This is a genomic window from Flavobacterium gawalongense (assembly GCF_007097265.1).
GTDB classification, from domain to species: Bacteria; Bacteroidota; Bacteroidia; order Flavobacteriales; family Flavobacteriaceae; genus Flavobacterium; species Flavobacterium gawalongense.
Genome location: NZ_VJZP01000022.1, coordinates 1 through 57,671 on the forward strand (window position 1 = coordinate 1; position 57,671 = coordinate 57,671).

The window sequence follows — 57,671 nt, forward strand, 5'->3', positions numbered from 1 at the left end:
ATGCTTTATAAATGTACAAACGACGAAAATTGTATTCGAAATGATTTTAGTCCGCATTACGGATAGTCATATAAAATAATAAACACTCTTTTCAATTTCTAAAATAAAATTATTTTTTAAGCAGCCATTTGTGTAACATTTTTTCCAAATCGGTTTGGATAATTGGCTTTGGCAGATAATCATTCATTCCTGCTTCCAGACATTTTTCTTTGTCTCCAACCATTATTCCCGCAGTTATTGCAATTATAGGAATATTTTCAGAATCTTTTAATTTCCTGATTTCGTCAGTTGCTTCATATCCATTTTTATTTGGCATTTGAATGTCCATCAAAATAACATCTGGTTGCCCTTTTTTATATTGTCCTACTGCTTCATTTCCATCCTTAGCTTCAAAAATAGTGCAATTAGACATTATTCTTTTAATCAGTGTTTTAGCTAAAAGCATATTGATTTTATTATCCTCAACTATTAAAATCTTTTTATTATTTAGAGTTTCTGTGGGAATAATAGTATCCTCATTAATTATATTAGTAAGTACTGAATCTATACTTTTTTTATGATTTGTCTTTTTAAATTTAATGTCAAAGAAAAAATCACTTCCATCTCCGTATTTACTAATTAATTGCAATTTGCTATCCATTAGTGCTAAAAGCTGATTTGAAATAGCCAAACCTAATCCTGTACCTCCAAATTTTCGATTTGTAGAATTATCTTCCTGTACAAAAGAATTAAATATTTTTTCATTGTTGCCTCCTTTTATACCTATTCCGGTATCTTTTACTGAAAACTTTATGTTTGACCAATTTTTGTCTGAAGAATAAATTTCATCTATATCCAAACGTATTTCTCCAAAACTGGTAAACTTTATGGCATTACTCAACAGATTTACTATTATTTGTTTCAATCTTACGGAATCTGCAAGAATGTATTGTGGAACGTTTTTATCTATATGGAGTGTTAAATCTATATTTTTTTGATTGGCTTGGTATTTAAATAAATCAATAACCTGATTTGTTAATTTAAAAAGATTTATTTCTTCAATATCCAATTCTAATTTTCCGGATTCTATTTTAGAAAAATCTAAGACATCATTAACAATCTCCATTAATGAAGTTGCGGATTCATTAACTGTAGTCATATATTCGAACTGATTCTTTTTTAAATTTGACTTCATCAACAAATGAGTAAAGCCAATTATTCCGTTTAATGGAGTTCTAATCTCATGACTCATATTCGCAAGAAAATCAGTCTTAGCTCTATTTGCGGCTTCGGCTTGTTCTTTCGCTTTTATTAACTCCATCTCCATCACCTTTTGTTCCGTGACATCAATGAAACTAATTACAATTTCAAATATTTCATCTTTGTTATCAATATCGGGGAAGCCATTGACTAAAAGCCATACGATGTCGTTAGTTTCTGGTCGATTCACTCCAACTGTAATGTTTTTTACTGCTTGCTTACTTGTTAATATTTGATTTACTGGATATTTTTCAATCGGCATAGCCGAATTGTCTTCATTCAAAAATTTCCAGGCCGGACTAATTGCCATTTTCCCTTTCATTTGATTATCACTTAATCCCAGTAATTCCGATGCTTTTAGATTATTCACAATAATTGAGGTATCTGATGCATGAACCACTATACCTGTATCAAGATTATTTAACAAACCGCGATATCTTTCCTCACTTTTCTGCAGTGCATAGTCCGATTGTTTGGCACTTGTAATATCACGAGAAAGACAAATGAAGTGTATATCATGATCTTCACTTTCCTGCATGGGTGCAATTGAGAGTTCAAACCAATGTAAACCACTCTGCAACTGTAATGAATATTGTCGTCCGATGGAGAACCCTTTTTCTGAAGCTTCCCGAATAGCGGATAGACACAAATTGGCAACATCGGGTGGTAATACTTCCGAAAATGTTTTACCTAGAAATACTTCTGGGGGCAACGCTAACAAATCATCCCGACGGGAATGGTAGTTGTAAATGCTACCGTTTATATCTACTTCAAACAGCAAATCAGGAATAGCGTCAAGAATAGCTTCCAGCTTTTTGTGCATTTTTTTAAACTCTTCTTCTATTTTTTTGCGTTCACTTACATCTCTTACTATCGCTACAATACGGCCATCTGCAATCATTTTGGCAGTAATCTCTACAGGAATCAATGATCCATCTCGACGCAGCATATTTCGCTCCATTAGAGTTTGCTTACCACTAAGCAATTCATGAATCATGATGGGTCTGTTTTTTAGCTCATCAATTGTATACAAATCCGTTAGATTTTTTGCACAAAGCTCCTCTTTGGTATACCCTAGCATGATGCAAGCACTTTCATTTACTTCGAGTAAATTCCCTGAAACATCGTTAATAAAAATAGCATCAGAAGCTTGTTCTATAAGGCTGCGATACTTTTCTTCACTATTAACAAGTTGTTCTTTTATATTTTTCAATTCTGTAATTTCAGTCATGGAGCTAATAAAACGTGTTGCTATTCCTAATTCATCTCTAATGATAACAGCACGATCATAAAAGTATCCATAACTACCATCCCCTTTTTGAAAACGAAATTCATCCGCCCATATATTTATAGTACTTGCATAGCTTTCTTCAAGCTTTTTAATAACTCTTTCCCTATCATCCGGATGAAGTCTAGAGCGCCATATTTCTTTATTATTGACGGTACTTGGCTCACCACTGCTTCCAAAATTAAAAAGCTCAATAAATGCTTTATTATTCCAACTTTGTCCAGTCAATAAATCTACTTCAGATATAGTATCATTTGTAGCAACTGAAATTCTCTCAAATCGTTCATTAGCGGTTTTAATTTTTTCTTCTGCTTTTTTAATTTCAGTTAAATCTAAGCCCATTCCTAATATGCATTTTTCACCTTCATATTCTACAACAAGTGAATTAATATAATAAGGGATTTTATTTTTCGTTTTTGTATAAAAGTTAAGTTCAATTCCCGGAAATTTATTTTCAATTCCCTTTGGTTTATTTTCTAAAACGGTTTTTATTCTTTTTTTAACTTTTTCTTTTTCATCTTCATCATAAAAATCAACCGGACTCATTTGGGCTATTTCATTTTTATTGTAACCCGTTACATCTTCAAAATTTTTATTCCATTTCACAAACTTTCCAGATTCACCGTAGAGATAAAAAACACCTGGAAGATTATTAATTATTGTTTCAGAAAGCTGTTTTTCCTTTAAAATCAGATCTCCCGCAATTTTACGTTCTGTAATATCAGTAATTGTGCCTATATAGCCCACAATTTCATTTTTGGTATTTCTCTCCGGAATGGCCTGTCCCATCACCCAAGAAATTGATCCGTCCGGGCGAACAAATCGATATTCCAACAAGGAGATTTCTTGATTATAAGTTGCATTTTCCCATCCATTAAACAATAATTTTTCATCATCATTATGGACAGCACTGAGCCAGCCATTTCCTAAAGCCTCCTGATAAGATAAGCCTGAAATTTGACACCAACGGGGATTAACATAAGTAGTGAGCCCAGCCGCATCAGTACGAAAAATTCCTACCGGTGATACTTCGGTAAGTGTAAGATACCGTTGTTCACTTTCAAAAACTGCCTCTTCTGCTTTTTTGCGCAAAGCTTCTTTCTCAAAAATCTCTAACGCAAAAGTCACATCACCAGTTGCTTCTTCCAATAATGCAATTTCCTCAGCATCAAAAAAGTTTTTTTCACCAGCAAAAAAATAAAAAACACCAATTACTTTTCCGAATTTTTTTATTGGCACCGCCATTGAAGAAAAATAGCCCCGTTCTAAAGCTTCTTCTTTCCATGGCAGCATCATTGGATCATTCTGAATGTCATTGCAAACTGCATATTTCGCTTCTCTAAACGCAATTCCAGCAGGACCTCTCCCCTCCGGTATATCTTCAATTGAAATAGTTTTTATTATAGAAAGATAACCATTGTCTTCGCCCGCAATCATTCTAGGAATTATTTTTTTAGTATTTTCATCTACTAATCCAATCCAGGCCATTCTAAACTTACCTAATTCAACAGCTATAGAACAAGCCTCTCTAAAAAGGGTTTGTTCATCAGTTGTACGGACAATCATTTGATTTATTTGGCTTATAAATAAATAAAGCCGATTGGCTTTAATGAGTTTTTGTTCTACTCCTATTCTTTCGGTGATATCAGTAATTATTCCATGGCAAATCACAGTTCCTTCCGGTTCAACCACTGGCAAAGAGTTCATCTCGTGCCATACCAATCCTTTTATTGGGTGCATGTAACGGTATTTCCCTTTGAGAGGAATTAACTTTGACTTGGTTTCAATAATGCTATACTTGACATAATCTAAATCTTCAGGATGAATCAATGAAAAAATGGTATTGGTATCATTTTCAATAGCTGCATAAGTAAATCCGTAAATTTCTTCAATAGCATTACTGGCATAAGGATAGCATAAAGAGCCGTCTTTATTTTGACGCATGGAATAAATTAAACCGGGTGAAGTAGCCGCAATTTTAGCAAACTTATCTCTTTCTTCTCTTAACGTTTTAATTACTTTTTTACTCTCGGTAATATCTTTAACAAAACCTAAAAACCTATTTTCTGAAAGTTTTACAGCTTCAACTGACCACCATCTAATTTCTCCCTTTTTATGAATCGCTTTAATTTCTTTTTTTGCTATTCCATTATTCAAAAGATTTCGGAATTCTTTAAAGTAATCTTCCAGAGATTCTAGAGCTGACAAATCACCAAACTTCATTGTTAATAGTTCCTCCCTTGAGTAACCGGTCAATAGTGTTGCTGCATGGTTTACATCTAAGTAATTTCCTTTTTCATCCAAGACAAAAACTCCATCTGGTGCATTTTCTATGTAATTCTTAAACTTAGCATTGCTTTCTTCTTCTATCACTTTTAGCTTATAATCAACTTCTGCTTGTTCTTTAGCTTTAACCGCAACTTCAATTTGTTTTTTTAAGCTAACATCTTGAGTATTACCTCTGATTCCTAATACATTCCCATTATCATCCAATAACGGAAAAATAGTTTGGTTAAACCACTTTACTTTTTTATTAAAAAAAGTAGCTCTTTGTTCTATTTCAAAAGGTTTTTTGTCAATAATTAATTGCGCTATTTTTTCTTGAAATAACGCTATATCTTCTTTAGAGAAATTATTTAAATATTCCTGAAATAAATCTTGATCATTCTTTTTTTCAACTTCAAAAATGGCATACAATTCATCAGACCAAATTATTTTTTTAGTATTTAAATCGAATTCCCAAGCACCAATTTTTGCGATTTTTTGCGCATGGTTTAATAAGTTTTCACTTTTAATTAATTTTTCTTGGGTGTTTCTTATCTCTGAGATATCTTTTCCAATTGCATAAATATTTTTAGAAGAAATGCTGTTTGCAGTCCATTGAATAGTAACAAATTCACCATTCTTTTTTAGGAATCTATTCTCATAATTTATTGAAGGTATCCCCGTAGAAAGTTTCTCAATCTCTTTTAACGATCTTTCAAGATCATCGGGGTGTAAAAGATGGAGTAAAGAATTGTTAAGTAATTCTTCTTTTGAATATCCTAAAATTTCAACGAAAGCGGGATTTATCTTTTTGAAAAAAGCATCAATTCCCACAATACATACTAAATCATTAGACTCTTCGATAAAAATTTTGAAATTAGCTAATGACTCTTCTTTTTTTAGTAACCGATCTATTTTTAACTCTTGCTCTTTCAATTTGTTGAGTAGATCGTCATATGTAGGTTTTGCTTCTTTCATACTCATAAAATTCAAATTTAATCGCTATTATTAGAACTCTTAAATGTAATAAAAATACCATAACAAATTAAATGTATTTATTTAAATATATTATTTAACAACTGTTTACATGTATTGTTTTATAAAAAATGACCCATTGAGTGTAATTAGTTTTTGATGATAATTTTCGTCAGTTCGAGTGATTTTCGTCAGAAAATTGTATCGAGAACTAGAAAATTATTATTAAAAAACGGTTCTCGATACATTTTTTGTTCCGTTTTACTACACAAAAAACACTACCATTGACGTTTTTTCAAAACTAATATAAAACCTATCGTATGGACACAAATAGTAAAGGTTAAATTTGAACACGAATTCCACTAATTTTCACAAATCTATGCGGCTAATACAGTTCGTGTAATTAATTTCACGAATGAATTCGTGGCAATTCGTGAAATTCGTGTTTATTTTTAGACTTATGTCCAGACGATAGGTATAATACGTCATTTTATATTGCTTTTTTTTGTAAAAAATTAAGCCTCGAACTGACGTTTTGAATAATTGCACCCAACGGATAAAAAATAATTAAAATCAATCTCTTTATCCAATGTGACATTAGTTACTGACTACAGATTTTTCACAATTTATCTTTGCAGTATCATTTAGAGAAATAATTATGAAGAAAATAAATTTAATAATGCCATTAAAAACCACTCTATCCTCGCTTTAGGATTTAATCAGTCATTCTTTTTATGCTTTTGCAAAATAAATAACCCATAAACCACTTGTGTGAGTCAGTTTATTACATTCCATAACCAAATAGTGCTTAAATCGAAGACATACTGTACAAGTTTAAGATGAAAAATTATATACAGCACAATAACCACATAAATAATCTGAAACATTTTTTTTGGATTTTTTTTACCAAAACTGCTCTCTTAAAAAACTTAAACACTTTATTTACAACTATTTAATTAAAATTAAATTCTAAAAATAAAAATCCTTTACTGTAGATTAAAATTATTTTAACAAAAAAATAACAAACACTTGTATATACAAATATAAAAATAGTTATATTTGTATCGACAAATAAAATACAGAAAGGCATGAAAATTGAAGATGAAATAAAAAGTACAATACCATTGGACATTTCAAAAAAAATTACTCTGAATATTTTATATACTCAAAATGTTATCACAGATAATTTCAATGAGGTATTGAAGCCGTATGACATATCTGGAGAACAATATAATGTATTACGAATATTAAGAGGTCAAAAAGGAAATCCGGCAAATATGTGTTTAATACAAGAACGTATGTTAGCCAGAACGAGTAACACTACTCGATTAGTAGATAAATTATTATTAAAAAATTTTGTTACTCGAAATGTTTGCCCTGAAAATAGAAGAAAAATTGAAGTTCAAATTACTCAAAAAGGCTTAGATGTTTTAAAAGAATTAGATCCAAAAGTAATTGCACACGATCAACTTTTTTCCAAAAAATTAAATACCGAAGAATTAGAACAATTAAATTATTTATTAGAAAAATACAGAAATTAAATATATTAAAATTATGAATACTTTTTTAGAAAATCAAAACTGGAGATACGCAACAAAGAAATTTGATGTTTCCAAAAAAATAACAACAGAAGATTTAAATATATTAAAAGAAGCAATTCGTTTGAGTTCTTCTTCATATGGTTTGCAACCTTACAAAGTTATTATTGTTGAAAATCCTGAATTAAGAGCGCAGCTTCAACCTTCGGCTTGGGGACAATCTCAAATTGTTGAAGCTTCTCACCTAATCATTTTTGCAAATGAAACTAACGTTGACGACACAACAATTGATAGTTATTTGAAAAATATTAGTGAAACAAGAAATACTCCAATCGAAGCTTTGTCTGGTTATGGCGACTTTATGAAATCTAAAATTTCTACATTAGATCATGACGTCAAAAGCATCTGGACAGCAAAACAAACCTATTTAGCTCTAGGTAATTTATTGAATGCTGCTGCTGAACTTAAAATTGACGCTACTCCTATGGAAGGTTTTGTTCCCGCTCAGGTTAATGAAATATTAGGTTTGGACAAATTAGGTCTAAATGCTACTTTAATTGCAACACTTGGTTATAGACACGAAGAGGATGCAACACAACATTACAAAAAAGTTAGAAAATCAAACGAAGACTTATTTATTACATTATAATTACTAATTCAAAATTAAATATTAATCCAAAATCAAATTTAAACACATGAAAAATTTAAAATCAATTGCATTGGCACTAGTAGTCGTTTTATCTACTTTATCTGTAACAGCACAAACTAAAAAAGTTGATGCTTCAAAAAGTATTGTTAACTGGGTTGGAAAAAAAGTAACCGGAAAACATGAAGGGACGGTAAATTTAAAAGACGGTAAATTAATCTTTAAAGGAAAAAAATTAGCTGGTGGTACTTTTAATGTTGACATGACATCGTTAACAGCAACTGACCTTTCTGGCGAATACCAAGGAAAATTAAACGGTCACTTGAAATCTGAAGATTTTTTTGGAACTGAAAAATTTCCAACAGCAACATTAATTTTCAAAAAAGTAGTTGCAAAAACAGCTAATGTTTACACAGTAACCGGAGATTTAACTATTAAAGGAAAAACAAACCCAATTACATTTGATCTTGCAACTACAAAAGATACTGCTGCAACTTCATTAAAAATTGATAGAACAAAATACGATATTAAATATGGTTCTGGAAGTTTCTTTGATAACCTAGGAGACAAAGCCATTTCAGACGAATTTGACTTAGCAGTTGCTTTGAAATTCTAATATTTTCTCAAAATAATTAGCAAACCCCAATAGGAAACTGTTGGGGTTTCTTTTTATAAATTAATATAAAATTCTTCTAAGTTTTTGTAAAAACAAGGGCTTTTTTTATAAAAGCAAATTACAAAACAAAAAAATCATGTTATAGACAGAGTTAATCCTCACAAATATCTACTATTAAAATTTACATAGCATAACTTATAGTAACAATAAAATAACATATAGTAATTATTCCTTTAACATACTCAAAGTAATTTTGAAAATAAAAAGATGCCCCTCGCAAGAATTGAACTCAAAAAAATTTTAATTATGAAAAAAGCCATATTTGTTATATTCATAAGTCTAATAAATAACCTATCTATAAATGCCCAACAGATAAAAGGAATCATCGGTGAAACTAATTGGATGAAAAATTGGACCAACTTTAAACCAACTGCGGAAGAGTATCCAGATGCAACTAATATTTTGACAGGCACAATAAGTAGTGATCTTAAACTGTATAAAAGGAATACCTATAGATTAATTGGGGTTGTATACATAACAAATAACGCTGTATTAACCATTGAACCAGGAACCATTATACGTGGAGATGTAGAAACATGTGGAACACTAGTAATAACAAAAGGTTCAAAAATTATGGCGGAAGGTGAAGTAACAGACCCTATTGTTTTTACTTCCAATAGAGAAATTTCAATGAGAAAACCTGGAGACTGGGGAGGAATTATCATATTAGGGGAAGCTCCTATAAATAAAGTTGGTGGAATAGGCTTTTTAGACTTTAATTTAGACCCTATGATTAGTCATTATGGCGGACAAAATCAAGACAGCAATTCGGGTATATTAAAATATGTTCGTATCGAATATTCAGGAAGAAAACTAAATGCTTTAAAAGAACTTAACGGATTGTCATTAGCAGGTGTTGGTCGAAAAACTAAATTTAATTTTATTCAAATCAGTTATTCGAATGATGATTCCTATGAGTGTTATGGTGGAGACGTAAATTTTGACAATGTCATTTCATTTAGAGCAACTGATGACGATTTTGATTTTACGCAAGGTGCACAATGCAATATAAGTAACAGTATTGCTATACGTTATCCATATTCATCTGATATTTCCGGTTCTCGATGTTTTGAAATAGACTCATTTGATAAAATTGAAAATGCAGATTTAACAAAAAAACTAACCAAAATAATTGCCACAAATATCACTTTAGCAAATTTAGAAGAAAACAATCAAGGCTTAGTCAGAGAAGCAATTTACGTTAAAGACAAAAGTTACTTTAGCCTCAACAACAGCGTTGTTACCGGATTTAAACTTTGTATTTTATTAGACAGTAAAATAAGTAATATTTCAGCTAATTTAGCAAAAATTAATTTACAAGGAGTACTCGTTAATAACTGTGATGGAGGTATTCACAGTGAAAACGCAGCGTATGATTCAGAAATAAAGAATTGGTTTAGCAATGAATCTTTTTCAATAGAGTATTTAAAAATAAACAACTCGGAGCTTTTTTTAGAAACAAACATTAAAAAGAATCCGGATTTTAGATTACAAAAGAACAAGACATTAGCCATTGGAAATTAAGATCTAAAGAAAACTTTAAATGACTGGGATTATCATGAATCTAATTTAAGATTAAAAATTAAATTATAATTTTTTAATCAACCTTACATTTAATTTAACCGAAAAATAATTCAGTCCCACAACGGGTAATTAATTGATGGGTTTCTTTTTTAACCAAACCAAATAAAATTTTATATGACTATCCGTAATGCGGACTAAAATCATTTCGAATACAATTTTCGTCGTTTGTACATTTATAAAGCATAAATATTAGCCCACAGATTGTACAGATTATACCGATTTACACGGATTTTTTTACTCGGTGAATCAAACTGTTATTTAAATCTGTGCAAAATCCGTTCAATCCGTGTTATCTGTGTGTCCTATTTTATCCTTTGGAACATATTGCGGACTGTCTAAAATTTTATATAAAAATTAGCTGTAAAAACCGCTTTAAATATTGAATTGCGTGAATTCATTTATTAATAATTTTTCATTTTGAAATCATCAATAAATTTAACTAAGACATAGCGTATCAGTATCTTAAAATTGAAATTGATTTTTGTAACTTTGATATTGAATAAATAAATTTCATTAGTATTTTTTTATTCGGCATTGACTTTTAATTTAAAAATATCATCATGAAAAATTTAAAAAAATTAGTCTCGTTCTAATAGTCATTTTTACATTTATTACAGCAGAAGGACAAACCAATAAAATTGATATCTCTAAAAGTAAAATTAATTGGGGTAGGAAAAAAAGTAACCGGTCAACATGAAGGAATAGTAAAACTAAAAGGCGGATATATTATTTTCAAAAATAATAAAGTGGCAGGAGGAAATTTTACTGCAGACATGAAATCATTATCAAATACAGATCAAACCGGAAAATCAAAAATAAAATTAGAAGGACATTTGAAATCGGATGAATTTTTCGGAGTAGATAATTATAACACTTCCAACTTGGTTTTCAAAAGCATTGGCGATAAAGGCAATAATGTTTACAGTGTCACTGCAGATTTGACAATAAAAGGAGTTACAAATCCCGTAAAATTTGATTTCATCGTAAAAGGGAATACTGCAACTGCCGCTTTAAAAATAGACCGAACAAAATATGACATTAAATACGGTTCCGGTAGTTATTTTAATGATTTGGGAGATAAAACAATTTACGACGAATTTGAATTAAATGTTGATTTGCCATTTTAGTTAAACTTTATTTAACAAAAAAACGTAAAATTTAATATTTTTTTTGGTTTTTTATTTTTGAATACTCGAAATTCATTTATATATTTGTCACAACAAAAAAATCATGAAAACAACTATAAACAGTACTTGGTGGTGGAATAATTTACGTCAGTCGTCGTGAACAAAGCTCCTATAGTATTATTAAACTATAAATATAAAAGGCTTGTCATCACGACAGGCCTTTTTTTTGTGCTCTATTTCTTTACTATTACACAACACTAAAAAATTATATAAATTGAAACCTTTTATACTAAATACAAATTACAAGCAAATTCTTGCCGATACCATAACTCCTGTGAGTGTGTATTTCAAAATTCGCGACAAATTCCCTAATAGCTTATTGCTGGAAAGTAGTGATTATCATGGGAATGACAACAGTTTTTCTTATATCTGTTGCAATCCGATTGCTTCTATAAAAATAGAAAATGAAATCATCTACAAAACATTTCCTGATGGTAGTTTTGAGAACATTGCTATTGATGCCACAACCAATATTCCAGAAGTAATACAAGAATTTTCAAGTCAATTCAAATCCGAGAAAAATGATTTCAAATTCATAAATAATGGTTTGTTTGGCTATATTTCATATGATGCCGTTCGGTATTTCGAAAAAGTTACTATCGCTAAAAAAGACAATAGTATTTCTATTCCTGATGTTTATTATGCCGTGTACCAAAACATTATAGCTATCAATCATTTTAAAAATGAAGCTTATATTTTCTGTCACAGTTTAGACGGAAAAAATAACATCTCGGAAATTGAGCAATTATTACAATCCCGAAACATTGCTTCCTATAAATTCTCTAAAGAAGGAGAAGGCTTTTCGAATTTGACAGATGAAGAATTCAAACATAATGTGGCTTTGGCCAAAAAGCATTGTTTTAGAGGTGATGTATTCCAATTAGTTTTGTCCAGAAGGTTTACCCAAGGTTTTAAAGGTGACGAATTTAATGTGTACAGAGCGTTGCGAAGCATCAATCCTTCGCCTTATTTATTCTTTTTTGATTATGGTGATTTCAAAATATTTGGCTCTTCTCCGGAAGCCCAAATTATTGTCAAAGACCGTAAGGCCGAAATTCATCCTATCGCAGGAACTTTTAAACGAACCGGTGATGATGAGCAAGATGCCATTCTTGCCAAACAATTATCGGAAGATAAAAAGGAAAATAGCGAACACGTGATGTTGGTTGATTTAGCCAGAAATGATTTAAGCCGAAACGGTCATAATGTCAATGTAGAAAAATATAGAGAAGTACAATTCTTTTCTCATGTGATTCACCTAGTTTCAAAAGTAACTGGACATTTGCACCCGAGTGCCACAACTATGCAAGTTGTAGCTGATACTTTTCCGGCGGGAACCTTAAGTGGCGCACCAAAACACAGAGCCATGCAATTGATTGAAGAGTACGAAAAAACCAATCGAAATTTTTATGGTGGCGCTATTGGTTTTATGGATTTTGAAGGAAACTTTAATCACGCCATTATGATTCGGACTTTCCTTAGTAAAAATCATCAATTGCATTCCCAAGCGGGAGCAGGAATTGTAGCGAGTTCTGATGAAGAAAGCGAAATGCAGGAAGTATATAACAAATTGAGAGCGTTGAACGCAGCTTTGGATTTAGCAGAAACTATTTAGTAGTATTCAGTATTCAGTTTTTAGTGTTCAGTCGCAGTGTTCTGAATGAGCAACTTAACCATTTATACAAGTAATTACAAAACATAATCTATTCTCAGAGTCCCCCCTCTCCTTTGGAGAGGGGCAGGGGGTGAGGTAAAAGAAAACAAAATGAAAAAAATACTAGTCATAGACAATTACGATAGTTTCACTTATAATTTGGTGCATTATCTGGAAGATTTAGATTGCGAAGTAACCGTATACAGAAACGATGAATTTGATATCGATGAAATTGCAGTTTTCGATAAAATATTACTATCTCCTGGACCTGGAATTCCAGATGAAGCCGGATTATTGAAAGAAGTAATCAGAAAATATGCTCCAACCAAAAGTATTTTTGGAGTGTGTCTTGGGCAACAAGCGATAGGTGAAGTTTTTGGAGGAACACTTTCTAATTTAGATAAAGTCTATCACGGTGTTGCCACAATGGTAAAAACCGTAGTTGATGATGAACTATTATTCGAAGGATTAGGAAATGAATTTGAAGTAGGTCGTTACCATTCTTGGGTGGTTGACACCAATTTACCTGATGTACTTGAAGCCACTTCATTCGACGAAAATGGCCAGGTGATGTCGTTGCGTCACAAAACTTATGATGTTCGCGGTGTACAATTTCATCCGGAAAGTGTTTTGACGCCTAATGGAAAAAAGATATTGGAGAATTGGGTTAAGAGTTAGTTCCTCCCCCCACCCCCCCGAAAGAGAGGGAGCCAAAAGCAAAAAAATGACCCTTTGCACCTTCGTGCCTTTGTGGCAAAAACAAAATAAAAATGAAAAATATATTAAATAGACTCATCAATCACGAAATGCTTTCGAAAGAAGAAGCAAAAAACGTATTGGTTAATATCTCCAACGGAAGTTATAACACAAGCCAGATTGCGTCTTTCCTTACTGTTTACATGATGCGAAGCATTAGTATTGAAGAACTTTCCGGTTTCCGTGAAGCGTTGTTAGAATTGTGTATTCGTGTGGATTTATCAGGGTACAATACCATAGATCTATGCGGTACGGGTGGCGATGGAAAAGACACTTTCAATATCTCAACTCTAGCTTCTTTTGTGGCTGCCGGTGCGGGAATCAAAGTAGCTAAACATGGAAATTATGGTGTTTCTTCCATTTCCGGATCTAGTAATGTCTTAGAGAAATTGGGAATTAAGTTCAGCAACGACAATGATTTTCTGGAAAGAAGTATTGAAAAAGCGGGAATTTGTGTTTTGCACGCTCCCTTATTTCATCCTGCCATGAAAAACGTGGGGCCTATTAGAAAAGAATTAGCAGTAAAAACTTTCTTCAATATGTTGGGACCAATGGTAAATCCATCATTTCCTAAAAATCAATTGGTAGGTGTTTTCAATCTAGAACTGGCCAGAATGTACGCCTATTTGTATCAAAATACCGATGTGAATTTTACAATCTTGCATTCGCTTGACGGCTATGACGAGGTTTCACTGACAGGACCAACAAAAACGATTACCAATTCAATGGAAGGAATGTTAAAACCAGAGGATTTTGGTGTTCGCCTTTTGCTGCAAAGCGAAATCGAAGGTGGAACTACCATCGAAGAATCGGCTCAAATGTTTACTGATATCATTTCTGGAAAAGGTACCGAAGCCCAAAATAATGTGGTTTGTGCCAATGCCGCAATGGCAATTGCAACCGTTACAAAATGCTCGCCGCTTGAAGGTTTTGAGTTGGCTAAGGAAAGTTTATTTTCTGGAAAAGGATATAACGCTTTAAAAATATTACAAGAATTGAGCAGGTAAAAAAATCGTTTAAAGTTTAAGGTTTAAAGTTGTTGGAATGGAAATTCTAACTTTTGAACAAATTACAAGAATCTTGTGCAACTTTAAACTTTAAACAAAGAAAACTTTAAACAAATAAGAATGAATATTTTAGATAAAATTATAGTTGACAAAAAAAGAGAAGTCATCCTCAAGAAATCAATCATTCCCGTTTCGCAATTGGAAGCTTCGGTTTTCTTTGGAAAAAAAACTATTTCTTTAAGTGAAAATTTAAGAAACAGCACTTCTGGAATCATTGCAGAACACAAACGTCGTTCGCCTTCAAAAGCCGAAATAAATTATAGTTTTACTGTTGAAGAAGTGGTGAAAGGATATGAAACTGCCGGTGCTTGTGGAATTTCGGTTTTGACCGATGGAAAATATTTTGGCGGTTCATTGGACGATTTACTTTTGGCAAGAGCCTCAGTGAACATTCCATTATTGAGAAAAGAATTTATTGTAGATGAATACCAAATATTAGAAGCTAAAGCCCACGGAGCGGATTTGATTTTGCTGATTGCAGCGGTTTTAACAAGAGACGAAATCAAATCATTATCTGAATTTGCTAAAAGTTTGGGATTGGAAGTGTTGTTGGAAGTTCACAATCAGGAAGAACTGGAAAAATCAATTATGCAAACTTTAGACATGATTGGTGTAAATAACAGAAACCTAAAAACTTTCGAGGTGAGTTTGGATTTCAGCAAACAATTAGCATCATTAATTCCGAATGAATTTATAAAAGTTTCCGAAAGTGGCATTTCATCCATTGAAGCAATCAACGAATTAAAACCTTACGGATACAAAGGATTTCTGATTGGAGAAAACTTTATGAAAACGGACAATGCCGGTAAAGCAGCAACGGAATTTATTTCAAAATTAAAAATTTAAAGCTAGACACGAATTTCACAAATTAACACGAATTCAATTGGTGAAAATTTGTGAAATTAGTGGCAAAAAACTGGAAATGAAAAAAAACACTGACAATCAAGATACTTCGGCTCCCTTCCCTTCGGGGAGGGCTGGGGTGGGGATTAAAATCTGCGGCATGAAATATCCCGGTAATATACTCGAAGTGGGCTCGCTCCTACCCGATTATATGGGATTCATATTCTGGGAAAAATCGGCTCGGTATTTTGATGGTATTATTCCAGATTTACCGAAATCCATCAAGAAAGTGGGCGTTTTTGTAAATGCGACACAAGAAGAAATTCTTGAAAAAATGAAAAAATACAATTTACAAGCTGTTCAATTGCACGGACATGAATCCGCTGAATTTTGTTTGGATTTGAAAAATAAAATGGATAATTCTATAGAAATCATAAAAGTATTCTCTGTTGATGATACATTTGATTTTGAGGTGCTGAAACCATTTGAAACGGTTTGTGACTATTTTCTTTTTGATACCAAAGGAAAATTACCCGGTGGCAACGGAACCACTTTCGACTGGAAAGTATTGGTAAATTATCCCTCAAGCAAACCCTTTTTCCTGAGTGGAGGAATCGGAATTGAGGAAATGGGCGCCGTAAATGAAATTTCGAAAACCAATTTACCCATTTACGCTATTGATGTAAACAGTAAATTTGAAATAGAACCCGGATTAAAAAATATACAATTATGTAGAGACGTTGCAATGCAACGTCTCCACCAAAATAAATAAAAAAAATAAAATTATGTCATACAACGTCAACGAAAAAGGCTATTACGGAGAATTTGGAGGCGCCTTCATTCCTGAAATGTTATACCCAAATGTGGAAGAATTACGTCAAAATTATTTAAAAATTACAGCTGAACCAGAATTCCAGGCCGAATTTGATGCGCTGTTAAAAGATTATGTGGGACGCCCTACCCCGCTTTATTTTGCAGAGCGTTTATCTAAAAAATACAACACCAAAATCTATCTGAAAAGAGAAGATCTTTGCCATACCGGTGCACATAAAGTCAATAATACCATTGGACAAATTCTACTGGCAAAAAGGTTGGGCAAAAAACGCATTATTGCCGAAACAGGTGCAGGTCAACATGGCGTTGCAACAGCAACCGTTTGTGCATTAATGGGACTGGAATGTATTGTTTATATGGGTGAAATCGACATCAAACGTCAAGCACCAAATGTGGCTCGTATGAAAATGTTAGGTGCCGAAGTTCGTCCGGCTCTTTCGGGTTCAAGAACCTTAAAAGATGCCACTAACGAAGCCATTCGCGACTGGATCAACAATCCCGTTGACACCTACTATATCATCGGTTCCGTAGTTGGACCACATCCTTATCCGGATATGGTGGCGCGTTTCCAAAGTGTCATTTCTAAGGAAATCAAAGCCCAATTATTGGAAAAAGAAGGTCGTGAAAACCCTGATTACGTAATTGCTTGTGTAGGTGGCGGAAGCAATGCTGCCGGTGCGTATTATCATTTTCTTGACAACGAAGACGTAAACATTATCGCGGTTGAAGCTGCTGGTTTAGGAGTGCATTCTGGCGAAAGTGCCGCAACATCGGCATTAGGAAAAGTAGGCGTTATTCACGGAAGTAAAACCCTATTGATGCAAACTCCTGATGGTCAAATCACAGAGCCGTATTCTATTTCTGCCGGATTGGATTATCCGGGCGTAGGTCCTATGCATGCTAATTTATTCGCTACTGGAAGAGCGAAATTCATCTCGATTACTGATGATCAGGCTATGAATTGGGGATTACAACTCTCCAAAATGGAAGGTATTATTCCCGCTATCGAAAGTGCCCATGCCTTTGCCGTTCTCGACGAAATGAAATTCAAACCGGAGGATATTGTAGTCATCAATCTTTCCGGTCGTGGCGACAAAGATTTGAATACCTATATTGATTATTTTAAATTATAATTGGGTTTATCCTGAATTTATTTCAGGGCGTTCCCTCGCTTTCACTAGCGTTTCAGCGAGGTCAGGCTTTCCGTTACAATCTTTTTTATCTCGTTAAAAAACGAGATAAAAAAGGATTTTCACTGCAATCCTTAACGCAAACCCAACAGCAATAAAAAATGAAGTTCAATTTACATTTTCAAAATAGAAACTATGGAAAAATTATTCGCTTACGGCAGCTTACAAAATGAGGACATACAAAAAGATCTTTTTGGGCGTATTCTTGAAGGAACTCCCGAAACGTTAATTGGTTATGTAGTAAAAGAAATTCAAATCGAAGAAGAATTTGGATTAGTACATTATCCCATCATTATGGAAACCCATAAACCGGAAGATACCATCAACGGAATTTTATATTCCATTTCGTCCCAAGAACTTCGCCAAACGGATTTGTACGAAGGATTGCATTACAAACGCGTTGAAGTACATTTACAATCCAACCTAAAAGCTTGGGCTTACAGTGCCGCCATTTAAGCCACTGAATTAATAAAAGTAGAAGGTTTCTAAAACCTTTAAAATCTGATAAAAAATATAAAATGAACCGAATAAATCAAAAATTACAAGAAACCAAAAAGATACTTTCCATCTATTTCTCTGCGGGATATCCTAACTTAAACGATACGGTACAAATCATTCAGGATTTAGAAAAAAGCGGTATTGATATGATTGAAATTGGATTGCCGTTTAGCGATCCATTGGCAGATGGACCAACGATTCAAGCCAGTTCCACCCAAGCGTTGCATAACGGAATGACCACACAGGTGCTGTTTGACCAATTGGCAGCTATTCGCAAAACAGTTTCTATTCCTTTAGTGATTATGGGGTATTTCAACCCCATGTTGCAATACGGAATAGAGAATTTCTGCAAGAAATGTGCGGAGATTGGCATCGATGGATTAATCATTCCCGATCTTCCTGTTGATGTGTATGCCGATGAATACAAGGAAACTTTCGAAAAATACGGTTTAATTAATGTGTTTTTGATTACACCACAAACTTCTGAGGAACGCATCCGTTTTATTGACAGCGTATCCGATGGATTTATTTATATGGTAAGTTCTGCCAGTGTTACGGGATCACAATCTGGTTTTGGAAGCGTCCAAGAAGAGTATTTCAAACGCATTGCAGCAATGAATCTAAAAAATCCTCAAGTAATTGGCTTTGGAATAAACAATGCAGAAACGTTTAATCAAGCTACGCAATTTGCCAAAGGTGCGATTATAGGAAGTGCTTTCATTACGCATTTAACCGAAAACGGAACTGGGAAGATTGCTGAGTTTGTAAAAGCGATTCGATAATAAAAATATCATTTTCTATAAATCAAACGGCGTTTAAAGTTTATTTAAATGCCGTTTTTTTGTGTCCATATTTTAGAAAAGACTAAAATTATTTGTAATAATTTATTTATATATTTACAAAATAACAAAAAGCCACTTTATGGCTCCTATATACAAGTTAGCAGTAAGCAAAAGAGAATACCCGAAAAGGACACTCTCTTTTTTATACTTACTTTAAAAATATTTTCGACAAATTATTTCCAAAACTCGTCTTCAGCAGGTTGGTCTTCAGAAAATAACCAAACTTGAACAATTTTTCCATCTGCAACTTCATACAAATCGTTACCATTCATATCAACTGTTTTAGCACCACTTTTAGCACTAAAACGAACAGGACAAGAAACAAAATTTCCATTAACCATCATTGCTCCTGCTGGTTTGATAACTAATGTCCCTTGTGTTGCTCCCATCATGTCGCCAAGCATTTTGCCAATGGCTTCAAGTCCTGTTTTTGTTCCAGAAAACTTATTGTTTCCGGGTTGGTGCCATTTTGCATCAGGGTTGAAATGCGAAAATGCTGTAGGAATGTCTCCTTTTGAAAGGGCTATTGAATAAGCCTCTACTACTTCTTTTGCTGTCATTTTATTTTCTTTTTGATTTGTTTGCGAATTATTTACCTTTTTTGACTTTTTATGTGTTTGTGCTTCTAATGTGCCCAATGAACACAATAATAATGCTATTGCGATTAATTTGGTATTCATTTTTTTCGATATTTGTTTAATAAAACTTACTTGATTTAAATTAAAACATTGGATTATTGTTTGCTCTTTTTTCAGGCATCTTCATCATTGCATCCCAATGTTCAACAATCTTATTATTTTGTACACGATATATGTCTATAAACCTCATTTCCTTTCCTGCCATTTCATAACGAGAATGAAGGATAACAATATCTCCCTCTGCAATGACGTGTTTAAACTCTATTTTTTGTTTTGGAACACCTTGTGAGGCTAACATTTTTACAAGTGCCTTTACTCCATCTTGCCCATCTGCAATGGTAGGGTTGTGTTGTAAGAAATCCTTACTCATAAATTCATCGACAGCAGTTGTGTCTAATTTGCCAAAAATTCTTTGGTAAGCAGTAGTAACTAACTGTTTATTTTTTTCAGTTTGCTTTGTTTGTGCCTGTGTTTCAATTGTACCCAATGTGAAACATAATAATGACAATGCGATTATTTTTGCTTTCATTTTTTTAATTGTTTTTTTAATTGTTGTTCAAAATTAAATCATTTCTTACCTTTGTACAAGTACCTACATAGTGGTATGGTGCTTACCTTTTAGTTAGAAATATTGATTATCAATGAAAAAAACTCAAAAAAATATTTTTCCATCAGACGAAAATTGTCCTGTAAGGCGTTCATTAACACTTTTAGGAGGCAAATGGACACTTTTAATTTTATTTCAAATCAACGAAAGAGTAATAAGATATGGCGAACTAAAAAGGGCTATACCCGGAATAAGTGAAAAGATGTTAATCCAAGAACTCAATTTATTGGTAGAACATAAATTTGTTTCTAAAAAGGCGTATCCAGAAATTCCACCAAGAGTTGAATATACCTTGACAAAACTTGGACTAAAAACTTTGCCAATAGCGGACATACTTGCAACATTTGGATTAGAAAATTTAACCTAAATTGCCTACCGCTAACATTTAGGAAACTAGAAGAAAGACCCGATCGCTCGGAAATGCACTAAATCTTCTCCTGTTGGATAGCGCAGTTTTGCAAACTGTGCCTACTAACGAGAGCTATCAAAAACAAAAATAAAACCGTGGCTAAACTTATTTTGCTAGATTTGTGTTGGCTGTAAGCAGTAATGGGTACAGTTTTTGAAAAACTGCGCTAACGATTGTTTGTAAATACGAGCGATCGCACATAAAACACCTTACCTATAAAGCTTTTACAGGAACTGGAGTTTTGGCTACCGCCAAGATCCCGATCTCTCGGAAATGCACTAAATCTTCCCAGGCTCTTCGAAGAGTACATAACGTTATCGGGTATGCTGCGCAAACGTCTCCCCCAGCTGCGCAAAGTCTACTGACTTTGCGCTTTTTTTCAATGTAATTATATAAAATTCAACTCATAAAAGTCTCCTTACTTTTTTACAAACCGTTCCGGCTATCCCTACCCAGCTCTTCGAAGAGTACATAACGTTATCGTAGATGCTGCGCAAATGTCTCTGACTTTGCGCCCACAACGATAAGCAACAAACATAACAGCGATCTCTCGGATTTGATTGCACGAAAATCTTTCCAAGCTCCGCAAACGTCTCTGACTTTGCGCAATTTGCTGAACCTGTTATTAAAACAAAAACCCATAAAGTCTCTGACTTTCATCGTCTTAGATTTTAAAAACATAAACAAGTCATTAAAATTGTTATTTTTATATTAAAAATACTCCCGCTCCGAAGTCTCACGACTTCGGAGCCGTTCCAATGATTAACAAACACAAGGAAATAAAGGTTGCTAAAGTTAGAACGGCATATAGCAATGTGTACGAAGTCCGAAGACTTCGCACAGCACGGAAAATTGAAGAATTCGTAAAAGCAATTCGATAAAAAACTTCTTTTTATATAAAATCAAACGGCGTTTAAATGAACTTTAAACGCCGTTTTTTTTATGGTCAAACAATAATTAAATTTAATTTTTTATAAGATTATTTTTATATATTTGATATGAGATAAAAATAACAGAGATAGAATTTATCGCCATTTTCACATTTTAAATTAATAAGAAACCCGATGAAAAAATATATTTTAACTGCGGTAACAGTATTTGTATTTGCCTTAACAAATGCACAAAAAGTCAACTTTGGAGCAAAAGCAGGGTTAAATGTTGCAAATTTAACAGGTTACTTTCCTGATAGTTCGCCTTTAATTGGTTTTAATGCAGGCATTTTTACCGAGATAAAAATTACTGATAAATTTGCAGTTCAACCTGAATTATTATTTTCTACGCAAGGAAACAAAATGAAGATACCTGTGCTTGATGCTTCTTCAGTTTTTCTGTATTCTTATGATGGCAAATGGAACTTATCCTATTTAAATCTACCCGTAATGGCTAAATATTACATTCTAGATAAACTGAGTATTGAGGCTGGACCGCAAATAGGTTTGTTATTAAGCGCAAAAGCAAAATATAGTTCAGATAGAGCATTGCCATCATTAAATACATCTACATCAGAATATGACATAAAAAATTATCTTAAATCAATTGATTTAGGTTTAAATTTTGGAGCCGTCTACGACGTGTCAAAAAATTTATCTGTGAATTTTCGTTACAATCTTGGCTTAGCTAATATCAATAATGAACCTATGAGTAGTTCAAATATCAAAAACAAAGTGTTTTCATTATCATTAGGATATAAACATTAATATCTCGCTCCGCAAAATACCCAGCTCTTCGAAGAGTACATAACGTTATCGTAAATGCTGCGCAAATGTCCCAGCTCTTCGAAGAGTACATAACGTTATCGGATGTGCTGCGCAAACGTCTCTGACTTTGCGCCCACAACGATAAGCAACAAACATAACAGCGATCTCTCGGATTTGATTACGCGAAAATCTTTCCAAGCTGCGCAAACGTCTCTGACTTTGCGCAATTTCCTAAACCTGTAATTAAAACAAAACGCAATAAAGTCTCTGACTTTCATCAACTTAAATTTAAAAAAACAAACAAGTCACCCAGCTCTTCGAAGAGTACATAACGTTATCGGGTATGCTGCGCAAACGTCTCTGACTTTGCGCAATTTCCTAAACCAGCTCCGAAAAGTGTCCCTGTAAATAAATAAATTTCTCGTAAAGGCTGCGCAAACGTCTCTGACTTTGCGCAATTTCCTAAACCTGTTATTAAAACTAAAACCTCATAAAGTCTCTGACTTTCATCGTCTTAAATTTAAAAAAATAAACAAGTCATTAAAATTGTTATTTTTATACTAAAAATATGTCAAAATGAAAGAAGGCTATGTAATTAGGGACCAGACTTTACCACATTATATAACGGCAACTGTTGTAGATTGGATAGATGTTTTTACCAGACAAACCTACAGAGACAGTATAATAGAGTCTTTGGATTACTGCATAAAAAACAAAGGAATGATTTTGTATGGCTATGTCATTATGAGCAATCACATTCATTTAATCATTCAATCTCAAGATGGTAAATTATCAGATTTGATAAGAGATTTTAAAAAATTTACCGCAAAAAATATTTTAGAGAAAATCCAAGTCGTACCAGAAAGCCGAAAAGAATGGATGCTGGAACGCTTCAAATTAGCAGCAGAAAAGCATACAAGAAACAAAAAATATCAATTTTGGCAGTATGGGAATCATCCTGAAGAGATTTATACCAATAAATTTATGTGGTCTAAATTAGATTACATACATCTAAATCCAATAAGAGCTGGTTTAGTTGAAAAGGCTTCACAATATATTTATTCCAGCGCAAGCAATTACATAAACGATTCTGGATTATTAAAAATAGAAAAAGCAGATAATCCAGTCATTGATGTTTTGAATCTTAAAGCTTTTACAAGGTATAATCAGTATTGAAATAGTATTCAAAAGTCAGAGACTTTCATGACGCTAATAATTTAACCAGATACTAAAAAATTGCGCAAAGTCAGAGACATTTGCGCAGCATACACAACAAACACTTCGGAAAGCAAGGGGATTTACTTAACAAAAAAGAGGGCTAAAAAGCCCTCTTCTTTATACTATTATCATTACTATCCCTTGTTGCAATACGCTGCATAATTAAATACTTACCTCTTCAATAGCAGTTTCAAATTCCATAGGATCCACTATTTCTTCTCCTTTATCTGTTTCAAGTTTAGAAGCTTTGAGAGTATTAAACTTTTCTAATTGTTCTATTTCTCCTTCTTCACCACTGAAATAAGGAAAAACATCCATAATCGGAGATTCCGAAATAGCAGGTATGGTATAGTCGCCCATGGTGCCTTTCATTACACTGGTGGTGTTATCATAAGCTTCTTTTACGTCGTTGCCTTGCACTAATAAATACATATTCGACTTTCGTTCTTTGCCGCTTTCTTCGTCATAAGCCAATAAAGAAATTTTTGATTTAAACCAACGATCCGCATTCTCGAAGGGATGTATCTCTGCATAATTTGCCACTTTTATATTCGTGATTTTAAATTCTTCACTAATATAGGCAGACATCTCTTCATTAATTCTGGTTTCTGCTTCCGTATAGGATAAAGCATCTACCAAATAAGGTTCTGTCGTAATCTTTTGCAATCCAGTATCATCTGTTTTTCTATATTTTACTTTGCATTCATACCAAATTGTGCTCATATCTTTTTTTTTAAGGATGTCAAAGATAGATTTTAAAGGAAAATAAATTCACAATTCATAAAATAGATATTCACAATTTCGGATGATTCATTATTTCTTTAAAAACCAGCTGTCGCGGATTTGATAGTGTGGAAATGTTTTCCGTGCCCATTCCAATTATCAATACAAAGTAAAGGCAGATTTGAAATCCGTGCTCATATCATAAGGCACAAAGGGCAATAGCTATCATTTATTCATACGTTCTTGTTATATTAAAACATACGTTTAGCTATTATTTTAATAGATTTGTATGAAGTGAATTAATCATTACAGGTATGGATTGCAAATACGAGCCATCAGGTCTAAAAAACATCATAAATAAAAAAGTTATATTTTTAAATGAATCCGAGAATTGAAACTTTAGCTGAAAAAAAATTAATTGGCAAGCGAATCCAAATGTCACTTGCTAATAACAAAACGCGTGAATTATGGCAACGTTTTATGCCAAGACGAAAAGAAATACAAAATAAGATTGGCTCTGATCTTTATTCGATGCAAGTATATGATGCTTTGTATTTTGATAATTTTAATCCAAATGCCACTTTCGAAAAATGGGCCGCTATAGAAGTTTCCCATTTTAATACCGTTCCCAATGAAATGGAAACCTTTACTTTGGCAGGCGGACGCTATGCCGTTTTCATACATAAAGGTTCAAACACCGACAACAAAACGTTCCGATACATTTTTGAAACTTGGTTGCCCGATTCAGAATACATTTTAGACCATAGACCACATTTCGAATTGTTAGGAGCAAAATATAAAAAGGACGACCCAAATTCAGAAGAAGAAATTTGGATACCTATAAAACTTAAATAAGAAAGAAATGTTTCTTATTTAACTTTAAAAGCAACAAGCTGAAATAAAGAACTCAAACAAAAAATAATTTTTATTCGACTCCATTTTAACATAAAAAAAACGCATTTTATTTTGTTAAAACAATGTTAAAAAATAATTAAACAACTGTTTAAGTTAAACACTTGTTTAATTTTGTTTTTTCATAAAAATAGATGGCATTGAAAACTGATTTTAACGACAAACAAATTCAAATTCTGGAAGTTGCAGAGACTTTATTTGCTGAGAAAGGATTTGATGGCACGTCTATTCGGAATATTTCGAAAGTGGCAAAAATAAATATTGCCATGATTTCCTATTACTTTGGATCCAAAGAGCGTTTACTGGAATCGCTAATTGTTTACAGAACATCCGATCTTAAATATCAATTAGACAATTTATTACAAGAAGATCTTGAACCTATCGAAAAAATTAATAAGCTAATTGAGCTTTACATCAATAGAATCAATAGCAACAGAGGAATTTACAGAATTTTACACTTCGAATTCACATCCAAAAAAAGAGAGCAAAATCTACAGGCTTTTTCTGAATTAAAAAAAGGAAATCTAAAATCCCTTGAATCCATTATTGAAGAAGGTCAGAAAAAGGGCGTTTTCAGAAAAGACGTTATTATTCCGCTTATCACACCTACCATCCTCGGTACTTTTTTTCATTTTCACATGAACAAACCTTTCTTTGAAAATCTATTGAATTTAAAAACCGAAGATTTATACAACAATTACATAAAAACCAATTTGACAAAGCATATCCAACAAACTATAAAAGCCCTTCTGATTTATGAAAGTTAGTCAATTAATGCTCTTTGGGATTTTCTTTATCGGGATTTCATCTTTAGAGGCACAAGAAAAAACAAGTTTAACGCTTGATGAAGCCATTCATTTGGCTTGGACAAAAAGCAATGAAGTTAGTTTAGCCAATACCAAAGTGGCAACTAAAAAATATGAATTGCGTTCGATAAAAAACAATCAATATCCTGATTTAAAAGTTTCGGGACAATATCAAAGATTGGCAAAAGCATCGGTCAATTTAAAAATAAATAAAAGCGATGACTCTGAACCAACTCCAGTTGTAAACCAATTGATGCTTGGTCAGGTTAATGCCACCGTACCCGTTTTTGCAGGTTTTAAAATACAAAACAGCATTAAGATTTACGATAATTTATACCAGGCTGAAACAGCGACAGCTTCTCAAACAAAGGAGGAAATTGCTATGAAAGTGATTAATAGCTATGCTAATTTATACAAAGCGCAAAAAACCATTGAACTGCTAAAAGAAAATCAAAAAAGTGCACGGCAACGTGCCCTTGATTTTAATGAAATGGAAAAAAACGGAATCATTCCGAGAAATGATTTATTGAAATCACAGTTACAGGTTTCAAAAATTCAATTGTCAATAGATCAGGCTGCTACTAATTTGAACATTGTAAATTTCTATTTAGTTACACTGTTAAAATTACCTGTTGAAACAAAATTAGAAGTTCGAGAAAGTGATTTTGCTAACTTTCAAATGGATAATATTCCTACTAATGAAGAGCCGGCACTGCAAAATCGTAAAGATTTAGAAGCAATTCGGTTTCAGGAAAAAGCAAGTCAAGCCAATATTAAAATGGCAAAAAGTGCCTATTATCCGGCTATCGCACTTATTGGTGGCTATACTGCATTTGACTTAAAAAATGTAATTACGGTTCAAAACGCAATGAACATTGGAGTTGGAGTTTCTTATGATTTAAGTGCCATACTTAAAAATGGAGCCATGGTAAAACTAGCCGAAAGTAAATCGCTTGAAGTACAAAATTCTGAGGCAATACTTACCGATTACATCAAAATTCAAGTTCAAAAAGCGATTGAAGACTACGATTTGGCATTAAAACAAAATGTAGTTTACGGTCAGGCATTAGAACAATCAACTGAAAATTATAGAATCATTAAAGACAAGTACGACAACGGACTTTCTGACACCAATGATTTACTGGAAGCCGATGTAGAGCAACTGGGCTCAAAAATTAATAAAGCATTAGCAAAAGCAAATATTATTCAGAAATACTACGAATTGCTTTCTGTTACAGGACAATTATCCCAATCTTTCAATCTTTCAAAAATATAATCAGCAATCACATGGAAAAGAAAAAAACAAATACAAAATTCATTATTATCCTAGTGGCTTTGGTTGTATTAGGCGGAACTTATGGAACTTATAAATACATGCACTCCTTATCGCATGAAGAAACAGATGATGCCCAAATTGAGAAAAATATGAATCCAATTATCCCTAAAGTTTCCGGATATGTGGATAAAGTATATATAAAAGACAATGATTTTGTAAAGAAAGGCGATACATTGTTTACTATCGATAAAAGGGATTATCAATTAAAAATTGACGAAGCAATGGCGTCATTAATGGCTGCAGAAGGTAATTTTGAAGTTTCAAAAGCCGATATAGGTAGTGCTTTGGCTAACATTTCTGTTTCTGATGCTAATGTGCAATCAGCAGGTGGAAATATCGAAACTGCAAAAATTAGATTAGGCAGAATTACCAGTGATTATAATCGTTATGAAAATTTATTTAAAAACCATTCGATTACGAAACAACAATATGAGCAAGCTTTAGCTGCAAAACAAGAAGCGGAAAGTCAAATTCGTATTTTACAACAACAGGAAAAAGCAACTGCTTACCAAAAATCAGTTATTGTAGCCAAATCGAAAGTTTCAGGCAAGCAAACGGAAGTGGCTGCTGCCAATATCAAAAAAGCAGAAGCAATGCTTGAAGCTGCAAAATTAAATTTATCCTATACTGTAGTTACGGCGGCAATTGATGGCCAGGTTTCAAAAATTGATATCCAACCAGGGCAATTGGTACAACCGGGACAATCACTTTTTTATATTATCAATAATTCTAATGCTTGGATAATTGCAAATTTCAAAGAAACACAATTAAACAAAATGGTCATTGGACAAAAAGTAACCATCAAAGTAGATGCTTATCCTGATTATGATTTTGAAGGTTCCATCACTTCCTTTTCGCCAGCAACCGGCTCCCGTTTTTCTATCCTGCCTCCAGATAATGCTACTGGTAACTTTGTAAAAACCATTCAAAGATTACCAGTAAAAATAAGCCTGAATACATCTAATGATGTTGAAAAAATAAAATTATTACGACCAGGAATGAATGTTGATGTTGACGTACATTTAAACTAAAATGGCACAAGTAAAAGTAGAAGATGATTTAGTAGAATATGGCTATCGACGCATTCTTATTACGATTACAGCGGTACTATGTGCGTTGCTCGAAATCGTGGATACCACCATTGTCAATGTAGCGCTGACCAACATGAGAGGAAGCCTTGGTGCCACATTAAATGATGTCGCTTGGGTAATTACCGCTTATGCTATTGCAAATGTCATTGTAATCCCAATGACGAGCTGGCTTTCACAACAATTTGGAAGACGAAATTATTTTGTGACTTCCATCATTATTTTTACGGTCGCTTCCTTTTTATGCGGTAATGCCAATAATATATGGGAACTCATCGCTTTCCGATTTATTCAAGGTCTGGGTGGTGGTGCTTTATTAGTTACGGCGCAAACTATCATAACCGAGAGTTATCCCGTTGCAAAACGAGGTATGGCTCAGGCGATTTATGGAATGGGTGTAATTGTGGGACCAACTTTGGGACCGCCATTAGGAGGTTATCTTGTTGATCATTTTTCCTGGCCTTATATTTTTTACATCAATATTCCTCTTGGTATCATAGCAACTATTTTGGCATTAAGTTTTGTAAGAAGTCCTAAATATGGTGAAAAGCTAAAGACTAAACAGGTCGATTGGTTGGGGATTTTTCTGTTGACAGTATTCATTGGTTCGTTACAATATGTTTTAGAACACGGTCAGCAAGACGATTGGTTCAATAACAAAATAATTACATTATTAAGTGTCATATCGGTTTTTGGTTTAATACTATTTATTTGGAGAGAATTGACTTATAAGCATCCAATCGTAAATTTGAGTGTATTAAAAGATGGAAATCTAAGAATTGGAGTATTAATGTGTTTTATTTTAGGATTTGGACTTTATGGTTCCACCCTAATTATTCCAATTTATACCCAATCGATTTTAGGATGGACTGCCACTGATGCCGGTTTATTACTTATTCCGGGTTCCATCACCACAGCTATCATGATGCCAATTATTGGTAAATTAATTCAAAAAGGTGTTCCTCAAGGCTATATGGTAGGCCTTGGGTTTTTAATTTTCTTTTTCTTTGCTCTTATCATGCACAATAGCATGACACCAAATACGGGTGTTGAGCATCTTTATTGGGGATTAATTTTAAGAGGAATTGGATTAGGATTGCTTTTTGTACCAATAACAACATTGTCTCTTTCCACCTTAAAAGGAAAAGATATTGGCGAAGGGGCAGCCTTTACAGGAATGATGCGACAATTGGGAGGTTCCTTTGGTATTGCTATTATCACTACTTTCATCACAAGGTTTAGTCAGGAACATAGAGTGAATTTGGTTTCCCATTTAGACGGAAGCAGATTAGAAGTGCAACAACGCGTTTTAATGCTGCAAAAGGGTTTTATGTCAAAAGGATTTACTGCTAACGAATCTTTGAAAAAAGCGTATCAGGTCATTGATTATTCTGTAATGAGACAAAGCACCGTTTTGTCGTATATGGATATTTTTCTTTACCTCGGCGTTATGTTTCTATTTTGTATTCCAATAATCTTTTTTATTAAAAAAGGAAAAAACAAAATCAATCCTGCAGATGCCATGCATTAGTAGAGACGCGATTAATCGTGTCTCTACGCTATCTCGTAAAAACCAAATGATTTCCTTCTGATAAATTAGCATCAAACTGATAGCCTTCATAATTGAACCCTTTTAAATCATCAATTGTTTTTGCATTGGTATCAATAATATAACGCACCATCATTCCCCTCGCCTTCTTAGCGAAAAAACTGATTATTTTTAGTTTACCATTTTTATAATCTTTAAACTCTGGCGTGATTACAGGAACTTTCAACGTTTTGACATCAATCACTGAAAAATATTCTGTACTGGCTAAATTGATAAACAATTCACCTTTTTCAAGCTCTTTATTTAATGCTTTTGTAACCGTTGATTTCCAAAATTCATATAAATTTTTGCTTTCGCCAATAGGCAATTTCGTTCCCATTTCTAATCGATACGCTTGTATTAAATCCAAAGGTTTTAACAAGCCATACAAACCAGATAATATTCTCAAACTATCTTGTAACGTTTCTAATTTTTCTATTGGAATCGAATACCCATCTAATCCGGTATATACATCTCCATCAAAGGTAAAAACTGCTGGACGGGCATTTTCTATAGTGAAAGGTGTTTTCCATTCTTGATTGCGTTTCCAGTTCAAATCAGCGAGTTTATCCGAAATACTCATTAAATCAGCTAAGTCCGCAGGCTTTTTTTGTTTCAAAACTTTATGAACTTGTCGCGATTCTTTTAGAAACCGGGGTTCTGTGTGAAGTTTAGTTGGCAACTCTTTTTCAAAGTTCAAGGATTTGGCTGGCGATATAACAATTTTCATAAGTAACTACTATTTTTTTGATACTACCACGAATTATGTGGATTGCTTTTTTGCCACGAATTTCACAAATTAATACTATTTTTTTAAAATTATAATGAATTAATTAGTGGAATATTCGTGAAATTCGTGGCTAACTTATTTTGCTCTATTTGAATTACGGATTCAAAAGTACAAATTGAAAACAAGAAAGTAGGAATCTATGAATTGATTTGTTTAATAGTATAATAGAAAATGGAAATTGTTCCCTAAATTATTTGTGTATTTTTGAGTTTTAAAAGAAACCAAAAGACCACATACTATTATGAATCCAATTGAAATTAGAAAAGCTACAATAACCGACCTTGAAGCAATACAAAATATAAGCACACAAACTTTCATAGAAACTTTTGCCGCTGTAAATACAACTGAAAATATTGAGAATTACGTAACGGAAAGTTTCAATTCAGAACAATTGACTTCAGAAATAAACAATGCTGATTCACAGTTTTATCTCGCTACTTCAGGCAATGAAATCCTTGGTTATTTGAAAATAAATTTTGGCAACGCCCAAACCGAAACCATTAATAAAAATGCTTTAGAAGTGCATCGAATTTATGTTTCACAAGCATTTCATGGAAAAAATGTGGGACAATTATTGATTGATGAAGTAAAAAAAATTGCACAAGATACTGGTGTTGATTACATTTGGCTTGGTGTCTGGGAAGAAAATCATAGAGCACTCCGATTCTATACCAAAAATGGTTTTGTCGAATTTGACAAACATGTTTTCACATTAGGAAATGAAGAACAAACCGACTTATTGATGCAACATATAATAAATAAAAAACAGTAATGAGCAGAATTCCATCCTCTGAAATAAAAAAGCCAGTTCGCATTTTGAATGCCGCCGTAATTGTAGCTGCCCTGGGTTATTTTGTAGATATTTATGATTTATTGCTTTTTGGTATTGTCCGTACCGATAGTCTTAAAGACTTGGGAATTACAGGAGATGCGATTCGAAATCAAGGAGAATATTTGATTAGCATGCAAATGTTTGGGATGCTTTTTGGAGGTATTCTTTGGGGAATTTTAGGTGATAAAAAAGGACGAATTTCTGTTTTATTTGGTTCCATCTTAATTTATTCTGTGGCTAATATTGCCAATGGAATGGTAACCACCGTTGATGGATATGCGTTCTGGAGATTGATTGCCGGAATTGGGCTTGCAGGTGAATTGGGTGCAGGAATCACGCTAGTTGCGGAATCTTTACCCAAAGAAAAACGAGGGTACGGAACTATGATTGTTGCTTCGGTAGGTGTTTCCGGAGCAGTCGCAGCCTATTTAGTCTATCAGATTTTTCAGGATTGGCGTTTGTGTTACTATGCTGGCGGTGTTTTAGGAATTCTTTTACTCTTCTTAAGAATAAGCATTTCCGAATCTGGGATGTTTAAGAAAGTACATGAAAGTGCAGAAAAGAAAGGAGATTTTCTATCCTTATTTAAAGATAAAAAGCGATTTTCAAAATATTTTCAGTGCATTCTTATAGGAGTTCCATTGTGGTTTTTGGTAGGAGTATTGATAACTTTTTCTCCAGAATTTGCCAAAGCATTAGGCGTTCAGGGATTCGAAACTGTTGCGGCAGGAAAAGCTATCGCTTGGTGTTATGCTGGGTTGGTTTTTGGTGATATTGCCAGCGGATTGCTGAGCCAGTGGTTCAAAAGCAGAAAAAAAATCATGTTCTTATTTTTAGTTTTTAATTTGATTATGGTCTTTGTGTATTTGAACGCATTTGGAATTACGGCTTCCACTTTCTATACACTTTGCTTTATTATGGGATTTTCTGTGGGTTATTGGGTGTTATTTGTAACCATTGCAGCGGAACAATTTGGAACTAATATTCGGGCAACTGTAACTACAACTGTCCCTAATTTTGTTCGGGGTTCACTCCCATTAATCATCTTAATTTATGGCTTTTTCAGAGACAAAATTTTTGATGGAAATATTCTGCAATCAGGGATGATTGTAGGATCAATATTGTCCGTAATTTCGATTTTAGCCCTTTGGAAATTGAAAGAAACCTTCCATACCGATTTGAATTATTCCGAAAAAGAAACACAACCTTTTTTATAACTTTCCTATTTTAAATCTAAAATAAAATGGAATACATAATCATTTGTCTCGCCGCATTATTAGGTTCCGGTTTGACATTATTTTCTGGATTCGGATTAGGAACACTTCTTGTTCCTGTATTTGGACTCTTTTTCCCTATCGAAATAGCCATCATACTCACGGCAATAGTCCATTTTTTGAATAATCTTTTTAAACTTTTTTTATTAGGTAAAAGTGCCAATCTTAATGTGGTTTTACGCTTTGGTATTCCCGCCATACTTTTTGCCTTTCTCGGGGCTTATATCCTTTCATTATTAACTGATATGCAACCGTTAATGGACTATCAAATGGGAAATCATATTTTTGAAATCATGCCTATAAAGTTGACTATTGGAATCTTATTATTGTTTTTTTCTCTTTTCGAAGTTGTACCTAGCTTAGCCAATATACAATTTGACAAGAAATACCTTCCTCTAGGTGGAATTTTAAGTGGCTTTTTTGGTGGACTTTCCGGAAATCAGGGCGCTCTGAGAGCTGCTTTTTTGATAAGAGCCAATTTATCAAAACAATCCTTTATTGCTACAGGAGTAGTAATTGCCTGTTTGGTTGATATTTCCAGGCTGACTATTTATTCAAAAGAAATAATCAATCATTCCGATCATTTTGATTATACATTACTCACTTTGGCTACACTTTCGGCGTTTATTGGGGCATATTTTGGAAATAAACTATTAGAAAAAGTGACTATCAAAACCATTCAAAACTTAGTGACTGTAATGCTTATCCTTTTTGCGATTTTATTGATTATGGGAATTATTTAATACTTTCGAAAAAAACACTTATTATTTAATTCGATTATATTTACATCAAATTTACAATATGAAATTATTTATTACGCTTCTTCTTTCGGTTCTGTTCCATGTTGGGTTTGCCCAATCTACCAATCAATATTTTGAGAAAATCAGAAACAACGAAGCGGCCTTAACGGCTTTCTTTTCTCAGATGCCAAAAGGAGGTGATTTACACCACCACTATTCCGGATCTATTTATGCAGAACCCTTACTGGAACATGCTATTTCTGAAAATTTTTATCTCAATACCAAAACCATGCAAGTGGAAAAAGAAAAATCATCTACTGGTAACTGGGAACAATTTTCAACACTGAAAAGTCGTGGCGAATTAGATGTGTACAAGCAAAAAATCATGCAAAAATGGTCTGTGAAAGATTATAATCATGTGGATTATCCTTCGGATAAGTTGTTTTTTGAATCGTTTATGAAGTTTGAGCCAGCCATCAAAGGTAATTTTGGAAAAGGAGTATTGGAACTAAAAAACAGAGCCATTACAGAAAACGTCAGTTATATTGAAACGCAATTATCTACGATTCCAAGTACAATGAATACCGATGATTTGACAAAATTCAATGCCAGATTACGACAATTAGCTTTGCTAAAAGACGAAAAATCCATCCTAAAATCGCTGGATTCTGTTTACAATTCATTACTAAAAAAAGGCGCTACATCTTATGCTACCGATTTCAATACCAATTTTGTTGCAAAACTTCACAATGAACTTAAGATAGATGATGCCCGTTTCACCATGCGTTATCAAAATTTTGTATTGCGTTTCATGGAACCTGTTGATTTATTTAAAAATCTGGTAATCGCTTTTATCTCGGCAGATAGCAGTCCGCTTATGGCGGGTGTAAACATCGTTTCACCCGAAGATGGCGAAACATCCATGAAAGATTATTGGTTGCACATGGTGATGTTTAAATATTGTCATTCCCGTTATCCAAATGTAAAATACACGATGCATGCCGGCGAGCTGACTCTTGGTTTAGTTCAACCGGAAGAACTGACTTGGCACATTGGTGCTGCCGTTTACATTGCAGGAGCCAATCGTATCGGTCACGGCGTGGATATGGCATACGAACAAAATTCTTATGATTTATTGCGCTATATGGCTAAGAAAACTATTCCGATAGAAATCAACTTAGTGAGTAATGAATTCATTTTGAAAGTCAAAGAAAACCGTCATCCATTAACATTGTACAAAGAATTTGGCGTTCCAATCGTAATCAGCACGGATGATGCGGGGATTTTACGTACCAATATGACGGAGCAATATGTTTTACTGGCCAAAAGATACAAAGACATAACCTACACTGATATCAAGCAATTTGTTTACAACAGCATCAATTATAGCTTTATAAAAGATACTTCCGTAAAAAAACAATTGTTGAAAAATATCGACTCCAGATTTAAAACTTTCGAATCTAATTTTCCAATGAAATAAATTGGAACCGAACACAAAAAGTGACTTTTTTAGAAACTATTGACGCCCTTTAAAATTTATTTAAAAACAAATTCAATAAAGCCCCACTTGGGGCTTTATATTTGCTGCTTAACGGTTATTCAAAAAAGATATTTTTTAAATAGTTAATTTTACTATATTTGACATACCTACTTAACTACTACATACTTACTTACAATTACAAAAAATCATTTATACTAGTAGCATTTCTTTATTTTAATTGTTTAAAAACATGATAAATTATTGAACAATGAGTAGATCTTTAATTTGGTATTTAAGAAGGCACCCATTACTATACGAAGTGCGATTTAGATTATTATCTAAAAATGTAACTATTGATCGTGTAGAAAATTTTTGCTACAACAACATAAATAAAACAACCGACATCCCGGATATTTATTTTGAGTTAAATCCATTAATTTTTGAAAAAATAAAAATTGCATTGAGTGATCTTGATAAAGCCAAACGAATAGCCATCTGGCTTAGAAACAACATAAAAGGAGGTCCGGGATTAGGCAAATCATCAGAAATGGCTTTAAGAAAAATGATAAACGGAGAAGGAGGGGTTTGTAGTGATTTTTCGCAAGTCTTCAATAATTTTTGTGTGATTAATGATTTAAAAGTAAAAGAATGGGGACTGAAAGTACTGTCAAAAGATCCTACTCTTAATGGCGGACATGCGTTTAATGAAGTGTATTCCAAAGAATTTCAAAAATGGATTTTAATAGATGTTTCCAAGTCACTACTTTTCTACCCCATAAATCCAACAATTCCATTATCCATTTTTGATTTGGTTAATCTAAAAAATGAAAATGAAAAAGTAAAATTTTCGTGTTTTAACGAAAATACTATAACTGACAATAAAAGGATAACTGACATTTATATAACTTCCAATTCTTCTCCTTTTTTAATCACTAATTATTGCAACAAAACATATGACTTTTATTTAGATAAACTAAACTTTCTTCCCGAGCCTATTGTTCATGGATTACTATTTCTTCTTGGGAAAAGCTATGCTTTTGAATTTCCAAAATATCAATAAATAGATTTCCAAATCACTAATTTGACTATATTTGGGAATACGAATTTATTTACAAATCAATTATGGCCATTGCAAGACCCATTTTTAGAATTTTTGATTATGATAAAGCCAAAGCATTTTACATCGATTGGCTAGGTTTTAAAATCGACTGAAAAAACAAACCGGACAACTCCCCTATTTATCTACAAATATCTTTGGATGATATTGTTATTCATTTAACAGAACATCACGGTGATTGCAGTCCCCGGTGCTCGAATACATATTGAGGACTTCAACAATCTTGCAGCCTATCACAAAAAAATCCTGGCTAAAAACTACAAATTCAACAGACCCAGTTTAGACAAAGCTTCTTGGAATCCCAATGCTATTTGTATGCAAGCAATTGATCCTTTTGGGAATAGATTGACTTTTACGGAGGAAATTTAAAACAGAATATTCAATTCTCTTTTTAAGGCTTTCCGTAAATGCGCGATGGTTATTTTTTTACGAATAGTTTGATTATATTTAAAAATAAAGACCGAATAACTGACAATTATAATATTTTTTATACCGTATGAATTAGGCGCAAATCGTCACTTGGAACGCATAAATTCACATATGATAGATACGAAATTTAAACAATTAAGAAAATTGGTAAGATTGGAATCGAAGTCTGTTACAAATCATATTTCCAAAAATCATATAAATCGTAATACTAAAGAAAGTGAAAAATCTGAAGTTTGCATGTTTTGTAATTGTTCGTATAATTTAACAAAAGAGCACGTGCTTCCAAAATGGGCTTTTGCAAATTGTCCCAAAAAGTTTTTCAATACAGACATTTATTCCTGTTCCGCCAGAAATAAAATCGTACGTGTGACTCCCTAAAACAACATTTTGGTTCTTCGCCAAAACTAGTGGAAAACTAAATTAGGTCGTTTAGAAATGGAAATTAAACTTTAAATAAGCACTTGTTTTTAAAGGATATTTTGCGATAATTACGAAATCTATTCATTGGCAAATAAATGTTTTTTTTGAATTCCACTAATTTAGGCGAAGAGCCAACATTTTTTTATGTTTTTACATAATATTTTCTTAAATTGGCACTATAAATTACAAACCTTTACCATTTTATAAAGGAAAATGTAGCGTGATAAATAATTATTAGTTAATATTATAAAAGTTATTTAAACAGAAACAATCCCTATTTCCTGAATCCCGATAGTTAGCGGGAGAAAACAAACAAATACCACAACGGCAATATGCCAAAATATTTAGTTCAAAATAACCATATTGGTTGTAATTAAAAAATGATTACAATCAACGTGTTAAAATAATATTGAAACTAATCTAAATTTACAAAAAAACGAAACAAACGAATAGAGTTTAAAGGAATTCCCTTTAAATATTAAAAAAATAGACAAAAACAATTCGAAGCCCTACGATTTTATATTTACACAAGACGCTTAAATAAAGAATAACATATAAAGCATAAATAATATAAGCCACATAATCCATACATCACAAAACACAATTTACATTCTCTTTAATAAAAACGGAAGCAATATGAATAAACAGTATAGTTTAATATCAAAAATTCTGGCAATAGCCTTATCCTTCTTAGGGATTATAGTATTCATAGGATGGCTATTGGATATTCTATATTAAAGAGTGTGATGTCAGGTGTTGTTTCCATGAAAGTAAACACCGCTTTATGTTTTATACTGAGTGGATTTACTTTATGGATTTTAAATGAGGAAAAGCAAAATAGTTTAAAAAAAATGTATTCCATTCTTTTTCCTTCCGTAATGATTCTTATAGGATTGTTAACTCTAGGGGAATACCTTTTTGAAATTAATTTTGGGATAGATGAGTTCTTATTTAAAGAAGAAACTAGAGCGACAGCAACATCCGATCCAGGACGAATGTCTCCTATAACTGCCTTTTGTTTTATTTTATCAGGAATATCTTTAATGCTTCTTTACAGGAACAAAGCCTTTCAAATGTTTCAATTACTCAGTCTGGCTGTTTTTGCTCTCGCATTATTAACATTAATCGGATACGCCTACGCGGTAAATGATTTTCAGGGGGGGATGGCGAGTTTCACTAAAATGGCTATTCATACATCAGTAGCATTTGTCTTCTTGTCGGTTGGGATGCTATTTTCCAAATCCGACAAAGGCATTATGAGTATTTTTACAAACGATGGTATAGCGGGGATTACCACAAGAAAATTATTACCGGTTATCATTTTTACCCCTCTTATTTTGGGTTGGTTGAGATTGATAGGACAGCAAGCAGGATACTATGGTACAGAGCTTGGAGTGGCGCTTTTCTCATTCATTACTATTTTAATACTTATGACCGTAGTTTTTGTGATTTCCGGAACTCTTTTATCAATTGACAGGAAACGAAAAAATGCAGAAAAGCATCTAAAAGAATTCGAACATTTTTTTAATAACAGTAACGATCTATCCTGCATTGCAAATATGGAGGGCTATTTTGAAATTATTAATCCTCAATTTGTAAATGTTTTGGGTTATTCAGAAAAAGAATTGCTTGAGCATCCGTATTTTTATTTTATACATCCCGATAATCTTGATACCACAACTCAGGAAATGGGGAAAGCAAATGACGGAGGCAATATCCTAAATTTCATTAACAGGTATCGTAAAAAAGACGGCAGCTATTTATGGCTTGAATGGCATTCAACCTTTAATCCAATCACTGGAAAAGTTTATGCTATTGCACGCGATATTACGGAGCGAAAAAAAGCGGAAGAACAACTGTTCATAGCGAATAAAGAATTGGAAAGTTATATCCTGCAATTAGCGGAAAGCGAGGAAAAATTCAGAATGGTTTTAGATTCCGCTCAGATTGGAGCGTGGGATTTGAATTTGGTTATAGACACAGCGTGGCGTTCCATATTACATGACCAAATTTTCGGTTATGAAAATCTTTTACCCGAATGGGGATATGAAATTTTTATAAAACATGTTATTCCTGAAGACAGGGAATATGTGAAGCAACGGTTTGAAGAAGCTTATTCCAAAGGCAGGTTCAGTATGGAATGCCGCATTAAAAGAGCAAACGACAATACGATTCGGTGGATTTCAGCGCAAGGTCTTGCTTACAAGAACGAGAAAGGGGAATTAACCAAAATGATGGGGATAGTTATTGACATTAATGATCGTAAAAATTCAGAACATGAATTGGAAGTTATTACGGCAAAACTAAAAGAAGCACAGGCGTTGGCCAAAATGGGCAATTGGGATAGTAATTTAGTTACCAATACAGATGCATGGTCCGACGAAGCTTTTAAAATTTTGGGTCTTGACCCAAATACAACAATACCTTCACCCGACACCTATTTTTCTTGCATTCACCCAAATGATTTGGCTTTTGTAAAAGAGAAAGTAAGTGAAGTTTTCGCCACTTTAAAAGGAAACACGTATAATTACCGGATAAAAAGAAAAGACGGAACAATCATTCATGCCCTTTCTCAAAGTAATATGGATTTTGATGAAAATAATAATCCCACGCGTTTTTTCGGGATTATTCAGGATATAACGGAAATAAAAAATGCCGAAGAAAAACTAATTGAAATAAATAAAGAATTAGAGTCTTTTTCGTATTCTGTTTCTCATGACTTGCGTGCCCCGCTACGTGCCATCAACGGATACGCACAAATACTCAATGAAGATTATGGCAAAAAGTTAGATCAGGAAGGAATGCGCATCCTTGAAACAATAAGATCCAATGCCACCAAAATGGGAACGCTCATAGATGATCTGCTCGCGTTCTCTCGTCTCGGACGAAAAGAGATACAGAAAACAGAGGTAGATATGGATAAACTAATCGAAAGTGTAATCAATGAAATGAATAAATCAATAACGCACAAGGCAGAAATCAATACAGCCAATCTCCATAAAGTGAAAGCAGACTATAGATTGCTTCACCAGGTAATGTTCAACCTTGTTTCGAATGCCATTAAATACTCTTCAAAGGGAGAAAATCCTGTAGTGAGAATTTCTTCGGAAGAGAAGAACGGTGATATTGTATTTTCAGTGAACGATAACGGTGCGGGTTTCGACATGCAATATGCCGATAAATTGTTTGGTGTATTCCAACGCCTGCACTCCCATGAGGAGTTTAAAGGAACAGGAGTGGGTCTGGCGATTGTTCAACGGATTATCACCAAACACGGAGGAAAGGTATGGGCAGAAGGAATAGTAAACAAAGGAGCAACATTTCATTTTTCATTAACAAAAAACTAAAACAACATGGACAGCTTACAAATTCTTTTAGTCGAAGACAATATGAATGATGCCGAATTAACCATTCGAGCACTGAAAAAAAATAATCTGGCAAACAAATTAATTCATCTTAAAGACGGAGCGAAAGCACTGGATTTTATCTTTGCACAAGGCGAGTATTCACATCGAGAGATGGATAACATCCCAAATGTAATTGTATTGGATTTGAAAATGCCGAAAGTAAACGGCATTGAAGTATTGCGGAGAATAAAATCGGACGAGCGCACAAAAAGAATCCCCATTGTGGTACTCACCTCTTCCAAAGAAGATCCGGATATTCAGGAATGCTACAGCTTGGGCGTAAACAGCTACGTGGTGAAGCCTGTAGAGTTCGACCATTTCGTTAAAGCGGTAAGCGATTTGGGACTGTACTGGATGATATTAAACCAACCGCCACAATAAAAATCACCATGGAAAAGATATTAAAAATATTAATACTGGAAGACAATAAAAGCGATGCAGGGTTAATACTGCGTGAACTGAACAAATCCCGATTGATTTTCACTTCGGAAATTGTTGAAACACGTGAAGCTTTTGAAAACGCTCTTGATACCATTAAACCTGATATCATATTATCCGATTATTATCTTCCTTCGTTTGATGGAGCTGTAGCTCATCACATTAAGGAAAAAAAATATCCCGAAATTCCATTTATTATTGTTTCAGGAACTATTGGAGAAGAAAATGCGGTAGAACTCATTAAAAATGGCGTTACTGATTATACAATAAAGGACAGATTATTTACGCTACCCCAAAAAATAATCCGCGCACTGAAAGAGGCGGAAGAAAAGAAAGAAAATAGAGAAGCCAATGAACGCTTCAGCCTCGCCACCCGTGCCTCCAATGATATCATTTACGAATGGAAGATAAACGATGATGCCGTTTGGTGGAATGACGCCTATTACAATTTAATGGGAATTAAAAAAGGAAAAGAATGGTTAGACCATACAAGTTGGTCAAATTCCATTCATCCTGATGACCATGACAGCGTTATGAACAGCCTTGCCGATTTTTTTGAAAGCAAAGAAATTTTTTGGTCCAACGAATATCGTTTTTTGGATAATAAAGGAAAGGTTTATTGTTTTGTTGACAAGGGTTATTTACTCCGAGACCAAAACGGAGAACCCTTTAGAATGATAGGAGCAGTAGCTGATATTACCAACCTAAAAAATTACATAACCCAGCTCAAAGAAATGCTTTTTATGACTTCCCATAGAGTAAGATTACCCATAGCAAATATTTTAGGTCTATCAAATGCACTTGATGAGTCAATAAATGATCCAGCGGAATTAAAAGAAATAGTCGATTATATAAAACTTTCTGCAATTAATCTGGAAGAATCTACTCATGAGCTGAATCATTTTATTCAAAACTCAAAAGATAAAGCAGAAAATAAAATCCAAACATAACAAGGATTCGCAAAGGGAGACAGAAGTTAGTGTATACTTCAATAGTACAATAAATATACTTAATCTTAGCATGACAAATAAGCAAATATAAATCAACATTTTTCTTTAGCTCGCGGGAAAACTTCTTCACATCCAAGATATATGCTAGCCAAAAATTATAAAACAAAAAGCCCCAACCGGGCTTTTCATATTTTTAGTCTTCTTCTTCATCCGTACTATGGGATTTTGAATACCCTCTCCACTTTTCAATACAATCTTGAAAATCTTGTGGGAGTTCCGTATCAAAACGCATCATCTCCCTGCTCAGCAAAGGTGTGCTGTGAATGAATAACGACTGCTCCGCAAAGTGTTCCTTGTATACGCTGCGCAAATGTCTCTGACTTTGCGCCCACAACAATAAGCAACAAACAGTAATCACTTCAAAAACCAAACTTAAACCCACAAAAAAGCCCCAATCCGGGGCTTTTCATATTTTTAGTCTTCTTCTTCATCCGTACTATGGGATTTTGAATACCCTCTCCACTTTTCAATACAATCTTGAAAATCTTGTGGGAGTTCTGTATCAAAACGCATCATCTCGCCAGTGGTAGGATGTACAAAGCCCAAAGTCTTGGCGTGTAAAGCCTGTCTTGGCAATGCTTTGAAACAGTTGTCTATAAATTGCTTGTATTTGGTAAACGTAGTTCCTTTTAGAATCAAATGACCACCATAACGCTCGTCATTAAATAAAGGATGTCCTATGTGTTTTAAATGCGCTCTAATCTGGTGCGTTCTTCCTGTTTCCAGTTGGCACGAAATCAACGTCACGTAACCAAAACGCTCCAAAACTTTATAATGCGTCACGGCAGGTTTCCCAATTTCCGGATCAGCAAAAACCGCCATTTGCATACGATCTTTCAGGTGACGCGCTAAGTTTCCTTCAATCGTTCCTTTCTCTTCGACCACATTTCCCCAAACCAAAGCAATATATTCTCTTTCGGAAGTTTTAGCTTCAAATTGCTTAGCAAGATGCGTCATTGCGGCTTCGGTTTTAGCAATAACCAATAAACCCGAAGTATCTTTATCAATTCTATGAACTAATCCGGGACGTTCGCTGCTGTTCATAGGCAAATTATCAAAATGATACGCCAAAGCATGCACCAAAGTCCCCGTATAATTCCCGTGACCGGGATGCACCACCATTCCTGGCAATTTGTTTATCAATAACAACGCATCATCTTCATAAACAATATCAAGCGGAATATTCTCCGGATTAATATGGTTTTCATAAGGCGGATGCGTAAGCATAACGCGAACTACATCATTGGCTTTCACTTTGTAATTCGACTTCACAGTGGCGTCATTTACAAAAATATTCCCTTCAGTTGCAGCGGTTTGTATTTTATTCCGAGTTGCATTTTGAATCAAACCCATCAAATATTTATCAATTCGCAAAGGCGCTTGCCCTTTAGGAACTTCAAATCTGAAATGTTCAAATAACTCCTCTTCTAAATCTATTGTATCAATATTATTGTTCATCAACTGGTATTTCTTCTATTGGTGTTACCAGACTATCTGTAGCACTTTCCTCTTCTTCATAACTCATTTTTCCGTCTCCTAAAACCAAATCAATTTTGGATGATTTCAAGACTCTGTCCCCTACTTTCAGGTTTCTTCCTTTGAAACGCATTTCCAGAACCATGTCTTTTCCAAGATTTGGAACATAGGTAACAGTTCCTTCTTCAAGCCCTAAAGCTTTCAATGTAGGCACCGCTTCACGATACGTTTTTTCAATCAAATCAGGAATTCGCACAGACGAAAATCCCGAAGCATTTATTTTTATATATACTTTTCTACCCACTTTTACTTTTGTTCCCGGCGATGGATCTTGCTCCACCACACTAAATTGAGGGAAATCACTTCTAAAATCCACACTATCCAAAAGCACGTAATCTAAATCCAACTCATCCAGCTTTTCCTCCACTTGCTCTTCAGTCAATTTACTCAAATTCGGAACAGCAATTTCATGACCATGATCCGTTGTAAAAGTCAACCAATGCATAAACAAATAACCCAAAGCGGCAATAATGGCAAGAGCAATCAATACTTGTACGAAAAAGACACGGCTGGTAAGATACTTACGTAAACTCATAAATTTATTTTTATATGTGGCAAAGATAAAGCTATTTCGTTTCAAAAAAAATGATAATTTTGTTTAAGTAAAAAATGGCTTTTTCAATTTGGAGCTATTTCCTGCTATTCGTTTGTATCTTTTCTTTTTTTAAAGAAAAAAAAGAAAAGGATACCACTTCTATCAGGGCTAGGGCATCCGTTTTCAAAAGAAAACTTTCCCATTACAACACCTGAAAAACCACCCCGCCCGTTGGGCACCCCTCCAAAAGAGGGGAATACGTATGCCTTCCCCTCCTTTGGAGGGGTGCCTGAAAGGCGGGGGTAGTTTTTCTATAATAGAATATGACAGTAATCAAACAAACAAAAAATGAAAAACATTGCCATCATCATGGGCGGATATTCCAGCGAGTATAAAATCTCATTGATCAGCGGAAACGTCGTATATCAATTTCTTGACAAAACTAAATACAACGGATTCCGGATCCATATTTTCAAAGAAAAATGGGTTTATGTTGATGCTAATGATGCCGAATTCCCTATTGATAAAAATGATTTTTCAGTAACGGTAAACGCAAACAAAATCACTTTCGATTGTGTTTTTAATGCCATACACGGAACTCCGGGCGAAGACGGATTGATGCAGGCGTATTTTGAATTGTTGAACATTCCACAAACATCTTGCGATTATTATCAAGCAGCTTTAACGTTCAACAAACGTGATTTATTGTCAGTTTTAAAACCATACGGAATAAAAACTGCCACTTCTTATTACTTAAACAAAGGCGACATCGTAAATACCGACGGAATTGTAAAAAAAGTAGGTTTGCCTTGTTTTGTAAAGCCCAATAAAGCAGGTTCCAGCTTTGGAATTTCCAAAGTTAAAACCATCGCTGAATTGCCAATCGCCATAGAAGTTGCTTACAAAGAAGACAACGAAATCATCATAGAAAGTTTCCTTGACGGAACTGAAGTTTCCGTTGGAGTCATCAATTACAAAGGAACAATAACCGTTTTACCTATAACCGAAATCGTTTCTGATAATGATTTCTTCGATTACGAAGCCAAATATTTGGGTAAATCACAAGAAATCACCCCAGCAAGAATCTCAGATGAAATGACGCAAAAAGTAAGCGAAATAGCCAAACGCGCTTACGAAGTCCTCAAAATGAAAGGTTTCTCCAGAAGCGAATTTATATTGGTAAATGGAGAACCACACATGTTGGAAATGAACACCATTCCAGGATTGACAACAGAAAGTTTGATTCCGCAACAAGCCAAAGCCGCCGGAATTTCATTGGAAGATTTGTTTACCAATGCGATAGAATTGGCGTTGCCTGAATAACTTATTATTTCGTTAACTTTGTATAAAACTAAAGCATTATGATTGATTACAAACAATATATCGCAATAAATTCCGAAGTTCGTTTTGGTAAACCAACAATAATTGGCACCCGAATTACGGTTTTTGATGTTTTGAATTGGCTAGCAAACGGAATGACAACAAATGAAATCATTGAAGACTTTCCGGAACTTAACGAAAATCAAATCAAAGCTTGCCTAGCCTATGCTGCAGATAGAGAACATAAAATTCAAATTGCATCGTGAGGTTGTTGTTTGACCAAAACATTTCTTTTAGAATTATCTCTAAAATTGAAGCAAATTTCCCTGAAGCAAAACAAGTCAGACAACTTGGAATTGAAAATTATTCAGATGTTGAAATGTTGAAATATGGAAATATGCCAAAGAAAACAAATTTACTATTATAACTTTTGATGCCGATTTTTTTGACTTATCAAATTTCAAAGGACATCCACCAAAAATAATTTGGTTGCGTTTTGGTAATACAAAAACTGATTTTCTGGCAGATATTATAAACTCTAGAAATGCAATCATTAAAGATTTTATTAGTTCCGCTGCTTATTCCGAAATTGCTTGTTTAGAAATTAAATAATTTAGTGTGAATTTAATTGACACTATTTCAGCATAAAATTGATATTTCGACGAAGAGGAAGAAAAAACAACACAATGAAATTCCTCCTTCCTCGGAATGACAAAATAGAAAAAAATAAATGAGAAAAGCCATATTCCCGGGATCATTCGATCCCATTACTTTAGGACATGAAGACATCATCAAAAGAAGCATTTCGTTATTTGATGAAATCGTAATTGCCATTGGTGTCAATGCCGAAAAAAAATACATGTTTTCACTGGAAGAAAGAAAACAGTTTATCGAAGAAACGTTCAAAAACGAACCTAAAGTTTCGGTGATAACCTATGAAGGTTTAACAATTGATTTGTGTCATAAAATAAAAGCTGATTTCATACTTCGTGGTTTACGCAATCCTGCAGATTTCGAATTCGAAAAAGCCATTGCCCACACGAACAGACGCTTATCTAAAATAGAAACCGTGTTTTTATTGACTGCCGCAAGAACTTCTTACATCAGTTCCAGTATTGTAAGAGATGTAATTCGTAACGGCGGACAATACGAAATGCTGGTTCCCGATGCGGTAAGAGTGAAATAGGGATCAGTAAAATCAATCTCGTTTACCTAGAGATTTTGTCAAGTCGAGCGCAGTCGAGACATATCATTTAGTCTCGACTGCGCTCGACTTGACAAATAAACAGTAAAAATATAAATTTGTAAAAAGCGCTATTTAGCCGTATTTTCGCCAAAAATAAAAGCCATTAGATATGAGTATAGAAAGAGAATTAAATAAACGCAGCGGATCTAAATGTGAACTTTGTGGTGCAACTGAAAACCTAAAAGTATATCAAGTGTTACCTACCAAAAAAGGTGGAATTGATGAAAGTATTTTAGCTTGTAGCACCTGTATCTATCAAATTGAAAACCCGGATACTGTAGATTTAAACCATTGGAGATGTTTAAATGACAGCATGTGGAGTGAGCATATTCCAGTACAAGTTGTAGCATGGAGAATGTTAAGCCGTTTGCGTGCAGCAGGTTGGCCTCAAGAATTATTGGATCAAATGTATTTAGACGAAGATACTTTGGCTTGGGCACAGGCAACTGGCGAAGGTGAAGACGATGAAAACAAAGTGATTCACCGTGATAGCAACGGAGTAATTTTGGAACACGGTGATTCAGTAGTTTTAATCAAAGATTTGAAAGTAAAAGGATCAAGCATGGTGGCCAAACAAGGAACCGCGGTGCGTAACATCAGACTAGACCACGAAAATGCCGAATACATTGAAGGTAAAGTTGATGGTCAGCAGATTGTAATTATTACACAATACGTGAAAAAGATATAGTCATCAGTGGTCAGTTTTTAGTGGTCAGTGCCTGAAGTTGATAAAAAGTATTCAGTGGTCAGAGAAAAGAGTGATCAGTGACTTCATTATAGCAAAAAATCGTTAACAGTAAATCATATACTGTTAACGATTTTTTATTGTTAGAATATTTTTTACTGCTCACTAAAAAACGGAACACTGATTACTTACTTTTTTAACTGAACACTAAAAACTGACCACTGAATACTAATTACTCTTCTTCTTTCTTAATCACTTTTCGAGCCACTTCAATTTTAAACTTCTTGCCTTTCATTTTTTCATCTTTAATGGCGTGCAGTAAATCTTTTACTTTATTGAATTTCACTGCGGCAAAAGAGATAAAATCTTTTACTTCGATTAATCCCAAATCGCCTTTTTCCAGTTTTCCTTTTTGAGAAAAGAAACCTACGATATCAATTTTATTCAGTTTATTTTTCTTTCCGCCACTGATGTAAATGGTTTGAAATTCTGGTGGTTTTGGTAATGAAGTGGAGTTTTCCACCTTCAAAGCTTCCATACCATAATCGATGTAATCCATTTTTTTCTCACTTTCATGAGCAATAATATACGCCGTTCCAGAAGCTAGCATACGTGCAGTTCTACCATTTCTATGCGTGAATTCATCTTCTTTGGATGGCAAATGATAATGAATCACGTGATTCATTTCGGGAATATCAAGACCACGAGCTGCCAAATCAGTTGTGATTAAATAACTAACACTTCCGTTTCTAAACTGGATTAGCGCCCGTTCTCTCTCGTCCTGATCCATTCCACCATGATAATACGTGGCATAGATTCCTTTTTCGTTTAAAGTGTCACTAATGCGTTCCGCAGCATCACGATGGTTGCAAAAAACAATTGCCGACTGTGATTTCAACGAACAAATCAGGTTGAATAAACTTCCTATTTTGTCTTTGGCTGGAGAAACGACCATTTTCATGGAAAGATTCGTTTCTTCTTCGTTTTCTGGAATAAAATCCAAAATTGTTGGATTCACCACACGTGTATATCTTGGAATCTCAATATCGGAAGTTGCCGAAACCAAAACACGTTTGTTCAGTTTTGTTAGTTTTCCAATGATAAATGACATTTGCTCATGGAAACCCAATTGCAATGATTTATCAAATTCATCCAGAATCAACGTTTGGATTTTATCCACACGAAAAGTTCCTCTGTCAATATGATCTGCAATTCTTCCCGGCGTTCCTATTAAAACCGCTGGAGGATTGCTTAAATTCTTAATTTCTGTATCAATGGAATGTCCGCCGTAGCACACATTTACTTTATAATCGGTTCCCATTTTTTTCCAAACTTGTTCAATTTGCAAACCTAATTCACGAGATGGAACCAGAATTAAACATTGAACCGATTGAATTTCAGTCTGTAACATTTCTAAAACAGGCAACAAAAAAGCCAGTGTTTTTCCTGAACCTGTTGGCGAAAGCAATAAAACATTATTGTCATTTAAGATAGCATCTTGCGCTACTACCTGCATTTCGTTTAGGCTTTCGATACCTAAATTCAAAAGTATATTGTTGGAATGGTGTTTCTTATTCATTTTGCAAAAGTACTTAAAAAAAGTGGTCAGTATTCAGTTTTTAGTATTCAGTCGCAGTTTTCAGTCTCAGTGGTCAGTAATCAGTTTGGCAGAGGAGAATCCCAAAGTTTCAGAAGCGTTGTTTTTGGTAATCTTTGTAATCTTTGTCAAAGTTTAAAACTTTGACAAAGATGAAAAAACGAAAAACAAAAAAACATAATCTACAACACAAAGTATTCTGTAGACTATTTGCGAACTGAATACTGCAAACTGCCATCTGAACACTGCTCCCGCGTGAAGGATAAAAGCTAAGCACCATGTGCTGCGGATAGCCTGACAGCATTTGAGAAAAGGGGCAAAAGTAGCAACTGTTACTTAGCCCCTTTTCTCAAATGGTGACACGCCCAAATCAATAATGATTTATGAATGTAAATTCTTTTCTTCTTCAAATAATAACTTTATGTTCTCATAGGAATTTTTTAAAGCTTCCTTAATTTGTTCCGGATTCATCCAGGCCACTTTTTCGATTCCTTCTTCTAATTGTCCTTGAGGCGTGCCTTCAAAATCAGTTTGCATTTCGAACCAATGCGTAATTTTGAGTTTGTACTTTCCATTGCGTTTAAAAACGTGATATGTTTTTTGAAGTTTATGGGATACCGATAATAAATTTACGCCAGTTTCTTCCTCTACTTCACGCATGGCTGTGGCTTCAATTTCTTCTCCTTTTTCAATGCCGCCTTTAGGTAAATCCCATTTTCCGTTTCTAAAAATGAACAAAACCTCTCCTTTTTTATTATAAACTAAGCCGCCTCCTGCTTTGTTAACAGGAATTTTTGCTTTCAAAGTCTTCATAATCTCCTTTTCATCGGGGTGATATAAGTAGGCTTTTTGGATTTTATTTTGAAATATTTTTATTATAAGCTGCTCTATGTCAATACTTTCTAACAAGAACAATTGAAAATCGGTCTCCTTAGAGATGTGATTTGTCAAAAAAAGTGGTTTGTCGTTAACAAAAACTTTATACATTTGTATTATGATTTTTAATAAAGATACAGCCGAAAAAACAGCCGAATTGCTTTTGCAAATAAATGCAATTAAATTGAATCCAGGAAATCCTTTTACATGGGCTTCCGGATGGAAATCACCTATTTATTGTGATAACCGATTAATACTCTCATTTCCAGCCATAAGAAATTATGTCCGTGATGAATTTTCCAAAAATATTGAAAAACAATTTGGTAAACCCGATGTTATTGCCGGTGTAGCCACAGGGGCAATAGGAATTGGAATGCTCGTAGCAGAGAGTTTAGGATTACCATTTGTGTATGTGCGTCCAGAACCAAAAAAACATGGGAGATTAAACCAAGTAGAAGGTTTTTTACAAAAAGGACAAAATGTAGTCGTTGTAGAAGACTTGATCAGTACCGGAAACAGTAGCTTACTTGCAGTTGAAGCTTTGCGTGCAGCAGGGGCAAACATAAAAGGTATGGCAGCAATATTTACATATGGTTTTGATGTAGCAGGTCAGAATTTTGCAGCTGCAAATGTCGATTTGTTCACACTAAGTAATTATCAGAATCTGTTGAATTTGGCCGTTGCCAAAAAATATATTACCGAAGAAGAAGAACAAACGCTTAGAGAATGGAACGTGAGTCCATCAACTTGGTGTGTCTAAGTAAAGAAAATATAAAAATACAATACACTAAACCATGAACTTAGAAAGTCCAAAAGTTACTGTTCCAAAATCAGCTCAAGAATTGTTTGAATTATTGAGTGATGTTAAAAATTTTGAAAAATTGATGCCTGATACTATCGCTAAATTTGAAGTTATTGGTGATGATGCATTCATTTTTGGGTTGAAAGGTATGCCGGAAATAAAATTAAAAATGAAAGAAAAAGTAGCGCCAAATAAAATAGTCCTGGGTGCTGCAAGCGATAAACTTCCTTTTACTTTAATAGCAAATATTGATGCTGTTTCGGATAATTCCAGTGATGTAAAACTTGATTTCGAAGGAGACTTTAATCCTATGATGGCTATGATGATTAAAGGCCCTATCGGGAAATTTATCGAAACATTAGCTGTTAACATGGTAAAATTGTAAGAGACGATATAATCAATTAAAAAAGATGTTTAGAGTATGAATTTATTTCAACTTTAAACATCTTTTTTTTAATACAACATCTGAATTTCCTTGATGTCAAACTCAGAAATACTATCATCTTCTAAAAGGACCTGAAGTTTTCCAACAGAGGAAACACCTTGAATAATTCCCATGAAATTTTGATTATTTTGATTAGAAAAAGGCATTGGAACCGCTTTTTTGAACAGTTTATCGGTGTAATTGGACCATAAAAAATTGGATTTTTGTTCCCATAACTTTACATTATTTTCTATTTTATCCATAATCGAAAAAAGCAACTCCTCTTTGTCAAATTTTGTATTGCAAATAGCCGCCAAAGAAGATGCTTTGGGCAAATTTTCAAAATTAGTTTGATTTACATTTAGACCTAAGCCCACAATAGAAATAATACTTCCGTCACTTTTGATACTGTTTTCTATCAAAATGCCACCTATTTTTTTATTATATGACATTATGTCGTTAGGCCATTTTATGCTAAGATCAGGAATCTTGCTGGTTTCCAGAACCTCGATTACAGCAAGAGAGACTGCGATATTCAGATTGTATATCTGACAAATATCTGATAAAAATCCTTTAATCAAAACACTCATTATTAAGTTTTTACTAGCTTCAGAAGCCCAAACAGCTCCCATTTGCCCCTTACCTTTTGTTTGGCTTTCAGCAGTAACAACAGTAAAGTTTTCGAGTTCCTGTTTATTCGATAGCCCTTTTAGGAATTCATTTGTTGAATCTATGGCATCGAGTTTGATAACTTTCATATACGTTTTTTTGTGAAACAGAATTTAATATTATGTTAAGGTTCAAAAATAATCACAAAAAATGGTAACTTTACAAACTTATATAAAATAATTCATGGCGAAAAAGACTATAAATAATGACGTTCTATTAGCGAACATCATTAAAGGAATAGAAGAAGTAAAAGGAAATGACATCGATATTCTTGATTTAAGAGAAATAGACACCGCGGTTTGCGACTATTTCATCATCTGCAACGGAAATTCAAACACTCAAGTTAAGGCTATCGTTAACTCCATACAAAAAACAGTTTCAAAGGAATTAAAAGACAAGCCTTGGCATGTTGAAGGAACTGATAATGCGGAATGGGTTCTTATGGACTATGTAAATATCGTAGTTCACGTTTTCCAAAAACACATAAGAGAATACTATAATATCGAGAGTCTTTGGGGTGATGCAAAAATTACTACAATCGAAAACAAATACTAAAGAAACATACTTCTAATGGCTAAAGATAATAATCAAAATTCGAATAAATTTAAAATAAGTCCTTGGTTAATTTATACAGCAATATTATTAATTTTCTTGTTTATAAGTTTTATAACCGGGGGTTCAAGTATTCAAGAGCCAGCACAATTAACTTCTTCTAAATTTAATAATTTTTTAGAAAAAGGTCAAATTGAAAAGGTTATTGTTTACAATAAAACAGAAGCAGAAGTCTATTTAAACGCTGCGGCATTAAAAGATGCAACACACAAAAAAGTTGCAAAAGATATTTTTGACAGACCTAATAAAGGTCCACATTACTCTTTTGATATTGGTAATGATCAAATATTTCAAACTAAGCTTGAAAAAGCGGTTAATGAAGGGAAATTGAAAGATTTTAACTTCTTGCCAAAAAACAATTGGTCAGACATCCTAATAAGTCTATTGCCTATCATTATCATTATAGGTGTTTGGATTTTTATAATGAGAAAAATGTCAGGCGGCGGTGGCGGTGGCGGCGGACAAATTTTCAATATCGGAAAATCAAAAGCGAAGCTTTTTGACGAAAAAACGGATATAAAAACTACATTTAAAGATGTTGCTGGTCTTGAAGGAGCTAAAGAAGAAATACAAGAAATTGTTGAATTCCTTAAAAACCCTGAGAAATATACTAATCTAGGTGGTAAAATTCCAAAAGGAGCTTTACTGGTTGGACCTCCAGGAACTGGGAAAACTTTGTTGGCGAAAGCCGTAGCAGGTGAAGCTCAAGTGCCATTTTTCTCTTTATCCGGTTCTGATTTTGTGGAAATGTTTGTAGGTGTAGGTGCTTCACGTGTACGTGATTTATTCAAACAAGCCAAAGAAAAATCTCCAGCTATTATTTTTATCGATGAGATTGATGCAGTAGGTAGAGCAAGAGGAAAAAGTAATATGTCCGGTGGAAATGATGAACGTGAGAATACGTTGAACCAATTACTGACAGAAATGGACGGTTTTGGAACCAATTCTAATGTAATTGTTTTAGCTGCAACAAACAGAGCTGACGTCCTTGACAAAGCCTTGATGCGTGCGGGTCGTTTTGACAGACAAATTTTTGTAGACTTACCAGATATTCGTGAGCGTGCTGAAATTTTTAAAGTACACCTTGCTCCTTTGAAAAAAGTAGAAGGATTGGATACTGACTTTTTAGCAAAACAAACTCCAGGTTTTTCTGGTGCTGATATTGCCAATGTGTGTAATGAAGCAGCCTTGATTGCTGCAAGACATAACAAAACAGCAGTTGACAAACAAGATTTCTTAGATGCCGTTGACAGAATTGTTGGTGGTCTTGAAAAGAAAAATAAAATTGTAACTCCAGAAGAAAAGAAAGCAATTGCTATTCATGAAGCTGGTCACGCAACGGTGAGTTGGATGCTGGAACATGCAGCTCCGTTAATAAAAGTAACTATTGTCCCTAGAGGACAAAGTTTAGGTGCAGCATGGTATTTACCGGAAGAACGATTAATTGTTCGTCCTGACCAAATGCTAGACGAAATGTGCGCTACTATGGGCGGAAGAGCAGCCGAAAAAGTAACATTCAACAGAATTTCTACTGGTGCATTAAGCGATTTAGAAAAAGTAACCAAGCAAGCACGTGCTATGGTAACTATTTATGGTTTGAATGAAAAAATAGGTAATGTTACCTATTATGATTCAACCGGACAAAGTGAATACAGTTTTTCAAAACCATATTCTGAAGAAACAGCTAAAATTATTGACGAAGAAATTTCATTACTTATTGAAAGTCAATACCAAAGAGCTATTGATATATTAGAAGAAAATAAAGACAAACTAAATCAACTAGCAAATATTTTAATCGAAAAAGAAGTTATTTTCAAAGATGATTTGGAAGCTATTTTTGGAAAAAGAACATTTGATAAAAATCTTGAGGAAGTAGTCTCTTAAAAAACACATATTATTTAATTATTTTTAAAATCTTAATTCAAAAACCTCTTTTGAATTAAGATTTTTTTATCTTTGAACGTTTTCAAATAATAAATAAAGTAGTTTAAAAGAATATGAGTCTTTTTAGAAAAATTTTTGGTTCTAGCAATCCGGCTTCTGAGGAAGATAAAGAAAGTGAATTTAATAAATCCTCTGATGATAACACTACCTCTATAGATGAAAAATTTATCTATAATTTCAAAAAAAATGGAGGTAAATTTTTATACTGTGAAAATTCTGAAGAGGTAAAAGAACAATTTGAAAACATACTAGAAGAAAATGACTGGTTTGAAAGCGAAGTTTTATGCTATGAACCCAATCTTTTTGGGATATTAGATGACAACAAACTAAGCTATGACAATCCTAAAAACCCAAAATTCCTACTTGCACGTTGTGAAAATTTGATTGCTGAAGAAGGTTCTATCTTATTCTCATCCAAACAAATCAAACAAAATAAACCAAACGAGTTACCTGCAAACATTATTGTTCTTGCAAATACAAGCCAAATTATTGGAACCAAAAGCGATGGACTAAGTGCTATAAAAAAAAAATACGAAAGAGATTACCCTACCAATATTACTACTATAAAATATTTCGAGAAAGCCAAAGAAGAAGATTTTACACAATACGGAAGTTCAGCCAAAAATCTTTATTTATTGCTTTTAGAAGATCTTTAAGATGAATGAAACTCTAAAACGAGGTATATCAGGAGCTATTTATATTATATTATTACTCGCTTCTATTTTATATTCAACGGAAAGTTTTTTTATTCTTTTTGGTATCTTTCTTATTATAGCAGTTTATGAATTTTGTAATCTAATTCAAATACATAAATTATTTCCAATTCTTTTCGGAACAGTTTTATATACTACAGTAACTTTGGTAAGTCATTACAATAAAATTACTACTGATACTATCAATCAGGTATTCAATACTAGTTTAGAAATTTCAATAAACATACAACAATTAGACGTCGTATTATTGGTTATAGCATTGGTGGTATCTATAAAATGCATTCTTTTCTTATTTTATGACAACATTCAAAAAATAAGTACTTCCTCAAAATACTTGTATTTATTAGGGTATATTATACTCCCATTTGTATTTATTACCAAAATTTCATTTGGAATATATGACTATAATCCTAAAATTATAATTGGATTATTCATATTAATCTGGACTAATGATACCTTTGCTTATATTGTAGGTAAATCTATGGGCCGAACCAAATTATTTGAAAAAATATCCCCTAAGAAAACCATTGAAGGGTTCTTAGGAGGAATCGTTTTTGCGATTTTTGCGGGTTATTTAATATCAAAATACTACATCAAGGCCAATCCTGAATTTAGTGACAGATCTATCCTAATTTGGACTTCTATAGCTGTTATTGTTGGAATTGCAGGTACTATAGGAGACTTAATTGAATCTAAATTCAAGCGTATTGCAGGCGTAAAAGACAGCGGAAACATAATGCCAGGTCATGGAGGCATACTAGATCGATTAGATAGTGTTATATTTGTAGCACCAATTATTTTTTTATTTTATCAAATTTTAAACTATGTTTCATAAAGAAGGAACCCAATCTATTTTATTAGCTACAATTTTCACGGCTATTGTACTTTTATTGACAGACAATTTTATTGACACGAGCTGGATTAAAATGACTATTCAAATAGCTACTTTATTGCTTTTGATTATCATCCTGCAATTTTTCAGAAACCCAAAAAGAACAGTGATAATCAATGAAAATCATATCATTGCTCCTGTTGATGGAAAAGTTGTAGTTATTGAAGAAGTTTTTGAAAGCGAGTATTTCAAAGACAAACGTTTGCAGATTTCCATATTTATGTCGCCCATTAATGTGCATGTCACTCGTTATCCGCTTAGTGGAATTGTAAAATTCAGTAAATACCATCCTGGAAAATTCCTGGTGGCTTGGCATCCAAAAGCGAGCGAAGAAAACGAAAGAACAACCATAGTGGTCGAAAATAAAACATTCGGCGCTGTTTTATACCGTCAAATTGCAGGTGCATTGGCAAAAAGAATCGTAAATTACGCCCAAGAAGGAATGCAGGTAATTCAGGGAACTGATGCCGGATTTATAAAATTTGGCTCAAGAGTAGATCTCTTTTTACCATTGGGAACACAAGTAAATGTCGTATTGAATCAAAAAGCCATAGGCGGAAAAACAATTATTGCTACAAAAGGATAATGATTGAAAAAGATTTAGATACCCGATTTGAAGAGGCAGTAAAAATAGCTTCTAAAATGACCCAGGCATCTTTACCACAAGATGTCCAGTTGAGACTTTATGCCTTTTATAAACAGGCTACTTTGGGAACTTTAGATCTAAAACAAACCTCAAATTACCATTTAAGGGATGCTTTCAAAACAAATGCTTGGATGCAAATTAGTCATCTTACTGCAGATGAAGCAAAAGAACAGTATATCGAAATCATCAATTCTATTTTGAAAAAATAATGTTAGTCATGAAAAAGTTTAATTTTTGTATCCCTTGTTTAGTATTAGTAACCCTCTTACTCTCATGCAATAACAAAAAACTCACCGAAGTTGTAGAGGTTCCGCTACCAACGGCTCAAGAAAAAATATCCTTAGGAGTTCCAGATGATGTAAAAGCAAATGAAGGAGCTTTTCAACTGGAAAAATTACTTTATCCATATGATGCATTAGCACCAAATATTTCGGCTGCTACGCTAGAAATGCATTATTCTAAACATTACCTGACCTATACTAATAATTTGAACAAGGCGCTAGCAGGAACAGTATTGGAAAACCTAACGATTGAGGAAGTATTGTCAAAATTAGATTTGAATGATGCTAACATTAGAAACAATGCAGGCGGTTATTACAATCACACTTTATACTGGCAATGTATGGCTCCTAAAGCTGGTGGACTGCCTCAAGATATTTTAGCCGAAACTATTACAACAGATTTTGGTTCATTTGAAAACTTTGCGACATTATTCAAAAATGAAGCTACAAAACAATTTGGTTCCGGCTGGGTATGGCTTGTGGTAGATAAAACCGGAAAACTCCAAGTGACCAGTACTCAAAATCAGGATAATCCCTTGATGCAAAATGCACTTATTCCCGGAACTCCAATATTAGCTTTAGATGTTTGGGAACACGCTTATTATTTGGACTACCAATATAGAAGAAAAAGTTATATAGACGCCTTTTTTAACGTAATCAATTGGAAAAAAGTAGGTGAAAATTACGATGCAGCGATAAAAAAATAATTTTATCGCTTTTAATTCAAAAACAAAAAAATGCTGATACGAACTTATATTAGCATTTTTTTGTTTTTGAATAGTATCCATTTACAAGATTACCATAAAACTAAATGAGCTTATGTAAACTAAAATGGCTGCTTCATTTTCTATA

Annotated in this window: 57 protein-coding genes and 1 pseudogene (1 of these 58 running past the window's edge); 46 read left to right on the forward strand and 12 right to left on the reverse strand. The window is 33.6% G+C overall.

Annotated elements, in window-relative coordinates:
• Positions 1 to 109 precede the first annotated feature (109 nt).
• Positions 110 to 5,776 carry a PAS domain S-box protein gene (locus FNW38_RS11780; RefSeq protein ID WP_144064570.1) on the reverse strand — a complete coding sequence of 1,889 codons (5,667 nt, stop codon included), beginning with the start codon at positions 5,774 to 5,776 and terminating at the stop codon, positions 110 to 112.
• A 1,079-nt stretch (positions 5,777 to 6,855) separates the two neighbouring features.
• Here FNW38_RS11780 and FNW38_RS11785 point away from each other — a divergent pair.
• From FNW38_RS11785 to trpA, 13 genes are all read left to right on the forward strand, one after another.
• Positions 6,856 to 7,308, forward strand: coding sequence for a MarR family winged helix-turn-helix transcriptional regulator (locus FNW38_RS11785; RefSeq protein WP_144066673.1), 453 nt, complete (start codon positions 6,856 to 6,858; stop codon positions 7,306 to 7,308).
• A 13-nt stretch (positions 7,309 to 7,321) separates the two neighbouring features.
• The gene (locus tag FNW38_RS11790; protein ID WP_144064569.1) at positions 7,322 to 7,954 is read left to right on the forward strand and encodes an NAD(P)H-dependent oxidoreductase; all 633 of its coding nucleotides are present in this window, start codon (positions 7,322 to 7,324) and stop codon (positions 7,952 to 7,954) included.
• A 46-nt stretch (positions 7,955 to 8,000) separates the two neighbouring features.
• The gene (locus FNW38_RS11795) at positions 8,001 to 8,567 is read left to right on the forward strand and encodes a YceI family protein (protein ID WP_143388797.1); all 567 of its coding nucleotides are present in this window, start codon (positions 8,001 to 8,003) and stop codon (positions 8,565 to 8,567) included.
• A 306-nt stretch (positions 8,568 to 8,873) separates the two neighbouring features.
• Entirely contained in the window at positions 8,874 to 10,151 is a 1,278-nt protein-coding gene (locus tag FNW38_RS11800; RefSeq protein WP_143388796.1) for a hypothetical protein, read from the forward strand.
• Positions 10,152 to 10,849: 698 nt separating this feature from the next.
• Positions 10,850 to 11,338 (forward strand): YceI family protein, encoded by a 489-nt coding sequence (locus FNW38_RS11805; RefSeq protein ID WP_317130159.1) that lies wholly within the window; start codon positions 10,850 to 10,852, stop codon positions 11,336 to 11,338.
• 274 nt (positions 11,339 to 11,612) lie between these two features.
• Entirely contained in the window at positions 11,613 to 13,013 is a 1,401-nt protein-coding gene (locus FNW38_RS11810; protein ID WP_143388795.1) for an anthranilate synthase component I family protein, read from the forward strand.
• 150 nt (positions 13,014 to 13,163) lie between these two features.
• Entirely contained in the window at positions 13,164 to 13,730 is a 567-nt protein-coding gene (locus FNW38_RS11815; protein ID WP_143388794.1) for an anthranilate synthase component II, read from the forward strand.
• Between the two features lie 92 nt (positions 13,731 to 13,822).
• On the forward strand, positions 13,823 to 14,815 hold the full coding sequence (gene trpD / locus FNW38_RS11820) for an anthranilate phosphoribosyltransferase (RefSeq protein ID WP_143388793.1): 993 nt from the start codon (positions 13,823 to 13,825) through the stop codon (positions 14,813 to 14,815).
• A gap of 120 nt (positions 14,816 to 14,935) precedes the next feature.
• Positions 14,936 to 15,721: an indole-3-glycerol phosphate synthase TrpC gene (gene trpC / locus FNW38_RS11825; protein ID WP_144066672.1), complete on the forward strand. Its 786-nt coding sequence runs from the start codon at positions 14,936 to 14,938 to the stop codon at positions 15,719 to 15,721.
• 76 nt (positions 15,722 to 15,797) lie between these two features.
• A complete protein-coding gene (locus tag FNW38_RS11830; protein ID WP_449404047.1) occupies positions 15,798 to 16,490 on the forward strand; it encodes a phosphoribosylanthranilate isomerase in 693 nt (230 codons plus the stop codon).
• 13 nt (positions 16,491 to 16,503) lie between these two features.
• Positions 16,504 to 17,685: a tryptophan synthase subunit beta gene (trpB, locus tag FNW38_RS11835; RefSeq protein WP_144066671.1), complete on the forward strand. Its 1,182-nt coding sequence runs from the start codon at positions 16,504 to 16,506 to the stop codon at positions 17,683 to 17,685.
• 192 nt (positions 17,686 to 17,877) lie between these two features.
• Complete coding sequence (locus FNW38_RS11840; RefSeq protein WP_144064565.1) at positions 17,878 to 18,198, forward strand: gamma-glutamylcyclotransferase family protein; 321 nt, start codon at positions 17,878 to 17,880, stop codon at positions 18,196 to 18,198.
• A 62-nt stretch (positions 18,199 to 18,260) separates the two neighbouring features.
• On the forward strand, positions 18,261 to 19,022 hold the full coding sequence (gene trpA, locus FNW38_RS11845) for a tryptophan synthase subunit alpha (RefSeq protein ID WP_144066670.1): 762 nt from the start codon (positions 18,261 to 18,263) through the stop codon (positions 19,020 to 19,022).
• 233 nt (positions 19,023 to 19,255) lie between these two features.
• Here the strand turns inward: trpA and FNW38_RS11850 are convergent, their stop codons facing one another.
• Both FNW38_RS11850 and FNW38_RS11855 read right to left on the reverse strand, forming a co-directional pair.
• Complete coding sequence (locus FNW38_RS11850) at positions 19,256 to 19,762, reverse strand: nuclear transport factor 2 family protein (protein WP_218043830.1); 507 nt, start codon at positions 19,760 to 19,762, stop codon at positions 19,256 to 19,258.
• Positions 19,763 to 19,802: 40 nt separating this feature from the next.
• Positions 19,803 to 20,249 carry a nuclear transport factor 2 family protein gene (locus FNW38_RS11855; protein ID WP_144066669.1) on the reverse strand — a complete coding sequence of 149 codons (447 nt, stop codon included), beginning with the start codon at positions 20,247 to 20,249 and terminating at the stop codon, positions 19,803 to 19,805.
• Positions 20,250 to 20,361: 112 nt separating this feature from the next.
• On the opposite strand from FNW38_RS11855, the gene FNW38_RS11860 reads away from it, so the two are divergent.
• From FNW38_RS11860 to FNW38_RS11870, 3 genes are all read left to right on the forward strand, one after another.
• A complete protein-coding gene (locus tag FNW38_RS11860; protein ID WP_144066668.1) occupies positions 20,362 to 20,694 on the forward strand; it encodes a winged helix-turn-helix transcriptional regulator in 333 nt (110 codons plus the stop codon).
• 1,106 nt (positions 20,695 to 21,800) lie between these two features.
• Positions 21,801 to 22,433 (forward strand): porin family protein, encoded by a 633-nt coding sequence (locus FNW38_RS11865; RefSeq protein ID WP_143388787.1) that lies wholly within the window; start codon positions 21,801 to 21,803, stop codon positions 22,431 to 22,433.
• A gap of 576 nt (positions 22,434 to 23,009) precedes the next feature.
• Positions 23,010 to 23,609: an REP-associated tyrosine transposase gene (locus FNW38_RS11870; RefSeq protein ID WP_144064562.1), complete on the forward strand. Its 600-nt coding sequence runs from the start codon at positions 23,010 to 23,012 to the stop codon at positions 23,607 to 23,609.
• A gap of 204 nt (positions 23,610 to 23,813) precedes the next feature.
• Here FNW38_RS11870 and FNW38_RS11875 read toward each other — a convergent pair whose 3' ends face one another.
• Positions 23,814 to 24,374 (reverse strand): DUF4494 domain-containing protein, encoded by a 561-nt coding sequence (locus FNW38_RS11875; RefSeq protein WP_143386655.1) that lies wholly within the window; start codon positions 24,372 to 24,374, stop codon positions 23,814 to 23,816.
• Positions 24,375 to 24,752: 378 nt separating this feature from the next.
• On the opposite strand from FNW38_RS11875, the gene FNW38_RS11880 reads away from it, so the two are divergent.
• From FNW38_RS11880 to FNW38_RS11900, 5 genes are all read left to right on the forward strand, one after another.
• Positions 24,753 to 25,229 carry a GyrI-like domain-containing protein gene (locus tag FNW38_RS11880; RefSeq protein ID WP_144064561.1) on the forward strand — a complete coding sequence of 159 codons (477 nt, stop codon included), beginning with the start codon at positions 24,753 to 24,755 and terminating at the stop codon, positions 25,227 to 25,229.
• 191 nt (positions 25,230 to 25,420) lie between these two features.
• The gene (locus FNW38_RS11885; RefSeq protein WP_143386657.1) at positions 25,421 to 26,053 is read left to right on the forward strand and encodes a TetR/AcrR family transcriptional regulator; all 633 of its coding nucleotides are present in this window, start codon (positions 25,421 to 25,423) and stop codon (positions 26,051 to 26,053) included.
• Positions 26,043 to 27,368: a TolC family protein gene (locus tag FNW38_RS11890; RefSeq protein ID WP_144064560.1), complete on the forward strand. Its 1,326-nt coding sequence runs from the start codon at positions 26,043 to 26,045 to the stop codon at positions 27,366 to 27,368. The genes FNW38_RS11885 and FNW38_RS11890 overlap by 11 nt, the downstream gene beginning before the upstream one ends.
• 11 nt (positions 27,369 to 27,379) lie before the next feature.
• Positions 27,380 to 28,459, forward strand: coding sequence for an HlyD family secretion protein (locus FNW38_RS11895; RefSeq protein ID WP_143386659.1), 1,080 nt, complete (start codon positions 27,380 to 27,382; stop codon positions 28,457 to 28,459).
• 1 nt (position 28,460) lies between these two features.
• Positions 28,461 to 30,047, forward strand: coding sequence for a DHA2 family efflux MFS transporter permease subunit (locus FNW38_RS11900; RefSeq protein ID WP_143386660.1), 1,587 nt, complete (start codon positions 28,461 to 28,463; stop codon positions 30,045 to 30,047).
• Between the two features lie 28 nt (positions 30,048 to 30,075).
• Here the strand turns inward: FNW38_RS11900 and yaaA are convergent, their stop codons facing one another.
• On the reverse strand, positions 30,076 to 30,834 hold the full coding sequence (gene yaaA / locus FNW38_RS11905) for a peroxide stress protein YaaA (RefSeq protein ID WP_143386661.1): 759 nt from the start codon (positions 30,832 to 30,834) through the stop codon (positions 30,076 to 30,078).
• Between the two features lie 301 nt (positions 30,835 to 31,135).
• On the opposite strand from yaaA, the gene FNW38_RS11910 reads away from it, so the two are divergent.
• The 10 genes and pseudogenes from FNW38_RS11910 to FNW38_RS11950 all read left to right on the forward strand — a co-directional run bounded on the left by FNW38_RS11910 (position 31,136) and on the right by FNW38_RS11950 (position 41,981).
• Positions 31,136 to 31,666 (forward strand): GNAT family N-acetyltransferase, encoded by a 531-nt coding sequence (locus FNW38_RS11910; protein WP_143386662.1) that lies wholly within the window; start codon positions 31,136 to 31,138, stop codon positions 31,664 to 31,666.
• Positions 31,666 to 32,943, forward strand: coding sequence for an MFS transporter (locus FNW38_RS11915; RefSeq protein WP_143386663.1), 1,278 nt, complete (start codon positions 31,666 to 31,668; stop codon positions 32,941 to 32,943). The genes FNW38_RS11910 and FNW38_RS11915 overlap by 1 nt, the downstream gene beginning before the upstream one ends.
• Before the next feature lie 26 nt (positions 32,944 to 32,969).
• Positions 32,970 to 33,743: a sulfite exporter TauE/SafE family protein gene (locus FNW38_RS11920; protein WP_143386664.1), complete on the forward strand. Its 774-nt coding sequence runs from the start codon at positions 32,970 to 32,972 to the stop codon at positions 33,741 to 33,743.
• Between the two features lie 58 nt (positions 33,744 to 33,801).
• On the forward strand, positions 33,802 to 35,220 hold the full coding sequence (locus FNW38_RS11925) for an amidohydrolase family protein (RefSeq protein ID WP_143386665.1): 1,419 nt from the start codon (positions 33,802 to 33,804) through the stop codon (positions 35,218 to 35,220).
• Positions 35,221 to 35,488: 268 nt separating this feature from the next.
• Complete coding sequence (locus FNW38_RS11930) at positions 35,489 to 36,280, forward strand: transglutaminase-like domain-containing protein (protein WP_143386666.1); 792 nt, start codon at positions 35,489 to 35,491, stop codon at positions 36,278 to 36,280.
• Positions 36,281 to 36,342: 62 nt separating this feature from the next.
• Positions 36,343 to 36,546: pseudogene (locus tag FNW38_RS17995) on the forward strand (glyoxalase superfamily protein).
• Positions 36,512 to 36,706, forward strand: a complete 195-nt coding sequence (locus FNW38_RS17590) for a glyoxalase superfamily protein (protein WP_218043704.1) — start codon at positions 36,512 to 36,514, stop codon at positions 36,704 to 36,706. Before FNW38_RS17995 ends, FNW38_RS17590 begins: the two are co-directional and overlap by 35 nt.
• A 1,331-nt stretch (positions 36,707 to 38,037) precedes the next feature.
• The gene (locus FNW38_RS11940; protein ID WP_185963136.1) at positions 38,038 to 40,533 is read left to right on the forward strand and encodes a PAS domain-containing protein; all 2,496 of its coding nucleotides are present in this window, start codon (positions 38,038 to 38,040) and stop codon (positions 40,531 to 40,533) included.
• A gap of 6 nt (positions 40,534 to 40,539) precedes the next feature.
• Entirely contained in the window at positions 40,540 to 40,974 is a 435-nt protein-coding gene (locus FNW38_RS11945; protein ID WP_143386668.1) for a response regulator, read from the forward strand.
• Positions 40,975 to 40,982: 8 nt separating this feature from the next.
• On the forward strand, positions 40,983 to 41,981 hold the full coding sequence (locus FNW38_RS11950; protein ID WP_143386669.1) for a PAS domain-containing protein: 999 nt from the start codon (positions 40,983 to 40,985) through the stop codon (positions 41,979 to 41,981).
• Between the two features lie 193 nt (positions 41,982 to 42,174).
• Here the strand turns inward: FNW38_RS11950 and FNW38_RS17775 are convergent, their stop codons facing one another.
• The 3 genes from FNW38_RS17775 to FNW38_RS11965 all read right to left on the reverse strand — a co-directional run bounded on the left by FNW38_RS17775 (position 42,175) and on the right by FNW38_RS11965 (position 44,112).
• Positions 42,175 to 42,351 (reverse strand): hypothetical protein, encoded by a 177-nt coding sequence (locus FNW38_RS17775; protein WP_235890177.1) that lies wholly within the window; start codon positions 42,349 to 42,351, stop codon positions 42,175 to 42,177.
• Between the two features lie 104 nt (positions 42,352 to 42,455).
• Positions 42,456 to 43,499, reverse strand: a complete 1,044-nt coding sequence (locus tag FNW38_RS11960; RefSeq protein ID WP_143386670.1) for an RluA family pseudouridine synthase — start codon at positions 43,497 to 43,499, stop codon at positions 42,456 to 42,458.
• Positions 43,489 to 44,112 carry a PASTA domain-containing protein gene (locus FNW38_RS11965; RefSeq protein WP_143386671.1) on the reverse strand — a complete coding sequence of 208 codons (624 nt, stop codon included), beginning with the start codon at positions 44,110 to 44,112 and terminating at the stop codon, positions 43,489 to 43,491. The genes FNW38_RS11960 and FNW38_RS11965 overlap by 11 nt, the downstream gene beginning before the upstream one ends.
• Positions 44,113 to 44,460: 348 nt before the next feature.
• Between FNW38_RS11965 and FNW38_RS11970 the strand changes: the two genes are divergently transcribed.
• The 6 genes from FNW38_RS11970 (at position 44,461) to FNW38_RS11990 (ending at position 47,366) form a co-directional block, all read left to right on the forward strand.
• Positions 44,461 to 45,435, forward strand: a complete 975-nt coding sequence (locus FNW38_RS11970; RefSeq protein WP_143386672.1) for a D-alanine--D-alanine ligase — start codon at positions 44,461 to 44,463, stop codon at positions 45,433 to 45,435.
• Positions 45,436 to 45,473: 38 nt separating this feature from the next.
• On the forward strand, positions 45,474 to 45,698 hold the full coding sequence (locus tag FNW38_RS11975; protein ID WP_218043705.1) for a DUF433 domain-containing protein: 225 nt from the start codon (positions 45,474 to 45,476) through the stop codon (positions 45,696 to 45,698).
• Positions 45,695 to 45,859: a DUF5615 family PIN-like protein gene (locus FNW38_RS18000; RefSeq protein ID WP_218043844.1), complete on the forward strand. Its 165-nt coding sequence runs from the start codon at positions 45,695 to 45,697 to the stop codon at positions 45,857 to 45,859. The genes FNW38_RS11975 and FNW38_RS18000 overlap by 4 nt, the downstream gene beginning before the upstream one ends.
• A complete protein-coding gene (locus tag FNW38_RS18005) occupies positions 45,856 to 46,044 on the forward strand; it encodes a DUF5615 family PIN-like protein (protein ID WP_394344766.1) in 189 nt (62 codons plus the stop codon). Before FNW38_RS18000 ends, FNW38_RS18005 begins: the two co-directional genes overlap by 4 nt.
• Before the next feature lie 118 nt (positions 46,045 to 46,162).
• Complete coding sequence (gene coaD, locus FNW38_RS11985) at positions 46,163 to 46,618, forward strand: pantetheine-phosphate adenylyltransferase (RefSeq protein WP_143386673.1); 456 nt, start codon at positions 46,163 to 46,165, stop codon at positions 46,616 to 46,618.
• A 169-nt stretch (positions 46,619 to 46,787) separates the two neighbouring features.
• The gene (locus FNW38_RS11990) at positions 46,788 to 47,366 is read left to right on the forward strand and encodes a PhnA domain-containing protein (RefSeq protein ID WP_143386674.1); all 579 of its coding nucleotides are present in this window, start codon (positions 46,788 to 46,790) and stop codon (positions 47,364 to 47,366) included.
• A gap of 229 nt (positions 47,367 to 47,595) precedes the next feature.
• Here the strand turns inward: FNW38_RS11990 and FNW38_RS11995 are convergent, their stop codons facing one another.
• A complete protein-coding gene (locus FNW38_RS11995) occupies positions 47,596 to 48,942 on the reverse strand; it encodes a DEAD/DEAH box helicase (RefSeq protein WP_144064558.1) in 1,347 nt (448 codons plus the stop codon).
• Positions 48,943 to 49,341: 399 nt separating this feature from the next.
• On the reverse strand, positions 49,342 to 49,947 hold the full coding sequence (locus FNW38_RS12000; protein WP_143386676.1) for an NUDIX hydrolase: 606 nt from the start codon (positions 49,945 to 49,947) through the stop codon (positions 49,342 to 49,344).
• Positions 49,948 to 49,954: 7 nt separating this feature from the next.
• Between FNW38_RS12000 and pyrE the strand changes: the two genes are divergently transcribed.
• On the forward strand, positions 49,955 to 50,596 hold the full coding sequence (gene pyrE / locus FNW38_RS12005; RefSeq protein ID WP_143386677.1) for an orotate phosphoribosyltransferase: 642 nt from the start codon (positions 49,955 to 49,957) through the stop codon (positions 50,594 to 50,596).
• Positions 50,597 to 50,630: 34 nt separating this feature from the next.
• Positions 50,631 to 51,023 carry an SRPBCC family protein gene (locus tag FNW38_RS12010; protein WP_143386678.1) on the forward strand — a complete coding sequence of 131 codons (393 nt, stop codon included), beginning with the start codon at positions 50,631 to 50,633 and terminating at the stop codon, positions 51,021 to 51,023.
• Positions 51,024 to 51,091: 68 nt separating this feature from the next.
• On the opposite strand, the gene FNW38_RS12015 is transcribed toward FNW38_RS12010, so the two are convergent.
• On the reverse strand, positions 51,092 to 51,820 hold the full coding sequence (locus tag FNW38_RS12015; protein ID WP_143386679.1) for a biotin--[acetyl-CoA-carboxylase] ligase: 729 nt from the start codon (positions 51,818 to 51,820) through the stop codon (positions 51,092 to 51,094).
• A gap of 94 nt (positions 51,821 to 51,914) precedes the next feature.
• Here FNW38_RS12015 and rsfS point away from each other — a divergent pair, with 94 nt between their 5' ends.
• The 7 genes from rsfS to FNW38_RS12050 all read left to right on the forward strand — a co-directional run bounded on the left by rsfS (position 51,915) and on the right by FNW38_RS12050 (position 57,526).
• A complete protein-coding gene (gene rsfS, locus FNW38_RS12020; RefSeq protein WP_144064557.1) occupies positions 51,915 to 52,286 on the forward strand; it encodes a ribosome silencing factor in 372 nt (123 codons plus the stop codon).
• Positions 52,287 to 52,301: 15 nt separating this feature from the next.
• Positions 52,302 to 54,227: an ATP-dependent zinc metalloprotease FtsH gene (ftsH, locus tag FNW38_RS12025; RefSeq protein WP_143386680.1), complete on the forward strand. Its 1,926-nt coding sequence runs from the start codon at positions 52,302 to 52,304 to the stop codon at positions 54,225 to 54,227.
• Between the two features lie 113 nt (positions 54,228 to 54,340).
• Positions 54,341 to 54,943, forward strand: coding sequence for a lactate utilization protein B/C (locus tag FNW38_RS12030; protein ID WP_143386681.1), 603 nt, complete (start codon positions 54,341 to 54,343; stop codon positions 54,941 to 54,943).
• 1 nt (position 54,944) lies between these two features.
• On the forward strand, positions 54,945 to 55,835 hold the full coding sequence (locus FNW38_RS12035) for a phosphatidate cytidylyltransferase (protein ID WP_144066666.1): 891 nt from the start codon (positions 54,945 to 54,947) through the stop codon (positions 55,833 to 55,835).
• A complete protein-coding gene (locus FNW38_RS12040) occupies positions 55,825 to 56,478 on the forward strand; it encodes a phosphatidylserine decarboxylase family protein (protein ID WP_143386683.1) in 654 nt (217 codons plus the stop codon). The genes FNW38_RS12035 and FNW38_RS12040 overlap by 11 nt, the downstream gene beginning before the upstream one ends.
• Entirely contained in the window at positions 56,478 to 56,747 is a 270-nt protein-coding gene (locus FNW38_RS12045; RefSeq protein ID WP_143386684.1) for an acyl-CoA-binding protein, read from the forward strand. The genes FNW38_RS12040 and FNW38_RS12045 overlap by 1 nt, the downstream gene beginning before the upstream one ends.
• A gap of 8 nt (positions 56,748 to 56,755) precedes the next feature.
• On the forward strand, positions 56,756 to 57,526 hold the full coding sequence (locus FNW38_RS12050) for a superoxide dismutase (RefSeq protein WP_143386685.1): 771 nt from the start codon (positions 56,756 to 56,758) through the stop codon (positions 57,524 to 57,526).
• Between the two features lie 140 nt (positions 57,527 to 57,666).
• Here the strand turns inward: FNW38_RS12050 and FNW38_RS12055 are convergent, their stop codons facing one another.
• Positions 57,667 to 57,671, reverse strand: the final stretch of a protein-coding gene (locus FNW38_RS12055) for an alpha-amylase family protein (RefSeq protein WP_144064555.1). It continues 1,864 nt past the right edge of the window; the window shows 5 of its 1,869 coding nt (coding positions 1,865–1,869); its start codon lies off the right edge, out of view; the stop codon is at positions 57,667 to 57,669.

Bases quoted from the DNA above. Each gene is read 5' to 3' on its own strand.
- FNW38_RS11780 (WP_144064570.1), bottom strand. From the start codon at position 5,776: ATGAGTATGAAAGAAGCAAAACCTACATATGACGATCTACTCAACAAA.
- FNW38_RS11785 (WP_144066673.1), top strand. From the start codon at position 6,856: ATGAAAATTGAAGATGAAATAAAAAGTACAATACCATTGGACATTTCA.
- FNW38_RS11790 (WP_144064569.1), top strand. From the start codon at position 7,322: ATGAATACTTTTTTAGAAAATCAAAACTGGAGATACGCAACAAAGAAA.
- FNW38_RS11795 (WP_143388797.1), top strand. From the start codon at position 8,001: ATGAAAAATTTAAAATCAATTGCATTGGCACTAGTAGTCGTTTTATCT.
- FNW38_RS11800 (WP_143388796.1), top strand. From the start codon at position 8,874: ATGAAAAAAGCCATATTTGTTATATTCATAAGTCTAATAAATAACCTA.
- FNW38_RS11815 (WP_143388794.1), top strand. From the start codon at position 13,164: ATGAAAAAAATACTAGTCATAGACAATTACGATAGTTTCACTTATAAT.
- trpD (WP_143388793.1), top strand. From the start codon at position 13,823: ATGAAAAATATATTAAATAGACTCATCAATCACGAAATGCTTTCGAAA.
- trpC (WP_144066672.1), top strand. From the start codon at position 14,936: ATGAATATTTTAGATAAAATTATAGTTGACAAAAAAAGAGAAGTCATC.
- FNW38_RS11830 (WP_449404047.1), top strand. From the start codon at position 15,798: ATGAAAAAAAACACTGACAATCAAGATACTTCGGCTCCCTTCCCTTCG.
- trpB (WP_144066671.1), top strand. From the start codon at position 16,504: ATGTCATACAACGTCAACGAAAAAGGCTATTACGGAGAATTTGGAGGC.
- FNW38_RS11840 (WP_144064565.1), top strand. From the start codon at position 17,878: ATGGAAAAATTATTCGCTTACGGCAGCTTACAAAATGAGGACATACAA.
- trpA (WP_144066670.1), top strand. From the start codon at position 18,261: ATGAACCGAATAAATCAAAAATTACAAGAAACCAAAAAGATACTTTCC.
- FNW38_RS11850 (WP_218043830.1), bottom strand. From the start codon at position 19,762: ATGAATACCAAATTAATCGCAATAGCATTATTATTGTGTTCATTGGGC.
- FNW38_RS11855 (WP_144066669.1), bottom strand. From the start codon at position 20,249: ATGAAAGCAAAAATAATCGCATTGTCATTATTATGTTTCACATTGGGT.
- FNW38_RS11860 (WP_144066668.1), top strand. From the start codon at position 20,362: ATGAAAAAAACTCAAAAAAATATTTTTCCATCAGACGAAAATTGTCCT.
- FNW38_RS11865 (WP_143388787.1), top strand. From the start codon at position 21,801: ATGAAAAAATATATTTTAACTGCGGTAACAGTATTTGTATTTGCCTTA.
- FNW38_RS11870 (WP_144064562.1), top strand. From the start codon at position 23,010: ATGAAAGAAGGCTATGTAATTAGGGACCAGACTTTACCACATTATATA.
- FNW38_RS11875 (WP_143386655.1), bottom strand. From the start codon at position 24,374: ATGAGCACAATTTGGTATGAATGCAAAGTAAAATATAGAAAAACAGAT.
- FNW38_RS11880 (WP_144064561.1), top strand. From the start codon at position 24,753: ATGAATCCGAGAATTGAAACTTTAGCTGAAAAAAAATTAATTGGCAAG.
- FNW38_RS11885 (WP_143386657.1), top strand. From the start codon at position 25,421: ATGGCATTGAAAACTGATTTTAACGACAAACAAATTCAAATTCTGGAA.
- FNW38_RS11890 (WP_144064560.1), top strand. From the start codon at position 26,043: ATGAAAGTTAGTCAATTAATGCTCTTTGGGATTTTCTTTATCGGGATT.
- FNW38_RS11895 (WP_143386659.1), top strand. From the start codon at position 27,380: ATGGAAAAGAAAAAAACAAATACAAAATTCATTATTATCCTAGTGGCT.
- FNW38_RS11900 (WP_143386660.1), top strand. From the start codon at position 28,461: ATGGCACAAGTAAAAGTAGAAGATGATTTAGTAGAATATGGCTATCGA.
- yaaA (WP_143386661.1), bottom strand. From the start codon at position 30,834: ATGAAAATTGTTATATCGCCAGCCAAATCCTTGAACTTTGAAAAAGAG.
- FNW38_RS11910 (WP_143386662.1), top strand. From the start codon at position 31,136: ATGAATCCAATTGAAATTAGAAAAGCTACAATAACCGACCTTGAAGCA.
- FNW38_RS11915 (WP_143386663.1), top strand. From the start codon at position 31,666: ATGAGCAGAATTCCATCCTCTGAAATAAAAAAGCCAGTTCGCATTTTG.
- FNW38_RS11920 (WP_143386664.1), top strand. From the start codon at position 32,970: ATGGAATACATAATCATTTGTCTCGCCGCATTATTAGGTTCCGGTTTG.
- FNW38_RS11925 (WP_143386665.1), top strand. From the start codon at position 33,802: ATGAAATTATTTATTACGCTTCTTCTTTCGGTTCTGTTCCATGTTGGG.
- FNW38_RS11930 (WP_143386666.1), top strand. From the start codon at position 35,489: ATGAGTAGATCTTTAATTTGGTATTTAAGAAGGCACCCATTACTATAC.
- FNW38_RS11940 (WP_185963136.1), top strand. From the start codon at position 38,038: ATGTATTCCATTCTTTTTCCTTCCGTAATGATTCTTATAGGATTGTTA.
- FNW38_RS11945 (WP_143386668.1), top strand. From the start codon at position 40,540: ATGGACAGCTTACAAATTCTTTTAGTCGAAGACAATATGAATGATGCC.
- FNW38_RS11950 (WP_143386669.1), top strand. From the start codon at position 40,983: ATGGAAAAGATATTAAAAATATTAATACTGGAAGACAATAAAAGCGAT.
- FNW38_RS11960 (WP_143386670.1), bottom strand. From the start codon at position 43,499: ATGAACAATAATATTGATACAATAGATTTAGAAGAGGAGTTATTTGAA.
- FNW38_RS11965 (WP_143386671.1), bottom strand. From the start codon at position 44,112: ATGAGTTTACGTAAGTATCTTACCAGCCGTGTCTTTTTCGTACAAGTA.
- FNW38_RS11970 (WP_143386672.1), top strand. From the start codon at position 44,461: ATGAAAAACATTGCCATCATCATGGGCGGATATTCCAGCGAGTATAAA.
- FNW38_RS11975 (WP_218043705.1), top strand. From the start codon at position 45,474: ATGATTGATTACAAACAATATATCGCAATAAATTCCGAAGTTCGTTTT.
- coaD (WP_143386673.1), top strand. From the start codon at position 46,163: ATGAGAAAAGCCATATTCCCGGGATCATTCGATCCCATTACTTTAGGA.
- FNW38_RS11990 (WP_143386674.1), top strand. From the start codon at position 46,788: ATGAGTATAGAAAGAGAATTAAATAAACGCAGCGGATCTAAATGTGAA.
- FNW38_RS11995 (WP_144064558.1), bottom strand. From the start codon at position 48,942: ATGAATAAGAAACACCATTCCAACAATATACTTTTGAATTTAGGTATC.
- FNW38_RS12000 (WP_143386676.1), bottom strand. From the start codon at position 49,947: ATGTATAAAGTTTTTGTTAACGACAAACCACTTTTTTTGACAAATCAC.
- pyrE (WP_143386677.1), top strand. From the start codon at position 49,955: ATGATTTTTAATAAAGATACAGCCGAAAAAACAGCCGAATTGCTTTTG.
- FNW38_RS12010 (WP_143386678.1), top strand. From the start codon at position 50,631: ATGAACTTAGAAAGTCCAAAAGTTACTGTTCCAAAATCAGCTCAAGAA.
- FNW38_RS12015 (WP_143386679.1), bottom strand. From the start codon at position 51,820: ATGAAAGTTATCAAACTCGATGCCATAGATTCAACAAATGAATTCCTA.
- rsfS (WP_144064557.1), top strand. From the start codon at position 51,915: ATGGCGAAAAAGACTATAAATAATGACGTTCTATTAGCGAACATCATT.
- ftsH (WP_143386680.1), top strand. From the start codon at position 52,302: ATGGCTAAAGATAATAATCAAAATTCGAATAAATTTAAAATAAGTCCT.
- FNW38_RS12030 (WP_143386681.1), top strand. From the start codon at position 54,341: ATGAGTCTTTTTAGAAAAATTTTTGGTTCTAGCAATCCGGCTTCTGAG.
- FNW38_RS12035 (WP_144066666.1), top strand. From the start codon at position 54,945: ATGAATGAAACTCTAAAACGAGGTATATCAGGAGCTATTTATATTATA.
- FNW38_RS12040 (WP_143386683.1), top strand. From the start codon at position 55,825: ATGTTTCATAAAGAAGGAACCCAATCTATTTTATTAGCTACAATTTTC.
- FNW38_RS12045 (WP_143386684.1), top strand. From the start codon at position 56,478: ATGATTGAAAAAGATTTAGATACCCGATTTGAAGAGGCAGTAAAAATA.
- FNW38_RS12050 (WP_143386685.1), top strand. From the start codon at position 56,756: ATGAAAAAGTTTAATTTTTGTATCCCTTGTTTAGTATTAGTAACCCTC.